We start from the raw sequence: 57671 nt of genomic DNA, 5'->3' as shown, positions 1-57671 counted from the left end.
CGGAATCGCCCGATCTCGACCATTGGGGGAACCACAGGTTCCTTATGGGACTCGGCGAACAGGGCTGGGATTCAGCCCGCATGGGCGGCGGGGCGGTTCCGATTCGCACACCTCAGGGCTGGCTGGCGCTGTATCATGGCGCGGACAGCAGCCACCGCTATTGTATGGGGGCGGTACTCCTGGATCTGGAAGACCCCTCCCGGGTTCTTGCGAGATCGCGTGTCCCTGTGCTGGAGCCGGAAGCTTCCTATGAGGTGAACGGATTCTTCGGCAAGGTCGTGTTCTCCTGCGGCGCGTTGCTGCTGGACCAGACAGTCCGTATGTATTATGGTGCGGCGGACGAAGTGATGGCTGTGGCGGACATCCCGCTTCAGGATATATTAGATACTCTTGTGTAAGGTGAGGAAGGCAGTGGGAGCTGCCTTCCTTAATCTAAAGTTTAGAAAGCGCTAACAAAAGTCTGGTGCAGATAAGCGAAGGAGCGTGTACATGACTGGTAACATGCAAAGCAGGATCAAAAGATGGATATGTCTCATGATGGTGGGTTTGATGATCTCGACTCTCGGGTTCAATTACCCTGTATCGGCGGCGGATAGCTCATCGCAGGAGCTGGCTGAAATGAAGCTGATGAAGCAGCGGGCGGTGGATTTCTATATCTCCAAGGACATCATCAATGACGGAACCAATGGCCGGGTGGAATGGACTTTTAAATCACAGGCCGGAACTTATTTATCGACTCAAAAAGCAGATGGAAGCTGGGTGGATGTAGATTATGCGAATACTACCTCCAGCGCGAACGGCAGAGCGTGGTCGCCTTACCTTGCGCTGGACCGGATGCAATCGATGGCCCAGGCTTTTGCAGATCCGAAGGGGCCTTACTATCACGATGAAGCCATGTTAGCCGGTATTCAGAAAGCGCTGGATCACTGGTTCAAGGTCAAGCCGACCTCCGTCAACTGGTGGGAGACCGGCATCGGCAAGCAACTGCGGCTGAGCAAGGTCGCACTATTATGCGAAGGCTATCTGACTGCGGAGCAGGCTGCCAATATTATCGAAACGTTAGACAAAAACCCCAACACTGTCGATGGTGCCAATTCGTCCTGGTACAATCAGAATTATATGATCCGCGGCTTACTGCTGGAGGATGCCCAGAACGTCCGCAGCGCGGTAGAAGCGTTCAACGTGCTCTCGGCTGTGACAGAGACGGTAACGGGAATTCAGTCCGACATGTCCTTTTTCATGCATGGGAAGACGAATTACACTACGGGCTATGGACGAAGCTTCGCCAGAGATATGTCCTTCTGGGCCTATGTGGTCTCGGGCGCAAGCTTCGCCTACAGCCAGGCGGCTATTGATTCGTTATCCTCCTATCTGCTGGATGGAACCAGATATCTGGTGCGAGGTGATGTTGCCGATCTGGGGATGGGGATGAATGGGCTGGAGTGGCCGGATTATGAGAGCTCTGCGCTGACCTTCTATGAAGATCCGCTAGAGTGGATGCAGGCGGCTAACCCGAAGCGGGCGGATGAGTTCACTGTTTTCCTGGATAATATCCGGGGTGTTGGCACGGTCTCGGGCAATGGACAGGATGCGAACAATATGACGCAATGGCAGACCCTGGTCTCCTCTCATATGCGGAAGGATTACGGAATTACAGTTAAGATGTCCTCCAGCACAGTCAAAGGGGGCGAATGGAGAACCATTAACCCAAGCGGATATAATCTGCTCTACTGGACTTCGCAAGGCGCTACTGCTATCCAGAGAACCGGGGATGAATACAGAAAAGTGTACCCGCTGATGGACTGGAATCATGTTCCGGGAACAACAGCTCCCTACGTTTTCACGAAGGAGAATAATTTCAATAACCCGAAGACCTTTGTAGGCGGCGTGACCAATGAGCGGTACGGAGCCACGGCGTTTGATTTCAACAAGCTGAGTACCAGCGGGAAAAAGGGCTACTTTTTCTTCGATGATGAAATGGTAGCACTAGGCGCAGGCATCACTTCAACGAATGCTGCTCCGGTCCATACGACGCTGAATCAGAGTCTGGCTGCAGGCGATGTGCTGGTAGACGGTAAAGCAGTGATTGATGAAACGTTGCAGGTAAACGGCGGACGCTGGGCTTATAACGATAGTACCGGGTACGTGTTCCCGGATAAGACGAATTTCCAGGTGAAGCAGGAGACGAAGACCGGGAAATGGAGCGATGTGGTTACTGGCAGTTCAACGGAGCCAATCACTAAGCCGGTGTTCTCGATGTGGCTGGATCATGGCGTGAAGCCGGTCAATGCCTCCTATCAATACATTGTATTGCCGGGTAAAACCGCCGGGGAGGTCGCCAGCTATGCGGAAGCAAGCCCGATCAGTATTCTGGCAAATACACCATCTGTGCAGGCGGTCCGGCACCGTTCGCTGGGTATTGCGGAAATGCTGTTCTATCAGCCGGGTACAGTCACGCTAAGAGAAGGATTGACCGTCACCGCAGATAAACCGTCAATGGTGATTGTCGATGAATCCGCGGACCCTGTCCACATCTCGGTGGCGAATCCCGAAACGCCGGGGATTACAGTGAACGTAACGCTGAACCGGAACGGAGATCAGACCACGACCACATACAGACTGGGCAAAGATACGTTTACCGGCCGGAGTATGACGCTGAGCGAGGGAGCTTCTATCGACGACAGAGGGTATGATCTCGCTTACAGTAAGGGCACGGTTGCTTCCTCCAGCGTGGGCAAGCAATTTGACTCCAATGCTACGGATCTGTACAGAAGCTCCAGTTGGAGCTCAAACGCTTCAAATGATGACTGGATTTATGTGGATCTGCAGGATCAATATATGATCAATAAGGTTAGATTGCATTGGGAGAAGGCTTACGGCAGAAGCTATAAAATTCAAGTATCCGATGATGCGGCCACCTGGAAGGACGTTTATGCGACCTCCATGGGGGATGGCGGAATCGACGACATTTCCTTCGGTAAGACCAGCGCCAGATTCGTCCGGATGCTGGGCGTCCAGCAGGGGACAGGAGACGGCTACTCGCTTGCTGAATTTAACGTGTATGAAGCGGTTGCTCCCAACCTTGCAGAAGGCCAGACTGCGATTGCAAGCTCGTCCAAAGCGGCTGATGTGTCGGCAGGGAATGCAGTAGACGGCTCATTGACTTCCCGCTGGGGGTCTAACTATGCCGATCCGCAGTGGATTTACGTCGATTTGGGCTCCGTTCAGGCGATTTCCAAGGTGATGCTGCATTGGGAGGACGCCTATGGAAAAGAATACCGGATCGATGTCTCCGATACGCTGGACGATTGGAAGACGGTATATAGTGCGTCCAATGGAGACGGGGGGATCGATGAGATCTCTATCGATCCGTTGAATGCCAGATATGTCCGGATGTATGGAACTCAGAGAGGGAGCAAGTACGGATACTCGCTCTGGGAATTCAAAGTATTTGGACCAGAGACGCAGCAAAGCGTTCCTGCTAGGGTACAGCTTGCGGCAACCCCATCTTCTGTGGTGCCTGGAAGCAAAGTATCCGTTACGGGTGCTGTCTATGCCGATGGCGATCTTCCGCTGTCCGGTGTAGAGGTTGAACTCACAGCCGCCGATGGAAGCCTTGAACCTGCCAAAGTCACTACAGATGTGTACGGCAAGTTCAGTACGGTGTTTACTGCACCGTCTGTTCCCGGCAAGGTATCCATCTCGGCCCTCCTACCGGCAAGTCCATCTGTGACAGGGGCAGTTACCGTATCCGTAGAAGAAGAGGCTGTGCCTGTATCAGCCCGGATTGAACTGGAGGCCAACCCGTCCTCCGTATCCGCTGGAGGCAAAGTGTCCGTTACGGGAACCGTCTATGACGGTGAAGAGCTACCGTTAGCCAGTGCTGCGGTCCAGGTCACGGCAGCTTCAGGCAGCTTTGAGCCTGCTGTTGCCGTCACGGATGAGCATGGTCAGTTTAGCACAGTCTTTACGGCACCGTCTGCGGCCGGGGATGTGGTTATTACGGCTGTACTGACCGGCAATCCTTCCGTGACGAATACGCTTACCGTATCTGTAAGCAAGGCGATACCAGTCCCTGCTCTTATTGAACTTCAGGCTGCACAGTCTGCCGTAAATACCGGAGATGACGTATCCATTAGAGGAAAAGTCTTGGGCAGCGACAATCTTCCGGTCTCCGGCCAGGAGGTTAGACTCGCAGCTTCTTCAGGCAGCCTTGAGCCTGCTACTGTCGTAACGGATGAGCACGGCCGGTTCAGCGCAGTCTTTACGGCACCTTCCACGCCTGGAGAAGTGTCGGTTACGGCGGTCTTGAGCGCCTATCCGTCCATTACAGGCAGAATCAGCGTTTCGGTCAATGAGCGTTCGGGCGGCGGAAATGGCGGCGATCCTGGAGTCGGAACGCCAACGTCTCCGTCAGTACCAGTACCGCCGGTTATTGTGGGAACGCCTGGTAAGCCGGATGAGAGCCCGCTAACCCCGGTTACTCCTCCTGTGGCTGGTCCATCTCTCACCGATATTGCCGGACATTGGGCCGAAGCCAGTATCCGGGAAGCGGTTAAGCAGGGCATTATTACAGGTTATCCGAATGGCTCATTCCAGCCTAACCGCAACGTGACCCGTGCTGAATTCACGGTCATGCTGGCGAAGGCGCTGAAGCTTCAGAACACAGAAGCAGCGTTGTCCTTCAAGGACAGTGACCGGATCGGATCATGGGCCAAGACAGCCGTTGCGCAGGCGGTAGCTCTGGGAATCATCCAAGGGGATAACAACAGCAATTTCCGCCCGGATGCGCCTGTAACCAGAGCGGAAATGGCCGTCATGCTGGCAAGAGCATTACAGCTGGCTCCCGTTGCCCGCTCCGCTGGATTCACGGATGACCGCGACATCCCCGCCTGGGCAGTTGGAGCAGCAGCCGAGATGAAGAAGTCAGGACTGATGCAAGGCAAAGGCAACAACAGCTTCTTCCCGAAAGCTGCCGCAACGCGGGCTGAGACGGTTACGGTTCTGCTGCGGATGCTGGAGGCTAAGTAAACATAGCCAACCTTTCATTGGTATACGTTAGAACACAGCAAAGCAGCGATTCTCCTGTTAATAGGGAATCGCTGCTTTGCTTATGCTATAATTTAATCAAGTGTTTTTGGGCTTAGAGAAAATTGGATAAAGGATGCATTGACCAACCATGTATGAGAATCAGACTTCTATGCACCACAAGCTCTTTATTATCGGCGCAGGTGCTGCCGGACTAATGGCCGCTGTTACTGCGAGTGATATGGGGATCGATACGGCCATTCTGGAGAGTAACGACCGGATTGGCAAGAAGATCTTAATGACAGGTGATGGCCGCTGCAACATTACGAATGAATCCACTGTGACAGCTGAGGATGAAGCAGCCGCTTTATCGCACAAATATCACAGTAACCAATCCGGATTTCCGCTTGCGGTAGTGCAGCAATATGGCGTCAGCCAGACGATTGATTTTTTCTCCTTTCTTGGGCTTCCGCTTACAAGACTCAAGGGCGGCTTAATGTATCCGATGTCGCTGCAGGCAGCGGCCGTACTGGATATTTTCCAGCTGGCGCTAGAGGATCGGAATGTTCCCGTATACCTTAAGAATAAAGTGGTGGATGTTACGGCTTCGGCAGATCATCCGCGCTTCACGATAAAATGCCTAACGGAGACAGAGGAAGAGGTTGTGTATACCAGCGACTACCTGCTTCTGTCTACGGGTGGAAACACCGGTCCCAATGCAGGAAAAGAACCTCCCGGTTATACCCTTGCCGAACGTCTGGGGCATACCCTGATTGAGCCTTTTCCGGGCATCGTGCAATTGAAGCTGCAATATCCGAATATGAGGGCACTGTCCAGTATCAAATCTCAGGGACAAGCCCATATCATTGTAAAGGGTAAAGTCATCGGCAGTGAACAGGGTGAAATAGCCTTTACAGACTATGGTATCACCGGTCCGCCCATTCTCCAGCTAAGCAGGAAGGCTGCGTATCATCTGGCCAGAGGAGAACAGGTGAAGTTATCGGTGGATTTGATGCCCGGCCGCACAGAGGAAGAGGTAGTCGATTTCCTAGAAAAGCTCTGGGAGACCTTTGGGCACCGAACCGTGGCGGATTCCCTCGTGGGTATCTTTAACAAGAAGCTTGTTACTGTCCTGCTTAAGGAGACGGGCTTAGATCAACAGCCACAGCTTCTTTGCCAGAATCTCAAGCTGAATACTAAGGAGAACTTTTATCGCCTCTTGAAGCGTTGGGAATTTAAAGTGACGGATACCAATGGCTTTACGAATGCGCAGGTAACAGCCGGCGGCATTGATACGTCGGAGCTCACCCGGGGAACGCTGGAATCCAAGCTGGTGCCCGGGCTGTATTTGGCCGGCGAAGTGATGGATGTGGACGGAGATTTCGGCGGCTATAACCTGCAATGGGCCTGGAGTTCCGGATATGTGGCTGCCATGGCGATCGCTAAGTCCATTCAATAAATTTATTAGGAAAAGGGATGCATCAATTAACATGTATAAGGATCAGACTTCTAGGCACCACGAGCTGTTCATTATCGGTGGGGGTGCTGCAGGTCTAATGGCTGCAGTTACAGCGAGGGATCAAGGTATTGATACAGCCATTATTGAGAGCAATGACCGGCTCGGGAAGAAAATCATAACAACGGGTAACGGGCGGTGCAACATTACGAACCAATCCACCGCTACAGGTACGGATGAAGCGGCTGCTCTATCCGTCAAGTATCACAGCAATCAGGCAGGCTTCCCCATACATGTGCTGCGGCAATTCGGTGTCCGCCAGACCATCGATTTTTTCTCCTCGCTCGGGCTTCCTTTTATGAGCTTGGAGAATGGCCGGATGTATCCGATGTCGCTGCAGGCGGCTTCGGTGCCGGGGGTGTTTAAGCTGGCGCTGGAGGACCGGAATGTTCCCGTCTATTATAAACATAAAGTGCTCGATGTGGCCGTATCGGCGGGACATCCGCGGTTCGCGATAACCTGCCAGACGGAGACAGAGGAACAGGTTGTGTATACCAGTGACTATCTTTTTCTATGTACCGGCGGTCTTACCGCTCCCAAAACAGGAACAGACGGCTCCGGTTATACGCTTGTCCAGCGTCTGGGGCACACTATGATCCACCCGGTGCCAGGCATTGTACAATTGAAGCTGGATTATCCGTATTTGAAGGAACTGTCGGGCATCAAATTTGAGGGAGAGGCCCATGTTATCGTAAACAATGAAGTCATCCGCACGGAGTCTGGCGAGATTCTATTTACGGACTACGGGATTTCGGGTCCGCCTATACTTCAGCTAAGCAGAAAGGCTGCGTATAATCTCGGCATAGGAGAATCCGTGACCCTGTCGGTTGATTTGATGCCGGAGCGCACAGAGGAAGAGCTAATTGATTTTCTGGAGATCCACTGGGGGATCTTCGGACACCGGACCGTTGCCGATTCCTTCGTGGGCATCGTCAGCAAGAAGCTGATTCCCGTGCTGCTGAAGGAGGCTGGAATTGATCAACAGCTGCATTTGCTGTGTCAGGATCTATCCTGGAAAACCAAGAAAATATTCTATAAACTATTGAAGCGTTGGGAATTTAAAATCACCGATACCAACAGCTTCACGAACGCCCAAACCACAGCCGGTGGCATCGATACGACGGAGCTAGTCGAAGGAACGCTGGAATCCAAGCTGGTGCCGGGGCTCTACTTGGCCGGTGAAGTAATGGATGTGGACGGAGATTGCGGCGGCTATAACCTGCAATGGGCCTGGAGCTCCGGATATGTCGCTGCGATGGCGCTTGCTGATCGGCGTGCCCGTACCACGTAAAGGGATAGAGAGTGATGCAGTACCAGTGAAGACACCCTTAGGGGTGTCTTTTCTATTTCTCTTTGAGTTATAAATTCGGGGGAAAGGATTAACAATTACTCCCTATTGATCCGATAAATATATAGATACATATTTTAACTTTGGAATGGAATTGTGGGATAAATCCCAGAATATCTTGTCAAGCGGTTCATTTCATTATGTTGATAGCTTTACTTATGGTGGTACATGTAGCATCCAATAAACTGTAGGGGGATTTTCAGAATGAAGTTAGTTAAAATGAGGAAGTCTGTGTTTGTTTCATCTATTGTAGTTTCAAGTCTGCTATTTGGCACAGTAGGGGTGTTTGCAGGAAATGGGGTTGAAGCAATCAAGGCAAAATTGAACCATGATATCAAGTTTGTCCTTAACGGTTCCAAATGGACTCCAAAAGATCAATCGGGTAATAATTTATCTGCTTTAGTCTATAACGGTTCTACATATGTGCCCTTAAGATCTGTGTCAGAAGCTCTTGGAGCGGATGTTAATTTTGATGGGGCTTCTTTAACTATTTCGATTGATGGTTCAGGTGATAGTGGTATTCCTTATAAGGATACCAGTACGGCATCGACTCCCCAAGAACCGGCTAAGCAAACTGTTAACCTGACTGTGACCAATACACCATCTCCAGCGGCAACGACGTCGACTGCTTCGGCTAATGGCGGTAAAACCCTTAGTTCTGCAATTCCAATAGGCAAGTCGGTTACATTTAATGATCCCTATAGTTATGATGGTCTGTCGTTCACAGGAAACTACACTGTCTCCGTAAGCTCAGTAAAGTCAATCTCAAGAAGTGAAATTGCAATTCTTGGTTTCAGAGAGCCAGAAGCCAATGCTTTGATTGAGTATAAATTGGCTAAGGTGAAGTTCGTTATGAATAATGGTAAGATTATCTCTGATGATAAAAACGAAGGCACTTATGTTGCTGTTGATTTTGTACCACAACTGTGGGGTTCTAAAACTTCAGACGGAGACAGTATCGTCGGTGTGAAGAATTCCGGTTTCACCGGCTCCCTGGATGATGCTATCCGTGACGCAACGGATTTAAAAAAGCTTAAGGCGGGTGAAAGTTACAGCTACACTGCAGAAGGTCTTGTAATCGTACCGGTACATAAGGGTGTGGCGAACTATCTGGCCGTCCAGCTCAGAGATAGTAGCGATTATGACAAGTCATTCTTTTACTTCAACCTTTAGTCATCAAGAGGGCTAAGTAATCAAATATGTTTTTCGTTAGCTAAAAGGGGTACCTCTAAAGCCAAATTATGGCATAGAGGTACCCTTTGTTTCTTGAATACGAGAGAAAGAGAGAATCAAAGGGTTTGATAAAGAAATGTTCGGTCGATTCTGGGAACAATGCAGACAAGAGGGTTTGACGGAGTTGTTCCGTAACAGTCATAATTGTTCTTGTCTTCACGAAAAGGAGGTGTCACAAGTTGCCGATAGAACCTAAGAACCTGTCCACTAAGCAAAGGTTTGTAGAAGCGCTTATGAATGAATCACTTGTGGATCTGCAGTCCATTCCGAAAAGCGATTTGCATAACCACGCCGGACGCGGAGGGAACATTCGATATATTAGCGAGTGGGCGCATGTTGACATAGAGCCGCCGGCGGAACCGTTCCGATCGTTGCAGGATATGCAGCAATGGTTTGTTGAATCTGTGAAACGGCATTGCCCTGGTATTCAAGGTTATTTGAAACGGATTGAAGCTTCCTTTGCGCAAGCGGCTGACGACCATATTGAGAGATTGGCATTAAGCTTTGGAGTGGATGAGGTGTATACCTTGGGAGGAATGGAGCCATTTATGCGGATCATGAATGAATATCATCGCCGGTGTGCTCCTGAAACACAGTTTCTCCCGGAGCTGGCTTTGGACCGTGCCTGCAATGTAGATGAAGTGTATAACCGGTTAGATGAAATATTGGCTTACCGCTGGTTTCGCTCCATCGATATTTGTTGCGATGAATTTGCTCAGCCGATTACATCCTTTAAGTCCATTTACCAAGCTGCGAATACGGCGGGGCTGGCGCTCAAGGCTCATGTGGGGGAGTTCGGAACCGCAGATGATGTTATGGAAGCTGTTGAGGAGCTCGGGCTTCATGAGGTTCACCATGGAATTGCAGCCGTCCGTTCGCCCCAAATTATGAGCTGGCTTTCTGCTCACCATATTCAACTGAATGTCTGTCCTACTAGTAATATCATGCTTGGTGTAGCGGAGAACTACGGCAGCCATCCTATTCGGAAGCTGTATGATTGTGGGGTACCTGTGACGATTAACACCGATGATTTACTGATCTTTAATCAAAGCGTTTCTCAGGAATACATGAATCTGTATCAAGCGGGATTAATGACAGCAGAAGAGCTGAACGAGATTCGTATGAGAGGACTTGGGGCGTTTTTCGATGTGTCTGAAGAGGATCTGGGCATTCTTGAAGATCTAAGGGATCGTTGATAGGACTAGTAGCTCATCAGATCTAAACGTGAGAAAATTACTTTAACTCATGGCTTGCTGAGGGTTTACCGCGCCACGTTTAGAGTGCAAGGGGAGGCTTAATTGCAATTTGTACAACTAAATCGCCTTATGTGCCGCTAAATCTCCGTTTAGTTGTATTTCCTGCAATTAAAATGCCTCTAGTTCTGGATTTTCGCCCATATGGGCAAATTTAGTTGTACAGACTACAATTAGAAGAGGAACTCCACCCGTTTAACTGTTTTTAGTTGCACAGAATACACTTACCCCTTTTTTTTCGCTACGAATTCAGCTTCATCCCTTACCACATTTATGGAATGAAGTCACTTGTTTAAATCTGATGTGGTACTAGATAAAGGCAAGGTGTCCAAATGGCTGATGAATATATCTGGGTTATTTTTGTTGCTGAGCAGAAGAGCGGAGAGCTGGTTGGAATGGATGCGATCCATCATGAGCATTTTCATTTCAAGGAGATGGACGAGTAAGTTTAACTAAGTCAAGGAGGCTTCTTATATGAGCGCAGCAGAGCTGCCTTTGAGCGATGGCCCTAAGATCCGCAAAGAAAAAATAATTGCATCAAAGATGATCCGTATCTATTGCAAGAAAAAACATCATGGGCAGGAGCTCTGTGAGGAATGCCGGAATTTAAATGAGTATGTTATGAAAAGACTCTCCTATTGCAAATTCGGAGAAGCGAAGACCGCTTGTGCGAAGTGTCCGATTCATTGCTATACACACGCTTACCGCCAGGAAATTAAGCGCGTGATGCGTTTCTCAGGACCATGGATGCTGCTGTATCATCCGGTAGAATCCATAAGGCATATCCCCATACCGGAGAAGTTAAAAAAAAGGTTGTCACGATAGCCGGCAGGCGACTCCAGCTAAAAACAACCAAGGAACAGGATGGCCCTGCGCCTTGGCTGTTCGTGGTTACATATATCCCTGCCCCAGCCATTCCCGCTTCAATATAGCGAACTGCTGGGTGTTCTCATACTTCGGCGTTCCGTCTTCATTCGTGGTGAAGGAGATGAATTCGAGGAAGCAGCCCTCCCGGCGCATCCCCAGCTTCTCGCAGAGCTTCTGCGATCTGGAGTTGTCGTCCTCGACGTAGGCGTAGATGCGTCTGGCTTCCTGCTCCAGAAAAAGATAGCGCAGCAGCGCGCGGGCGCTTTCGCTGGCATAGCCGACGCCCTCGTAGGCCGGGTTGAAGTGCCAGCCTACGCTATAGGTATCGGGCTCCTCTTTCATGCAGAACAGATCGCCAATGATTGCCCCGGTCTCCTTCAGAGTGACGGCCAGATGGGAATCGTCCTGACTCCGTTCGCTGGCAGAAGCGAGGGCTTCTTCTAACGTGGATAGGCGTTCGCTAAGGAAACAGTTCACCCGCGGATTTGCTAAGTACTCCAGCATCCCCGGTGCATCTGACTCCCGGAAGTTTCTGATGATTAATCGCTCGGTACTGATGTCTTGCATGATGGTTCCTCCTTAAGGTTGGGGTTGTGGGGTATTTACCGGCAAGCGGATGTGGACGGAATACTTGCTTCCAGTGCTTGTAAACGTGATTTCGCCCTTATGCTGGCTGATGATTTTGTGGCAGGTCTTGAGGCCGATCCCGGTGCTATGGATTTCATGGGCCGCCCTTTTAATAGCATTCGTGATATCCATCAACAGCCAGCGGCCTTCAATCCTATACGCAATAGTGACGGGGTCAGACGTATCGGCATACTTCGTAATGTTGGAGAAGAGATTGTCGAATACCCGCCTGAAGGAGATCAGGTGAAGCTCCACGCGGAAAGGGACAGGGGAAGGCTCCCATGCTAGCTGTAAGCCGTGATTCTCCAGCAGCATCGACTGCTCATCGATTAACTGATCCATGAGCTGAATCCCATCGTAGGACTCGAATTCCAGATCATTCTCCTCTGTGTTATAGACGGTGAAATATTCAAATAGCTTGTCGGACAGATGCTTGATCTGATAGGCTTTTTTCCTGCTGTTATGAATGTATTTCGCTAACGCTTCCTGATCCTGATACTTCTTGTATTCAATGATGTCCAGGTAGCCGACCAATGCGGTCAGCGGTGTCCGCAGATCGTGGGACATGGCGGTGACCAGCTCGCTGTTGGCCAATCTGGCCTGCTCCTCGCTCTCCAGGCGCTCAATGAACGACTTCCGCATCTCATTGATGCTCTGGGCCAGCGACGACAGCTCGTCCTTCCCCCTCAGTGTAATCGGATAGTCCAGATTCCCGCCCTCCAGAATTTTAATCTCCTTCTCCAGCACGCCAATGTAAGAGGTCTTCTTGTTGATGAAGAACAGGACCAGGACGATGAAGAATAGGAACGACAGAATCACACCCAGAATCGTGATGAGGTTGTAATACTTGTATTCAAAAAAATACTCCATATACACCTGAGCAGCCGTATCCGCAAAGGTAACCGTGGAATACTGGGATTTGCTGAAAATGTTAGGGTCCGGCAGGAACCTCGTGTTCTCGGTCTTGATCGTGTACCCGTCGGTAGAGTAAAGGAATTGGTTATCCTTATAGAGATAGAGGTTCACGTACTTGGCGTCTCGGACCCATGCGGCGATCTTCGCGTCATCCTTAAGCGCAAGATGCTGCCCGGAGATATATTCCTGGAGTGCCGGAAGGGCTTGCTCTTCTTGCTTGTTAATGAACGAGCTTCTGGTCCGGTAATGCTCCAGCAGATCTTCACCTGTGGACTGCAGCAGCAGGAATAATCCTGCAGAAGCCACGAACGAACCGATCAGGCACAGGATTAATTTCAGTTTCAGCCTGTTCCACCGCAGCTTGTTATTCAATCCGGTACCCCTTTCCCCAGACGGTTCGGATGAATTTGGGATTCTGCGGGTCCTTCTCCAGCTTCATCCGCAGATTGCGGATATGAACCATCACCGTATTGTTGCAGCTATAGAAATAAGGCTCGTCCCATACACTCTCATAGAGATTCTGCGCCGAGAAAATCTTGTTGCGGTTGCCGGCCATCAGCGCCAGCAGCTTGTACTCAATTTCGGTCAGGGTAAGCTCCTTCCCGTTCATCAATACCTCGTTGACTGCACGATTAATGCTTAGCCCGTTGAAGGTAATTACATTCGAGGGGGAGGAGGTATCCTCCTTGCCTTTGTATACATAATATCGCCTCAGTAAGGCTTTCACCCGAGACACCAGTTCGGTGTAGGAGAAGGGCTTGGAGAGGTAGTCGTCGCTTCCGGCCGAGAAGGCCAAGGTCTTATCGGAGTCTTGAGTCTTGGCTGTCAGGAAAAGAATAGGTGCACTGGTCATCTCACGAATCTCCACGCAAGCCTTGAAGCCCGATTTCCGGGGCATCATAATATCGAGAATAATCAGATCGATGCTATCGTCTACTTTATTCACGGCATCTTCACCGTCTACAGCCTCAATGACATGGTATTGCTCGCTCTCCAGGAGCACCCGGACAATCTCCCGGATCTCGTAGTTGTCGTCGGCTATGAGTATGGTCTTCGCAGGACTCATCATTTTTCCATCCCCCTCCTTTCACGAGCACTTGCCGTGCTTACATTATAGATTGTCCATAGCGCTTAAACCACCGGATGACAGGCGACTTAAGAATTCTTAAGGAATTCCATGCCCGGATCTTAAGAATATCCACCTAAGCTGGAGGTATGTTAAGCCAGTGAAGAGAGGGATTCGAATGGATTGGTTATTACACAAAAAGCGGGTCAGCAAGGTTCTCCTCGCTTGCGCAGGCCTTGTGACCACGATTGTATTCATCAGATACCTGCCGGAGCTTCTGCGACTGACGATGTCGCTGGATGCCTTCCGGGATTATATCCTTTCTACAGGAAAGCTAGGTCCGGTTATGCTGGTTCTCTTCCAGATTCTCCAGACGGTGATCGCACCCATACCGGGAGAGGTCGTTCAAATTGCCGGGGGATACATCTATGGGACAACGTTAGGGGCAGTCTACGTGACTGGGGGGATGATGCTGGGGGCGATGATTGCCTTCTATTTCACCAGATTTCTAGGCGGGTCTTTCATTGAGCGGCTGCTGCAGAAGGACAAGTTCAAGTGGATGCGGGGGATGATGGATAATAAGAAATTCTCAATCTTCCTGTTCATTGTTTTCATTATTCCCGGATTCCCCAAGGATATGTTCATCTATGCCGCGGGATTGACGACGATGAAGCCCCTAAGATTCTTTATGATCCTGCTCGTTGCCAGATTCCCGTGGCTGCTGGCCTCCGTGAGCGTCGGGGCTAATATTTACGATAAGAATTATGGCCCCACCATCGTCATTTCCGTTATCTCAGTCCTAGCCTTTATCCTGGGACTAATCTATAAGGACAAGCTAATCGACAAATTATCTTCCTTCAAAGGCGGCAAAAGCGAGTCGTAATCAGCGCCCTTCGATTTTGACCACAGGTGTGCACAAGAAGGTCAGCGTCAGCTCAGGAGGCATGCATTGGTTCTGGTACCATTCATAATTCGGTCTTGAAGGGTCGGCTCTCCAGCCGCTGGCGGGCAGCCATTCCTCCATCCAGCGGTCCCAGGTGGGGCCGATCTCTTCCGATGAGCCGAAGTGAACCGTCACCGCATACAGCCCTTCGGGAATGATGTACTCCTGCAGGCCGTATGTGCCCGTGAAGTCATCCGCTACATGTACGGCGGCGTAGGATCTTTTATCCTTCACCGGAATCTGCGGGTCATGGTCGGGAAAGACCGACATCCACTCCTTGGCATGAGGGTATAGCTGATGTTCTCCCAGGATGCTGTGGAAGCTCTCCCAGGCATGTGGCAGGCCCCAGTAATCCCCTTTATTAAGAACGCCAACGATTCGTTTTGCAGCAAAAGCAATAATCTTCGTCTCCATTGAATGCACTCCTTCAGGATTAAGGTAGAACCAATTCGGCTGAAGCCGCTCGCTGTAATGCAGGCCTACGGATGAGAAGAGGCAGCCCTCCCAGCTGGGGAGCTTCCGGGCCAGGGTCGGTGTCAGGCCATAAGTGTGCTTAAATGCTTTGGTGAAAGCCTCTGCTGTCTCGTAACCGGCATCGAAGGCGACCTCTGTTACGGCTGTCTTCGAGTTCCGCAGGGCATGCATGGCCTTCTCCATACGCAGTCTTCTCAAGCATTCATGCACATTCTCGCCGGTCAGCTCCCGGAACTTACGGTGGAAATGATACGGCGAAGAATAGACCTCCCTAGACATTTGCCTGAAATGCAAGGGCTCATCCAGTGTGTTCATCATCCTAAGAATCGCAGTCTCTACTTTACGGTGCCAGTCGGTTACTGTATTGGCTCTCATAACACCTCTCATTTTAATCCCGGCGGGAGAATCGTACCTGTCTCGCATTGCTTTTTTGGTCGGTCTGCTCTGTAGCTCCATTATAAGCAACGAGTAGGAATGATGTCTGTAATTTGGACATAGAGTGGAACTACAGGAGGCGTTGCATATGTTAATTCAGCTTAGTGTTGCTTTTGCGGCGGTCGCGTTTATCTGTCTGGCCGTGTTCTTGATTCTTACGCTGCGCAAGGGAATGACCACGCTCGGGGAGACCAATAAGACGCTGGGCGAGGTGAGGAATGCCATCCATGGATTGACAGGAGAGGCGACTCAGCTCATTCACACGGCGAATCAGGTCACCCGGGATGTGAAGGGGAAGATCAAGACCATCGATCCGATCTTTGAATCGGCGCACAATGTAGGGGAAGTCATTCAGACTGTGACCGAGACCTTCAAGAAGAACGCTACAGACATCGGTCAGAACCTCAGCCAAGAGCCTGAGAAGGCTGCGGTCAAAAGTAAAAGCGGCCAGATCCGCGTCAACACGAAGTTTCAGTAGCCGTTGTATCACCAATAGTAGCGACAATTCAAGGCACCCTGGGCGGGTGTCTTTTTGCATGCAGGTATCATTTCGCTGCAAAATAATCATTTTCTCATAATAGCGCATAATCGCAGGCGATATGAGCAAATGATTGTTTCAGCACTAATTCGGCTTCTGCTATGCTCGGGGTATCCGTGAGGCTCAGATTCTTATGTCCTTCAAGGATACAGATCAGCGGGTAAAGAGGGGGTGAAAAGAGAAGCAACATCAAAAATTGCAAGCGGTTACATGTAATTCTGCAACAAATAAATCCGGGGAGGCAAATGAATGAATAGGTTAGTTGCGAAGGTAACCAGTATGGCTTTGTTGTTTTCTCTTATACTCACTCTGATATATGGCGGATGGGGAACCGGGGCAGTGTACGCTGCGGGGGTTACGCTGACAGGCAGCGGTGGCGGGAATGAAGCGGCGTATGCGGAGTGGTCGCCTGTCAGCAATGCGTCTGGTTATAATGTGTATGTCAAGGCTTCAGGTGCAGCAGACTCGCAGTATCAGCAGCTTCACAATGAATTAATCCGCAAATATGCTTCCTACTGGAGAGCGGACGCCGTAGGCCTTGCAGCGGGAAGCTATGTCATGAAGATTGAAGCGGTATTGTCAGGCGGAGGAACGGTTAATACAGTTACGGGTACACTGAATGTAACGCCGTATGACCGGTCCGGATTTGCTTTCTCCTCCAACTCTCCGTTTGGTACAGGCTCAGGTGCTTATAACAACAACGGAACGCTCAAGAGCGGCGCACAGGTGCTGTATATCACCTCGCAGAATGCCAAAACCGTAACGCTTCCCGTAGTGGTCAGCAGCTCGGGTACCGTGCAGACGGGAGTAGGTCTTGGCGGCATTCTTACTCTTCGGCAAAAAGGCTATGACACAACGCCGCTGGCCATCCGCTTTATCGGGAAAGTGAACGCAGCGGATCTCAGCGGACAGCTTAACAGCAGTGGTTACTTGGAGGTAAAGGGGAAAAGTAACTATACCCAAATGAACCTGACAATCGAAGGGATCGGCAAGGACGCCTATGCCTATGGCTGGGGGCTGCTGCTTAGATATACAGGGAATGTGGAGGTTCGGAATCTGGGCGTAATGCTGTTCCCGGATGACGGCATTTCCATGGATACAGGCAACGCGAATGTGTGGGTGCATAATAATGATATTTTCTACGGATCAGCGGGCAGTGATGCGGACCAGGTCAAAGGCGACGGTTCCACAGACCTCAAGAAAGGCTCCACGTATATCACCATTTCGTACAACCACTACTTCGATTCCGGCAAAGCAGCTCTGGTCGGACTTAGCGAATCGGCAGAGTTCTTCGTCACCTTCCACCACAACTGGTTCGATCATTCCGACTCGCGTCACCCGCGGATCAGAGTGGCCTCGGTCCATGTGTATAATAACTTCTATGACGGTGTATCAAAATACGGTGTAGGCGTAACCACCGGCGCTTCTGCCTTCGTGGAAAGTAATGTGTTCCGCAATGCCAAATACCCGATGCTTAGCTCCCTCCAGGGGACGGATGCACTGGGCGAAGGCACATTCTCCGGGGAGACTGGCGGGATGATTAAGGCCTTCAATAACAGTATTACGGGGGCGTCCAGTCTCATTTATGCCAACTCCAATACCGGAACAGCTCCGGCAAATGCAGCCTCTAACGATGCTTACCTGGCCTCATCGAGAAGTGAAGCCGTTCCCGGCTCATACAAAGCACTTGTTGGCGGAACAGCTTATAACAACTTCGATACGCTGGTCGATACAGGTGTCAGCGCAGCAGCTGTTGATAACGTAAGCGTAGTAGGGCAGAAAGTTACAGCGGGAGCAGGACGCCAAGGGGGCGGCGACTTCAGCTGGACCTTCAATAATGCCGTGGACGACACCTCCTATGCCCTCAACGCGCCGTTAATGTCTGCCATCCGCAGCTACACCTCAGGGCTGGTGTTTGTGGGAGGCAATGCTAACCCGGGAGGCCCAACGCCGACTCCAGCGGCGACGCCTGTGCCAACGGTAACACCGGTGCCAACGGCAACACCAGTGCCAACAGCGACGCCGGTACCGACAGCAACACCGGTGCCGACTGTAACTCCAGTGCCAACAACTACTCCTGCCTTGGGAGCTGCGGTTCACAATTTTACAGCGTCAGGAACTTCGAGCAGCTTCTTCACCATTCAAGGCAACCTCTCCACCAGCAAAGGAACGGTAGTCTATAACGGCCTGACCTTAACACAATGCCTGAAGATCGAGAGCGCCACCAGCATCCAATTCACCTCAGCCAAGGCGTCCACACTGACGCTGGTGTTTGGCTCCGAGGGAACCAAGATTAAGGTGGATGGGACAAGCTATCCCATAACGAATGGTGTGGCCACCGTCTCCCTTGCGGCGGGTGCGCATACGATTACAAAGGATAGTGCGGCTAATTTGTATTATTTGGTGGTGGAGTAGGGGAGAAATCCTTCTCCGCTGGCAGTAACCTGGGCGGCCTGAATGGGCCGTCTCTTTCTTTCGGTTGAAGAGGCACTATTGTGCCTCTCACGAGTGAGTATTACTATGATCATAATTTGCTATAATGAAGGGTATAAGGGTAATACTCCATGTGAGGGGAGCGCTTGAGATGCTGAAGAATTTTTCGTTCCAGAGCTTTAAAAGCTTTGATTCATCTATTCTAGAAATTGAGAAATTAACATCGGTTATTGGCACTAATGCAGGCGGTAAAACCAATGCGATTGAAGGGATGAAGATACTCTCTGAGATCGCTTCAGGAAGAGACCTATCTATTATTCTGGATGGCTCTAAGAATGTGGATAGTGAGATCAGAGGTGGTAGTGTAGGCTGTCCCAGAATTGGTACAGATATATTTACCCTGGGATGTCTGGTGGATATTGATGCGGAGTATGACTTGGAGTATTCCATAACCATCAAAGTGAGCAATCGTGTTTTTGTGCTTACTGAGCATTTGTTGAAGCTATCCTCTAGCGGCGCAAAGCCGATGACCATTTTTCAGACCAAAGACACACCTGACGATTATAGCGATATGAACGTTGAATATAATAATGGGCGCAAGGGGAGAAATCCCGAAGTGACCTGTATTCGTTCTGTCTCTGTTCTATCACAACTATCTTCGAAGATGCCTACGACTACAGAGAATAATAAGAAGAACGTGTCTTATATAAATCTGGTTCTGGAACGCCTGGGGAAGATACTCTTCTTAGATCCTTTGCCGGTTCGAATGAGAGATTATTCAAGGATGAGCGACCATGAGCTAAGACCTACGGCCGATAATATTTCTTCTGTTATATATGAATTGTGCAAGAATGAAGAGGTTAAGCAAGAGCTGCTGAACGCCCTAAAGGATCTGCCGGAGAATGAAATTTTGGATATTGGGTTCATAGAGACTTCCATTGGTGATGTGATGTTCTGCCTGAAGGAGAAGTATGGTGAACGCTCGGAATTCGTGGAGGCCAAGCGTCTCTCGGACGGTACTCTCAGATATGTGGCCATTCTATCCTCGCTGATTACTGAAGACCCTGATACTATGATTGTGATAGAAGAGGTGGATAATGGAATCCATCCCAGCCGAATTAAGAGCCTGATCCAAACGATATCCAGACTAACCAAAGAGAGACAGATAGATGTTATTATTACAACACATAATCCAACCTTGCTGAACGCTCTATCCAAAGAAGAATTGTTTGGGGTTGTTTTGTGTTACAGGGATCCTGAGGACGGCTCAAGTAAATTCTATTCCTTGCCGGACATGGAATCCTTACCGGTTCTATTGTCGAAAGGCAATCTGGGCGATCTGACAGTCAGGGACGAATTAGTGAAGGCGGTAAAGAATCCGGCTTTAGATTAAGACTTTGTCAATATCGCAAGTATTTCTGTTATACTTTTAACAAGGAATTAAGTTAACCAAACACCTTCTAAGTGCTATGCGTTAAAAGAAATTTTATATAGTTTATACATAATATGAGTGTACGGATATCTAGATTCTAGTTATAAAATTCCTATGTTCCAGTGTTATATTTAAAATGTTGGACCATACTAATAAAGAAAGGGGTGTACCTATGGCGAAGCATGTTGAGAGCATTAATATTCAATCTTTTCGTGGTATACGTAACTTATCTATTCAAAAATTCGGAGATATCAATGTGCTTATTGGTGATAACAATAGTGGGAAAACTAGCCTTCTCGAAGCTATTATGCTTTTAGTCGGGCCATCTGATTTTTCAAACTTCGCTTCAGTATCTCGTTTGCGAGAGCGATATAACTTTATGAGTAAAGGAAGCCTAGGTTTATATGATTCATTTCTCTATATGTTCGATAGAAGAAACGAAAACTTAAATATTAAGTTGGATGGGGAAGTAAATGAGCATCAAATTGCTATAGAAGTGATTGGTAATAAAGTTAAACAACTAGTAGATCCAAAAGAACTGAGACAATTCTTATCTCCATTAGCCCAAAAAAGACTAACGTTCGAACCTATAGATATTGAAGAAGTTGAAGGTTTTGAGGGGGAACTTAAATATTCGCATGGAGGAGAAACGAAAACTGAACCAATTTTAATGCATAAATACATTAAAAATATCCGTGTTAATAGAACAGAGTATTCCCTTCCTTCAAGATTTATTTCTACAATTGAACACATTGTTAATAACACATCTCGCTCTCTTTTCAAAAGCTCCTCAATTAAGCGTGATGTTGTTCGGGCTTTAAATATTTTTGACAATAATATAATAGATATCGGTATCATTCAGGAAGAGGATCAACGATTTATTCAAGCGCTAGAACACCGTAGCTTAGGGATGTTGCCTCTTTCTACTTTTGGTGATGGAATGAAAAGAATGGTCTCTCTAGCACAAGGAGTTGTCTCTGCAAAGAACGGTGTTCTATTAATTGATGAGATTGAGACATCTATTCACAAAAAAGCAATGAGAGAAGTGTTTAATTGGTTAGTAGAAGCTTGTATTAAATTTGATGTGCAATTGTTTATTACAACACACAGCCTTGAAGCAGTTGATGAAATTCTCAATAGCGATGAGAACTTTCAAGAACAAATACAAACCCATATAATAACATTGGTTAAAAAGGACGAACAGTCTGTTGCACGTGTCCTTGATTCAAATAAAGCTCGGCAAGTTCGTGATGATTACGATATGGAGTTGAGATTATGAAGAGCGTAATCATTTGTGAAGGCAATACAGACTTGGTACTTCTTCAATACTTCCTTGAGAAAACTTATAATTGGGAGTATGTCAACATCAAACATTATACAGATAAAATGAACAGGATAACTGAACCCAATAACCAGAAATGGTTTAGTCATTCATCGGGAAACTCTCTTTGCCTAATTTCTGCTGGGGGCTGTAGTAAAATTCCAGCAATATTAAACAAATGCCTAGACTATAACTCTTTAGGCCCTCTCTTTCCTTACGACAGCATTGCAGTTGTTTGTGATCGTGATGAAGTAGAAACTGAAGCCGTATTTCTTACAAGCCTATTATCTGAATTCAATCGTTATCATGTTCAGTTTGATGGTGAATTTGTTCACAATAATTGGAATATATCTTCATACACTAATGCTCTTCAAAGCCAGCAAAGCTTGAACTGTCTCCCGCTTATAATACCTTTTGAGGATACTGGAGCAATTGAATCTTTCCTTCTAAATGCGCTTAGTCAGGCTTCAGAGCAATCGGATCCTGAAATGGTGGACAAACGTGTCATCGAGCAATGTATTGATTTTATTGATAATATTGACTGTTGTGGAAAATATCTAACACGTCGTCGAGATAAAACTAAGGCTAAATTTGACTCAGTTTTTGTTGTGATGACCCCGGCGGAGGCATTTTCGAATAGACGGAATTTATTAAGATCAGTTCCGTGGGAAGAATTCGAAACAATTCAAATCGGATTTAAACATTTCAGCCATTTTTCACACTAAAACTCCAGATATATCATTATGATGATTAAAGAGGCGGCTAAGCAATTAACCTTTTCTAACTGTCTTCATTTTTTTATGATAGCAGACTCGTTTGTGATATTTTTCACCATAACAATCAAACGAGAAATCAGTCAAATCGATAATCTCCTCAATGTTTAAAGGTGTCAACGATTCTAACGATATGACTGAAGCTAATGCGTCACTCTTAGATCGCTTAATGCTGCATTACGGACCCAAGAGATTCTGCATAACTTACTTCAAGAAATTTTATGCTTTACGTTTATACGTACCATATACACTCTGTAAATATGCTACGCTGACTTAAATCCTAAAGTTAAATGTAGCTTATGAAGGAGGCCCCAATGCCCAACATTCTAGAATCGCTATATCATGGCAGTTTATTCCCGAATGAGGATATTGTCTCCAAAGACCCTGATTACCGCCCGCTCAACAGGCAGATTACCGAATCTCTTGAAGCTTGGAGACTGAGGCTGTCACCGGATGAGTTCACGGAGCTGGAGGCATTATTGGATCTGTATTCACAGGTGCAGGGGATGGATATGGCGGCTGCATTTGTATCTGGATTCAAGACCGGGACGACGATGATGATCGAGGTTTTAGTCGAGGGGTAGTTTTTCTTTGGACACCGTGGAAGGTGTCTTTTTTTGTTTTGTCCAATTTTTTTAATTCCAGTGAAGGAATATCGTTACAATCTAAAGAATTTCATACATATCAAACTCAAATACTCCATTATGAGGAAGTGCCATGGACGAAAATAAGTTTTTAATACTAGTCAGAAAAAAGGACCGCACTGCAGATATCGCTTCATTTACACAATGCGGTACCAATATTCAAGTTACGTTCCGCAATTATCCAACTTCCTATAACTTTCTTGCAAGTGATGTAATAATCCTCAGCAATCCTGCTGCTATCGCAATTACTAAAGAGCAGGTGATATTTAATCAGGAGCATCCTCTGAATAATGTGATGAAAGTGCTGGATTTTGGGCCTAGAATCTGTGTCTTTTTTAATAATGGAACCAAACGGGTGTATGAATCTCAGAACGTCACGATTGAGAACAGCGGCATTAGGACCTCTGATGCACTACAAGTCATGGAGTATTGGACTTCCATCTCACTTCATCTCAGAAGCTCAGAAGAGCAGTCGGAAACGAAGGACTTTCTGAAAAAGCAGTTTGCCAAACTCAGCTTTGTGCGCCCAGAGAGTGTTTTGAGTCATTATGTTAATGGCTCTCCGGTGAGTATAGATGCTTCTTCTGAAATACAGCCGATCTTTCCTTTTCGTTACAACCTAAGTCAAAAAACAGCATTAGACCAAGCCCTGCGCAGTAAAATTAGTATCATTGAAGGGCCTCCGGGTACAGGTAAAACTCAGACGATTCTCAATATATTAGCTAATTTGGCGGTCATGCAGCAGAAGAAAGTGGCTGTGGTCTCGGGGAATAATGCAGCAGTTCAGAATGTACGCGATAAGCTGGAGGCGGAGGGATATTCATTTTTGACAGCATCGCTGGGGAATACAAAGAACAAAAAACGTTTCTTTGCTAACCTGCCTATTGCGGAGGTTGCGGGCTGGGACAGTGAGATGCCGGAAATAGAGCTTCTCTCTAAAGTACAAGAGCTGGATGGCCGTATCACTAATTTAATGAAGCTGGATGTAGAGAAGGCAAGGTTGAAGCAACAGTTATCTGCGTATGTACTGGAGCAAAAGCATTTTGAGAATTATTATGCTGATCAGGAGATTGAATCTCTCAAGAGGCTGTCATTCTACCGAGAGACCCCGGAGCGGATGCTTGAATTCATGAAGGATAGCCATCTTGCGGTGAGAAAAGATAAAGATACTGGCTTACTGTACAAGTTCAAGCTGTTTTTTAAGCATGGGTTCACTGACTTTAAATACTTGAGAGAACAGGGTGCAGATGTAATTCTGAATGTTCAACGGAAGTTCTATGCCCTGCGTATTGAAGAACTGTCTAGCCGTATTGAACAGATTGAACAAGAGCTTGAGTCCGCGTTCTATTTACCCTTGTTGGATGAACATCAGCAGTGCTCTGAAGAGCTTTTTCGTCATAAACTGCATAAGAGATATTTTAATCTTCCAAGTGTTAAATGTAGTGTGAAAGATTATCGGCAGAGTAAGAATTTTAAAACATTTATCAACTATTATCCAATTGTATTGAGCACAACCCATTCTTTACGTAACTGTATTCCAGAGAATGATTTATTTGACTATGTCATCATTGACGAAGCATCCCAAGTGGACTTGATCACAGGTGCACTTGCTCTATCCTGTTGTAAGCGAGCAATCATAGTTGGTGATACGAAACAATTGCCACAAATTGTGACTATGGAGATCCAGCAACTGGTTGGAAATGCAGATTCCGCTGGCATTGACGAAGCTTTTAATTATTTTGAACATAATCTATTGTCATCTATGCTTGCTTTATACGGTGACAATATTCCTAAAGTGATGCTTAAAGAGCACTACCGCTGTCATCCCCAGATCATTCAGTTCTGCAATCAGAAGTATTATAACGGTGATCTCATCACTTATACGGCTCAAGAAGAGGCGGATCTGCCACTGCTAATTTACAAGACTTCCCCAGGCAATCACTTGCGGGAAGTTACTAGGGGGGAAGGTAAGGGGAAGTTCAACCAGCGGGAACTGGACGTCATTGAAAAAGAGATTCTTGTGGGTTTGGAGGAAGTGGCAGTCGGGCACACAGATATTGGTTTCGTCACACCATACCGGAAACAGGTAGAGAAGGCAGCCGGGCAGTTCACTGATGATATAGAGAGCGACACCATACATAAATATCAAGGCCGTGAAAAACCTATTATGATTATGTCAACCGTGCTGGATCAGACGCGTTCCGGCAAAACTGGTATGAAATTTGTGAATAATCCTTGCATGATTAATGTAGCTGTCTCCCGTGCGCAAAATAAGTTCATTCTGGTAACCGATCATGCCCTGTTTCGGAAATATGGTAACGAAATTGGCGACCTCACACGTTATATGGAATATAGCACATTAGATGAGAATGTGGTGGAGAGCGAACTTGTTTCTATATTTGATCTAATGTATAAGGAATACTCCATTAAGCTTCATGCATTCAGAGAACGAGCGAAGTATTTCAATAAATCCCGGTTCCAATCAGAAAATTTAATGGAGGCATTGCTTACGGAATTGTTGCAAGAACCGGCTTATAGCGGATTTACACTTGGAAATCAGATTCTTCTTAAGAATTTGCTTAGAAGTGTAGATAAATTGACAGATCAGGAGCGGCAATATATCAAAAACTGCGCTTCTGTTGATTTTGTCATTTATCATAAACTGGACATGACAGCGGCACTAGCCATTGAAGTAGACGGATTTGAATTTCATGAAAATAAGCCTGAACAATTAGAAAAGGACAAAATGAAAAATAATATTTTCAAAACCTATGGATTGAAGCTGAAAAGATTTGCAACCAATGAAAGCTTGGAGGAGCAGAAGATCCGGAAGCTGTTGGATGATATTATTCAAGCAAGCTGAAAGTATGGCTCACCGGGTTCTTCAATTTCCCACTGCCTTTATCCCTCCCCATACCGTCCCACCGCCATCTCCGCCGACTTCAGCATGCGCTGCTTCAGTTGCTCGCCCTGGGTGATCTTCACGCGCAGGCCCAGGAAGCGGATGCGGGAGAGCAGGAACTCGCTATCGTCCCTCATGTAGTGGACGGTGATGTGGTAGATCCCCGTAGCTTCATCAAAGGCTACTGACTTATCGAAGCAAGAGAAGGTGGACAAGATCCGCGACAGCTCGGCATTGTAGACAGGAATGACCTGAATGCAGGCCGATTCTCTCAGACCGTCCAGGAGACGGGCGATCCGGGCCTTGAGGCCATCTATCCGGTGGGCGGGGATGGGAGCAGGTTCGGCAGACAAGATGTTCCGCAGCTTGGTGGACATGAGTGAGCGCTGCCGGGTGCTGTACCACTGCAGATACCATTCCCGCTTATACATATTGTACTCCAGCTTGTGGGGGAAGCCGGACGGATCGGTCCGTTCGCCGCCATGCTTGATCGCATACGTGATCTGAATTCCCTGATTCTCCATGATGATGCGGCGCAGGGGGCGGAGCAGCGGATGATAGACCTGGCGCTCCTTGCTGCGGGCCTTCTCGATGATAATCTCTCCTACTTCAATAGATGCTTCAGGCTCCAGCAGGGAATTCAGTTTACGTAAGGTTTCCATTGAAAAAGCTTCAGCCGCCGCCGGATGCCCCAGCATCGTCTTCAGCCAGGATCGCTCCTGCGAGGTCAGTGCCAGGGAGCCTGCTTCCTCCAGGCGGGAGATGATCTGGAAGTTGAATATTTTCTCAAAGGGATTCATAGTAGCTCTTAATCTCCTTCCATTCCTCCATGAACTGCTTGCGCAGCCAGCGGGGCTCCAGAATCTCGCAGCTGGAGCCGAAGCTCCGCAGCCAAGGCTTAATCTCAAAAATCTCATTCACCGTAATCTCGTACAGGAAGGTCGTATCGGATTCCTCTGTAATCACGCCCCACTGCCCCTGCGCCTCGACCCGCTCGCGGATGAAGTTGGCGCCGGACCGGCTAGGGTTATAGAACCGGACGGCCACCTTAACTGTACGGTTGGTATCCGTCACCCAGCTATACTCCAGCTGAGCCTCCAATTGCTGAAGTCTCTGCGTGAATTCCTCTTCTTCTACAGGCTCGCCCTCTTCAACCTGGGTCAGGCCGTCCATCCGCAGCTTCTTGATCCCCGTCCGGCTGTGATAGCCGATCAGATACCAGCGCCCATACTGATGATCGTAGACGACACGCAGCGGAAGCAGGCTGTCGATGACTCCCGCCGATTCCCGCGCGAAGAGGGGGTTGGTGTTCTGGGAGGTGTAGTTCATCCCTTTTTTGGGCGACAGATAGAGGAATTTGATCCTGCGGCGCTGCTGAACTGCCCCGAAGATCGTATAGAGATGCGCCTCATCCAGAATCCGTGAATGGTAATGGTATTTGTACCGGTGGGTCTCAGTCGTCTCGGGATTCATACCCCGTATCCGTAGAGCCTTCTTCAGGTTGTCACGCAGCAGGTAACCCTGAACAGACGGAATCTGCGTATTGGCTATGACATCTACATAATCGAACAGATCGAGCAGTTCGTCATCCGTCAGCTGGTCCAGCAGATCATTGGCGGCCTTATACCGGTAGGGACGCTTGTCATTTACCCTTACAATCACGCCGACCTCCTCCAGGTATTTCAGGTCCCCCCGGATCGTCTTCTCGTCCGGCAGCGGCGAGTCGGCAAGCATCTGGTCACAGCAGCCGTCATGCAGCTCCTTGGCCGTCAGCTCCTGCGTTTGAAGTGCTGTTAACAGCAGGGTTAGCCGGATGCTCTCTGTCTCCTTCAGCGATTTCGCCCGGAACAGGAACAGAAGCAGCGGATCGGCAGATTCATAGTAATTATAGCGGAGCCATTCAGATAGCTCTGTACCTTGTTCTGCGATCAGATCCTGCTGCAGGACGGTCACCATCTCTTTGAGATTGCGCAGCGTTTTGTCATAGGTATGTACGGAAATGCCAAGCCGCTCGGCGAATTGCTGCCTGCTGTAAGCTCCCCCGGCTAGTGACAGCATACGGAGAAACTGTATTTCTTTATCGAAGCTTTCCTTGGCCATATGTATACCTCCAGCCTGTAACGCATTCATGAGTTGTAATAGTTAATACCTCTATTAAGCACCAGAGTTGCTTGAAATGGAAGATTTTTGTCCGCTGCCATACTTTCACCCTGTTCACCCTGCGGAAAATGATGGAAAATAGAGCCAGCAAAGCCGACTTGGAACGGAGGGATGGCATGAACCCTATAAATACGCTCATCCATGAGCAATTGAAGCAGATTGAACAAGAGGAGCAAGTGACGATCCTCTATGCCTGTGAGTCCGGCAGCCGTGCGTGGGGCTTCCCCTCGCAGGACAGCGATTACGATGTGCGGTTCATCTACCTGCATAAGCCGGAGTGGTACTTATCAGTCTGGGATGCACGGGATGTCATAGAGCGTCCGATTAACAATATGTTAGATTTAAGCGGCTGGGATCTGCGCAAAGCGCTGAAGCTGTTCCATAAATCCAACCCGCCACTGCTGGAGTGGCTGCAATCCCCCATTCAGTATGCTGAGAAGTTCAGTGTGGCGGAGCAGCTTAGGGGGATCTCACCGTACACTTTTTCGCCGAAATCCTGTATGTACCATTACTTGAACATGGCCAAAGGCAACTACCGGGATTATCTGCAAGGGGAGCAGGTCAAGATCAAAAAGTATTTCTACGTGCTGCGCCCGGTGCTGGCCTGCGAGTGGATTCACCGCTACGGGGAGATGCCGCCGATGGCATTCGAGGTGCTGGTGGACCGGCTGATTCCAAGGGACAGCGAGCTGTGGCAGGTTGTGCAGCAGTTGCTGGCCCGGAAGAAGTCGGGAGAAGAGCTGGACCTGGAGCCGCAGCTGAGTGCGATTAACGAGTATCTTGAGGAGCAGCTGCAAGGGCTGGAGCAGACAGCGGCGGCATACCTGAGTGCTAGGACCGACAATCATTGAACTTGGAAATCTAAGTTAAGGGAAAAGTGGCGGAGGGGAATTTTGGAACTGGGGGAGCGTTAGCGACCGGAAGTCCGAAACTTCTCTGGAGTCACGGTTAATCCCAGAACATAAAAAGTTAGGAGGAATGCAATCATGGCTATTGTACAACTGAGATCAACGAACCCGCAGCTGAGCTTCATCATCCGCAAGAATCCGCAGAGCGGCATGCAGCTGCGCCCGGTCCGCCAGGGTATCGCCTACGGCTGGTACTCGGATGAGACTACTTATAATGTGTATTTCAAGGACGCTGACAATGAGGTCTCCTATAAAAAGAATGACGGCGAGAGCTTCGAGTACCTGAATGTCTCCCGCTATAACACCCCGCTGTTCCCGCTGAATGCGGTGAATGAGTTCTTCTCAACCCCTTTCAAGGCACAGGCTGAGCGGGATGCGGAAGGGTTTGAGCACTCTTTTACCATCCAGATGATTCATGTCGAGCGCCTGCATTACATCCGGTTCTTCGAGCAGCACCTGAAGGACTACACGTTCAAGCTGGAGCATCAGGCGCATAAGAGCTATTCTCTAACCATTACTACGCATAAAAGCCTATACCACCTCCTGCATGTGGTCAGTGTGCTGTCGTTGTTCTTATCGATCTTCGGGGATGAGTATATCGATATCTCGGACCGGATTCTGGAGAAATATATCCCCAGCCTGAACGTAATGGATGCCCCATTCTATATCCGCAGCCTGTTCGCCCGGAATCTTCTGAAGACCCGGGAGCAGTTCAAGCGGTACAAGGCAGCGGTCGAGCAGACGGATCTGTATCCGATCGGTCTGGAATATGGCAGTACGGCGATGCAGCGGCGGACGTTCATCTCGGGTGTGCTTCCGTTTGATAAGCCTATTCTGGATATCGGCTGCGGCGAAGGCTTCTACGCCATTCCGTATGCCGGGAAGATCGAGGGCGCTTATTATGCGGTGGATATCAACGAGGAGCTGCTGGAGGTCGTGAACCGCAAGGCAAAGGCCAAGGAGCTGGATAACATCGTCACCTTCCGCTCGCTGGAGCATTTCCTGGAGCTCTACAACGGAGAGCAGGTGGATGTCATTCTGACCGAGGTGGTGGAGCATATGAGCGAGACAGAAGCGGCTGCGCTGATCCGGCAGATCATCCGCCATGTGGATTTCGGACAGCTGATTGTGACTACGCCGAATGCGGATTTCAATCCTTATTATGAGCTGGAAGGCTTCCGGCATGAGGATCACAAGTGGGAAAAAGGCCAGGCGGCATTCCAGGAGTGGCTGACGGCCACCCTGCAAGGGCTGGGCGTGGAAGCCGAGTTCTCGCTCGTGGGTGACCGGGTAGGCGACATTCGTACTTCGCAGAGCGCGATTGTGCGCAGACAGGAGGGTTAGACCATGGACATTCAGACGAAGGTACACACGATATTCATGCTGGTGGGAGCGACGGAGTGCGGGAAGTCTACTTTTGCCAAGGAAGTGCTGATCCCCCAGCTTAAGCTTGCGGACAGCGCTACAGGTCTGCGTACCAATGTGCAGTACCTCTCCTCAGACCTCATCCGTCAGGAGATCTTAGGCTATGATTACGATAAATACGACCAGGTCATGCTGGAGGCCAGCTCGCATACGTTCGCGCTGTTGTTCGAGCGGCTGAAGCGGGTGACCTCCTGGCCGATTAATGCGGAGTTTGTCATTCTGGATACGATAGGTCTCGCTGAGGATTACCGCAGCAAGGTGCGGGCGATTGCCCAGGAGAACCAGTATAATCTGGAGGTCATTCTGTTCGATTACCGTAAGCGGGAGGATTATTATGCCTCAGAGCGCTCGAAGAAGCTGATCTCAAATCACCTGAACCGGCTGCGCCGGGAGGTGCTGCCTGTGTTGTCCCGCGAGGGCTATCATAGTATTCATAAGGTGCGCGCGAAGGATTTTCTCTTGGAAGGTGTTGAAGGTACTGAAGATTTAGGGGAAAAGCGGCCGAACCCGGATTACCGGGTGCACATTCAGGACTGGGAAGCTTATGCCGCTGCGGTGCTTCCGCAGGATCAGGAATACATCGTGGTCGGTGACGTACACGAATGTGTTCAGGAGCTGCAAGGCCTGCTGCGCAGCTATGGCTACCGGATTGAAGAAGGGAAGCTAAGCGCTACGGATAAGCTGAAGCATACGCGGATCATCCTGGCGGGCGACTGGATCGATAAAGGCAAGCAGACCCGGGAGATCATAGAGTTCCTGTATAACAATCAGGAGCATTTCCTGTTCGTCATGGGCAACCATGAGAATTTCGTCTACAAGTACCTGCGCGGGGAGATCAAGGGGACTGAGCCGGAGCTGCTTAGGACCTATTTTGACTCTACTCAGGTGTTACGGGAAGATGAAGAGTTGTTCCGTCAGTTCTCCGTGCTGGTGGAGCGAGCGAAGCCCTTTTACCGCTATATTGGGAGTCGGGGACCTTCCTTCTATGTGACGCATGCCCCTTGCCGCAATAAGTATATCGGGAAGCTGGATACGAATTCGCTGCGCCATCAGCGCAACTTCCGGCTGGACCGTGAGTCGGCGTACGAGCAGCAGCTTGACTTCCTGAAGGAGGAGGCGGAGGGAAATCATCCGTTCCATCTGTTCGGACATATTGCCGCCAAGCAGACGTTCCGCATCAAGAACAAATTACATCTAGATACGGGGGCGGTGCATGGGAACGGGCTGACTTCTGTCTTTATAACCTTCAAGCCGTTCTACAAAAGCCATAAATCCCGCCAGCAGCAGCAATTGCCGGAAGAATTGCCGGTTCTCTTCCGCGAAGTGAGCTCGGTCTCAGTGGAGGAGCTGGATGCGGAGTCCATGCGCAGACTGCATTATTCCTCGAAGAATAAGGTTAACTTCATCTCCGGGACGATGTCGCCTGCGGATAAGGATGAACTAGCAGGCGAGCTGGAGTCACTGCGCAAGGGTCTGGATTATTTTGCCGGGCGCGGGGTATCTGAGGTGGTCCTTCAGCCTAAGTATATGGGATCCCGCTGTACGGTGTATCTGTACCAGGACGTGGAGCATTGTTATGCGGTTAGCCGTAATGGCTATAAGGTCAAGGCCGTAGATCTGACGCCGGTCTATGAAGTATTGCTGGAGCGGTTCGGAGCGTATATGCGTGAGCAAGGCATCCGTGTGCTGCTGCTGGACGGGGAGCTTCTACCCTGGAAGGCGCTGGGAGAAGGGCTGATTGAACGCCAGTTCCAGCCCATTGGGCGGGCACTGGAGAACGAGCTCGCATTCCTGAGAGAGCACGGGTTCGAGGAATCGCTCGGTGAGCTGATTCAGGCGTATGAAGCGAGCGGGTTCGAGCAGGACCAGCATCATCTGGCCAAAGAAGCGCTCAACAAGAGCTACGGCGCGCACGTATACCAGACCTATAAGCATGTGCGCAGCATACGGGATGCCTATGTGGAGCTTGACCAGCGGGACGAGGCGTACCAGGTGTATAAGCAGCAGCTGGAGCTGTATGCGGGGGATGCGGAGCTGGATTATAAGCCTTTTGCCATTCTGAAGGAAGTGCTGGAGAGCGGGGAGGAACGGGTGCCTGAGGGGGTAACCTCGGAGCAGTACCGCTTCCTGAATGACGACGAAATTCTGGTGCTGGACCTGCAGGAGTCGGAGGCTTACAGCCGGGCCGAGGAATATTTCGCGACCATAACAGTTGAACGGCAGATGGAGGGGATCGTGATCAAGCCGGAGCAGGAGCAGCCGGGAGTAGTCCCTTATCTGAAGGTCCGCAATCCCGGGTACCTGTCGATCATCTACGGCTACGATTACCGGTTCCCGCACAAATATGCCAAGCTGATGAAGCAGAAGAATATCGCACCTAAGCTGCGCACTTCCCTGGCTGAGCACCGGCTGGGTAAGCAGATGCTGGAGATTAAGCTGGAGGATATTTCGGCGGACAACAGCACCTACAAGCAGATTGCCGCGAACCTGTTGTTCGAGGTGACGAAGGAGAAGGAAATCGATCCGAGGTTATAAAATGGTGAGGCAGGCCGCCGGGAAGCTCCCGGCAGTCTGCCTTATTTTGTTATAGAGGGGATGATGGTTTACACCTGCGGAGGACATGTGGCTGATTGCACCGGCGTACAGGCCAGATGTAATCGAAAAACCGATTACAATGGGCCGGGCGGAGGCGAGGGGACCGAATGTAATCGAAAAACCGATTACAATGGGCCAGGCGGAGGTGCGCGGACCGAATGTAATCGAAAAACCGATTACAATGGGCCAGGCGGAGGTGCGCGGACCGAATGTAATCGAAAAACCGATTACAATGGGCCGGGCGGAGGCGAGCGGATCGAATGTAATCGAAAAACCGATTACAATGGGCCAGGCGGAGGTGCGCGGACCGAATGTAATCATGGCGGCATGGTTCTCTCCCGCTCTAAGTTAAATGTTAACTATATCAAGAATGCTGGTATGATGAACAAGCCCAAAAGAGCTAAAATGTAACAAACCGCCACATTCCTGCAAGAAAACGCAGAATGATGGTCAAGATGCTTCCGGGATAATAATATGGGTGTTGAGAGGAGGCAGTGCCAGTTGGAAATCAGATTTGAAGCAGACAGCGGGATGGACCGGGGATGGGCTAAGATCGTTACGCATCCGGCAGAACAGGAGCAATGGAAGCGCCTTGAAGCTGCCCTTCAGGCAGAAGAGAAACGGATCACCGTCATCAATGCCAGCAATAATCGCCAGGTCACTCTGGAAGCAGGCAAGGTTGCTGTCATAGAGGCGGAGAGCCGGATGTGCAGTGTGCGGCTGATTACCGGAGAGAGGTACCTGCTGAACACAAGGCTGAAGTTCGCGCTGGATGCGCTGGATACACCAGGGGTCATCAAGATTAACAACCAGACCATTATCAATACCCGATACACTAAAGAGTGTTGCCGACTTGAAGTATACCTTAAAAAAAGAAGGAGAGCGTCCCGCGGGGCTGCTCTCCTTCTTCGTATATATGCTATGCCGTTCCTTGGACCGGCTTGAAGTTAACCCATCACAACCAGCACTTCGTTCTCTGCCGCCATCCGGGACACCGGAATCAGGTTGCCCCCGATCTCTTCGCCGTTGATGACGATGCGGGAGACGCCTTTCTGGACGCCGTTCTTGTTCTCGACCTGGATGTTCAGCTTCTTCCCGCGGAATTCGCGCACCATGGAGAAGTCGGTCCAGTCCGAAGGGACGCACGGGTCCAGACGGAGGCCGTCCTTCTGCGGCTGAACGCCCATAATGCCCTCAGCCAGCGAGACCATGACAGTGGAGGCCGTGCCTGTCAGCCAGTGGACATGGGCCCGGCCCTGATAAGGGCTATCCTTGGACTCCACGAATTGGCCATGGACATAAGGCTCCAGCTTACGGACCTCCGCATGGTCGTTCATCGTGGCCGGACTGCAGTTCAGGAAGTACTCGAACGCGCGCTCACCGTTGCCGATCACCGTCTCCGCCAGGATGAGCCAGCCCTGCGGCTGGCTGAAGATGCCGCCGTTCTCCTTCGTAGAGGCATTGAACAGTGCCATCAGTGCAACCGGCAAGCCATATTTGCGGAATGGCGGGTAGAACAGCATCGTGCCGTAATCGGTCCGCAGATTGTCATAGACCTTGTCCATGGCAAGCTTGGCCTGTTCCGGGCGGGCTGCGCCGCTGAGCACCGACCAGCTCTGCGGATTGAGCCAGATTCGGCCCTCATCGTTCTCCCAGGAGCCGATGGTATAGTTGTCCTCGGTGAAGCCGCGGACGAATTGATCGTTCTCCCAGGCATACTTCTGGATATTGCCGTCCAGCTCCTCCAGCAGGCCTTGCGCCCACGCAGCATCCTCCGGCTTGTTCTTGTTCTCCGCAATGCCCATGAATACCTTGAAGCCCATGTATAACTGGAAGGCCACAAACAGCGATTCACCCTTGGCGCCAAGCCGCAGACAGTCATTCCAGTCGGCATGGAGGCCGACCGGCATCCCATGCGCACCCATCCGGTCCAGGCTGAATTGCAGCGCTTGCCGCAGATGCTCGTACACCGTTGCTTCGCCCTTATCGGAGTAAGGAATGACCTCATCGGTGAAGTCCCAGTTCCCGCTTTCATTTAAGTATTTGATCACTGTCGGGAACAGCCACAAGGCATCGTCGGCCCGGTAGTGGGGATGTCCGGTCTCCCGCACATACTCAGGGTCGTCCGGTGTTCCCTCATGGCCCGGATTATGGTCGAATTTCACCAGCGGCAGCCCGCCGCCGTTAGATACCTGGGCAGAGATCATCAGCCGCAGGCGTTCGAGAGCCATCTCATGATCGAGATGGATAATGCCCTGAATATCCTGCACCGTATCCCGGTAGCCGAGCCCGTTGCGCAGGCCGGAGTACTGGAAGGAGGCGGCGCGCGACCAGATGAAGGTGATGAAGCATTGATATGCGTTCCAGGTGTTGATCATATGGTTCAGGTTGCTGCTTGGAGTCTGCACCTGGAAGCGGTTAAGCTTGCTATGCCAGAAGGTCTTCAGTTCTTCAAGCTCCCGGTCTACAACCGATAAGTCCTGGTAATGGCTAAGAATGCCGGAGGCCCCCTCTTCATCATATTGTCCCAGCAGGAAGGCAATTTCCTTCTCTTCTCCCGGCTGCAGCTCCACATTCATCTGCAGGGCGCCGCAGGCATTGGCATTGTAGTTCAGTGAGTTCGAGCATTGCCCGTTCTCCACGGAGAGCGGATTCCCGTAGCTGCGGTAATCTCCAAGGAATGTATCGCGGTCTCCGTCATAACCGGCCACCTCTGCTCCGGCCGCGCCGAAGAATCTCCAGGTCTGCTCTCCCGCGATATTTTCATTGATGACTTGAAGAATTTTATCGTGCTTGAAGTAGGTCCGGGAAATAAACAGCGTGTATTGCAGGTTTACGGTATCTTGCTCATAGTTGTTGTCATTGGTGAACTCGGCGAAGCCGAAGAGAGCCAGCTTACGCGGAGTGATGCCGTCATTGCGGATTTTCATGCGCCATACTTCATAGGTTTTGTTCATCGGTACGTAGTATAAGGACTCGGTATGGATGTTGTCATAATCTGAGACGATGTTCGTGTATCCGGTTCCATGATGGCAGACGGACTTGTATTGCTCCAGATCCTTGCCTACCGGCTGCCAGGAGCCGGACCAATAATCGCCGTTCTCCAGATCTTTGACATAAATGTAGCGCCCAGGCTCGTCCTTGGAGTTGAAATGATAGCGGATATGCCGTCCGTTGGCCCCGGATTTCACGAAGCTGTAGCCTCCGGCATTGCCTGAGATAATCGCACCGTATTCCGGCGAGCCGAGATAGTTGGCCCAGGGAGCAGGCGTATTCGGCTTTGTAATCAGGTACTCTTTGTTCTTGTCGTCAAAATGACCGTATTGCATAACCATTCCTCCTCATGATAGATGACAGGCAGGGTTATGAACGCGCGTTCATAAATGACCGAAGAATCCCGCCCAATTCCATTATAAGACAATTGGGGGCTGACAATATACCCTATATTTGAGAAAAAAACAAACAGTAGAGTCTTTTTATAGCAGTTTCCTATATTTGAATGGGAGTATGGTGTTGATAAGATTAAGAGGAAGGAGGAGTGCACGATGAGTATGAAGCAATGGTCTGAAGATACGATATTCTACGATTTAAACGGTGATTGGTCTATTCGAAGAGCAGAGCCCAAGGAGTGGGGCGTATATTGCTCCGTCTACTATAACATGGAGTATAACGGTTTTTTTAGAGAGGAAAGCTATGCGAATCCGCGCAGAAATGCCTTTTGGATATACAAGGGGGAGAGCAAAATCGGCGGAGTCCGGATGTCACCGAATGTGATCTACCATCTCTTTGTAATCCCGCCATTTAACGATACATTCAGAGTGCTCAAGCAGCTTAAAAAGCTGTTGATCGAGTGGTCTGACCGGAAGGAGCCCATACGAGCCTATGAAATTCTGCCGGATCAGGTTCAGCTGTATGCCCGGGCAGGCTTTTGGCCGGATGAGTTCAGATGCCGCTGGATGCAGCGGCCTACAGAATATTTCCAAGTGAATTGGGAGGATAATCTGAGGATTGAGAGTCCTGAAGTGGAGGTAACCGAGGCAGGGGGCAAACGGTTCATCCTTGCAGAAGAGATTGCCCGCTGTGATTTTGAGAGCTTTCGAGGCGGACTGGATGCAACCCGGAGGAAGCAATTTGCTTTAGAAGATTTTGTACCCGGTGAAGATCCTAATTACTCCAATGAAATATTGACGCAGGCTTCCACGTTGGTATTCGATAACGCGACTGATCAGCTCATTGCCAATTGCAGGTTGTGTCTACAGGACGGCGTGGCCGCAGTCTATAGCATTGGCGTTAATCCTGCTTATCGTGGGAGAAGACTGGCTACACGCATGCTGCAAAGAGCCCTCACCACTCTGAAGGGTTCTTATCCGCTGCTGAGATTGTATGTAATGGAAGGAAATGAAGCGGAATCTATGTACTACAATCTCGGGTTCATGCCCGGGGTGCAGGAGATTCAGAAGATGTATATTTCGTCGGATTAACCGAAATAAGCGATCCGCAGGATCAGCCAAGGCACCCTTAGGGGTGTCTTTTTTAATTATAAATAGGAATGATAGCAAAAAGTGAAAGGGAATTCGCAATTATGCAATGATATTTGTCACAAAAAAGGAGGATTGTAGAGTTAATGTAGAGGACTGTCGGATACTATTAGAAACTAAGAGATTATTATACACAACCTGCCGGTATCCGTATCTTACGATTTGGTGAACGCCTGCATAGGAAGGGAGGAATTTACAGGTAACAGGCAAGCGGTCTATGAACAATAGGAAGTGTCGGCTGATTCCATACAAGTCCCATTAGATGAGGAGTACACAAAAAGATGACAACATCGAAGAAATGGAATAAAGGATGGTCACGCACTCTGGCCGCCTCTTTATCAATTGCGCTGGTCACCGCCAACTTTGCGGTGCTTGGGCCAGTGGCCCATGCGGCTGTAGCGGAGAATGATGGTTCGGAACAAATTTTCACTTCGGATAAGTACCGGAGCTTCACCAAGGATGGCGGAGCAGTAAAATTAACCTTCCCGGAGCTCTTTATCACCGCAGATGCGGGTGAAATGATGACAGGGGCTACGGTTGTCATTAACGGATATAAAGCGGGCGATCAGATGATATTCGCCACATCCGGTACAGGAATTACAGTTGCGACTAGCGGGGGCAACGGAGCCTATATCTTAACAGGCAACGCGCCGGTTGAAGTCTATCAGCAGGTATTGGAGAATGCCCAATTTACGATGACCACTTCCGGCGAACGTAGTCTGACCTTTGGTCTTGGCCCTGTTCTTGCCTTTAATAAGAATGGTCACTTCTATGAGTATGTTACAGATCCAAGCGTGAAGTGGACGGATGCCCGGGTGAAGGCCGAACAGCGGACCTATTATGGCCGCCAAGGGTATCTGGCGACGATTACCGGCCCGGATGAGAACGCTTTTATTGCGGAGAAGGCTAGAGGGATTGGTTGGGTTGGCGGGAAAGATGTAGCTCGTTCCGAGGATACGAACGGAAGGGCCAATACACGTGTGTTCGCCTTGCAGAACAACAAATATAATGGTTATGGCGATTGGCGCTGGGTAACCGGACCTGAAGGAAAGCTGCAGTACGAAGGCAAATCCGGGCTTCCTTTCTATAAGGGGTACAACGCTAATGGTGGAAGAAATGATTCTGCCACAGTGACGGATCTTACTTATGGGATTGGTACTAACCATATCATGCATAACAACTGGGATGCAGGAGAGCCGAATGACTCTACCTACGAACATGTGGTGCACATCTTTGCAAGCGGAAAGTGGAATGACTATCCAATAGATAACAGGGTTGATGCTTATCTTGTGGAATATGGTGGTATGCCAGGCGATGCGAACTCCAGTATTAGTACTACTATAACATTAGTAGACAAAACCCCGCTGAAGCAGGACAACGATACAGCAGAGGGTTATCTCGGTCTGGAGCCGCAGGTCTATACGAAGGCTTCTCTGGCAGTGCTCAAGGATGCATCGGATGCAGCCAAGGCGGTCCTTGATGATGACCATGCTTCCCCTGAAGAGGTTGAGGCCGCCCGCAAGGGTCTGGCGGATGCCATTGCCGGATTGGTGAAGCAGCCGCCAGTGGCTGATAGCGCAAGCTATACAGAGGGCAGCAACAACCAGGTATCCATTAAGTTCGACAAGCCGGTTAAGTTCAATGATGGCGATGCTGACCCTACGGATGACTTCAGAGTGACACTGGACGGAAAAGTGGTGGATGTTACGAACGCTGTAGTATCCGACCAAGATCCTAGTGTCATCATTCTGACCCTGGCCAGCCCGTTGTCCAATGACCCTGTGGTTCGAATCGAATATGATGCCGCAGAGTCGGCAATTCAGGCTCAGACTTCCGGGAAGGAGCCAGTGTCCGACTTTACGCTTATTGCGAACGGACCGTTCGGGGATTCCTTGGAGATTGAAACGCCTGCTAAGGGAACCGAGGTATATGGAGCAGATCTGCCGCTTCCTGTAACTGGACAAGCTGCACTTGATTCGGTGGTTACGGCTGCTGTATATAAAGTGGACGTCCACCCGAATGCACATCTGTTCGATCTTGAGGTAGGCATTACCGTAACCGATGATGTCTATAAGTGGGACACCAAGCTGCCGGGACCGCTGGCACCGGGCTCCTACCATGTGGCGGTGACTTCGACCAAAACATTCGGCGATGAAGTAAGAACAGAAACGAAGCTGGTCCCGTTCACTGTACCACAGCTGGAATTGACCCATGTGGCGGTAAACGAAGGCCAGCCGGATCACGCTGTATTGACATTCAATCAGCCTGTTGGCTCTGCGTTGACCGATGGGGATTTCACCGGGCTGACCATCGATGGCCGGAAGGTTATTGCTGTGAAGTCGGTGCAGGGCGATAAAGTGGAAGTCGTTTTGGAGGAAGCGCTTGGTCCGGATGATGCATTGATCGTAGGGTACGATCCTGCTGCCGGTAATGTTACGGCTGAAGGCAACGTCCTGAATGAATTGAAGCCGATTCAGGCCGGTGAGCAGTCCGGCATTTCGAAGGATAACAATGTGATTCCGCTTCAGCTCGTTGCTGCTTATCCCGAAGCGGGGCAGCTCAAGCTGGTGTTCAACAAGCCGATCAACGATCTGACCGATCTGGCCGGGTTCACTTACGGCGGCGTGCCGCTTAAGGAGCCTTTTGAAATTAACGGCAATGAACTGATCGTGTCCATTCCTTCTGATTCTAAGGGTGGCCTGCTCAGTTACGACCCAGAACACGGAAGTGTGACCGAGAATGGAAATAAGCATAACCCGCTTACGGGATTGCAGCCGGGGATTGATCTCGGCGGAGACGGCAAATATATCGCAGACGCCGGCAAGCTGCCGGAGAACGGGCTGGGATTGAGTGCCGGGGATAAGCCGGTATCCTTAAGTCCGGGCTTCCAGCCCGACGTACCAAGCGGCTATCTGGCAACCGTACCTAATGAGACGGATTCCATCGCCTTGAATCTTGCTCCGGCAGGAGATAAGGATACACTACGCAAGGTAACCCTGAATGGGGTAGAGGTTCCTGACGGGGACTGGAGCAAGCTGCCGCTTCAGGAAGGGCTGAATACCATCCAGGTGGATATTGTGGATGCGAAGAACCCGGGCATTAAGCTTGGACAATATCAAATTCAGGTCATCCGCGCCAGCGGGAAGCTGGTTTCGCTTGAGCCTTCCAGCGGCACCCTACAGCCGGAGTTCAAGCCTGAAACTGACAAGTATGAAGCAACTGTTAGCAACAGTGTGTATGAGATTTCCCTTAAGCCGTTTACCCTGGACCCAGGGGCTGTAGTAACGCTCAGCATTGCGGGCGAAGCTCCTGTACAGGTGAAGAGCGGCGACTGGAGCGCAGCTCTCCTGCTGAAGGTAGGGAAGAATGAGGTTGTTGTCACCGTCAAGGATTCCGCAGGCGGAACGAACACCTACACCGTAACTATCACCAGACAAGAGCCTGCTCCATCAGGCGGAGGTTCCGCTCCGGCGCCAGCAGCGCCTGAAACATCCAAGACCGAAGTGATTCAGGTGGATGTGGCCATCGGCGGAGCCAATGCGGCGGGTATCACGAAAGTGCCGGTTCAGCGCACCACTCAGAGCAATGGCACAATCACCGATCTGGTCCGCTTCACCAAGGATAAGGCTGAAGAAGCGGTGAAGAAGGCGAAAGAGACGGGACAAAGCATTGCCCGTGTAGTCATCCCGGATGCGGCGGACAATGTCAGCGAAGTGAATGTCCAGATTCCGGCGGAGACCGCCAAATTGCTGAAAGAGAACGGAATTATACTGGAAATCTATACGGAGAACGCGATTGTGCGTGTTCCGAACGAATCGCTGGAAGGCATCGGACAAGACTTCTATTTCCGGCTGGTGCCGGTGAGAAATGCAACAGAGCGGAATGAAATCGAGAAGAGAGCCACACTCGAAGCTGTGGTCCGTGAAGTGGCCAAGGATAACAAAATTGAAGTGGTCGCCAGACCGATGACCATCGAGACGAACCTGTCCAGCCGGGCGGTAACCCTGATCCTGCCGCTAAGAGATGTGAAGCTGCCTGCGAATGAAGCGGCGCGTAATGCATTCCTGGCACAGCTCGGTATCTTCATTGAACATACCGACGGCACGAAAGAGGTTGTCAAAGGCAAAGCGGTTACCTATAAAGAGGGACTGCTTGGACTGGAATTCTCGGTAAGCAAATTTAGTACCTTTACGATTATCAACTTCAATAATCAGTCGCCTGCTACGCATGTATCCTATATCGTTGGCTTCCCGGATGGCGAATTCAAGCCGGACGACCGGGTGACGCGCTCGCAGATGGCACTCATGCTTGCCCGGAATCTGGGCTATGATGCCAATGCGGCTGTAGGCACGCCTCCCTTCCCGGATGTGGCTGTCCGTCATTATGCGGCAGCAGCCATTGCCTTCGTGAATGCACAGGGCGTGATGAAGGGTGATCCGGCCGGGAAATTCCGGGGGAATGCACCGATTACGAGAGCAGAGATGGCCGCTGCTGCTGCCAACTACCTGAAGCTTGCAGTACCGGCTGAGGGTCAATCGAGCTTCAACGATACAACTGGACATTGGGCTCAGGCGGTAATTGAAGCCAACGTGTCGGCAGGCCTGCTTAAGGGCTACCCGGACGGCAGCTTCAAGCCGAATGCTTATCTGACCCGTGCGGAAGCTGTAGTCATTGTTAATCAGATGTTCGACCGCGGCCCGCTCCATGGAGCAGATGCGGTGAAATTCCCGGATGTCTCCAAGAATCATTGGGCCTACCTGGATATCCAGGAGGCTGTCATCGACCATCAGTACCGGATCGACAGTGAACAGAAGGAACAACGGGTTACAGAATAAATGGATAGGGGTTGGAGGAGAGATCATTCTCCTCCAACCCCTAAATCATTAAATTTGAAGTATAATGGTTATAACACTGTACCGATTTCCAGTTGCGAAGGAGATCCGAATGAGAGCAATCCTGATTGACGATGAAGAATTGGCACTTAAGGCTTTGGAACGCCAATTGCATGCGCTTGGGTGTTTTGAGATTATCGGCAAATATACCGATCCGCTGCAAGGACAGCAAAAGGTGGAGGAGACCGGGACCGATATTGTGTTTCTCGATATCCATTTACCGGAGCTGAGCGGGATTGAGCTGGCGGAACGGCTGTTGGAACGCAGGCCCGATCTGCAGGTTGTATTCGTAACGGCATATGATAAGTATGCGATCAAGGCTTTTGAGCTGAATGCCCTGGACTATTTGCTTAAGCCGATTCATATGGACCGCCTGAAGCTTACAGTTCGAAGATTGAATGCTCAGCAGCAGCCTGGCCTGGCAGCCCGGGCGGCTTCAGCGCAGACAAGCTGGAGGATGCTAATGCTCGATGCCTTCCGGATCTATGAAGGCGCGCAGGAGCTTGCACCGCTGCAATGGAGAACGGCGAAGGCGCAGGAAATCTTCTTTTATCTGCTGCATCATCGCGGCAAAGTAGTCAGTAAAGCTACCCTGATTGAGCTGCTGTGGGCTGATTTTGATCCGAACAGGGCCTATCCGCAGTTATATACCGCTGTGTACCATATCCGCAAAATGCTGGAGCCCTTCAGCAGAGAACGGATTCTCCTGCAAAATACGGCGGACGGCTATCTGCTCAAGCTGGATGGCATCTGCCTGGACGTTGATGAGTTTGACCGCTTTATCCAAGCGGGGGTAGAGCTAGCGAATGATACACTGCCTGAATATGAACGAATCCTGAAGCTGTTCAAAAGCGAATATCTGGAGGGGTACGATTATGTGTGGGCGGAGCTTGAACGGCAGAGATTTCAGCTGCAGTGGATTCGGCTCAAGCTGAATCTGGTCCGCTGGTATATGGGCGAAGCAGAATATGAACAGGCCTTCAAGCATATTGAACAGGTATGCACCCGCTATCCGTTAGAGGAGCAGGCGCAATTATTGTACATGCAAATATCGGACAGAATGGGCTTTCATTTTCTCGTGCAAAGACAATATGTCATGCTGGAAACGGCCATGGAAGCAGAGGTTGCTGAGAAGCCGAGCCGGGAGATTGTCAAATGGTATAGGGATTGGGACAACAAGCGTCAAAAAGGGTGAGTCCGTGGATTCATCCTTTTTGCCCTATCTAAATTATGATATATTTAATCTTGAATGAACTTGTTCTGCAAAGACCCGACGAAGGAGCACCCCATGACCCAATTTGTCTACAAGCAGATTATTGCTGATCTCAAAACGAAGATCTTTGCCGGGCAGTACGCCGATATGAAGCTGCCGGATGAGCGCAGTCTCAGCGAGGCGTATCAGGTTAGCCGCAGTACCATCAAGCGTGCGCTGATGAAGATGGAGAGCTCGGGCATTATTTTCAAGAAACGCGGCTCCGGCACCTTCATCAATCCGTTATACATAAAGAACGATTCGATCTTCAATTACGAGGGCTCTAATCTGGGGGTGTCGGATAATTTCCAGATGCACGGCAAGAAGCCGGAGATCAAGGTGCTGAGCTTCGAGGTCATCCGCCCCACGGAGGAGCTTCAGCGGGATTTGTTCCTGATGCCCCATGATTTCGTATATAAGATCGTGCGTCTGCGCCTGTTCGAAGGTGCGCCCTTCATGATTGAGACGGGATATATTCCGATCAAAATTGTGCAAAATCTCGACCAGACGATTATCGAGGGCTCGATTTTTCATTATCTGGAGGAGTCGCGCAATCTGGCGGTGACCAAATCCTTTTTGTCTATTTTTGCCGAGCCTTCTCTGCCGAATGACCAGGAGCTGCTCCATCTGAAGGAGAATGAACCCGTTGGGATCATGGAGGGGATCTTCTTCCTGGATAACGGCACGCCGTTTGAATTCTCGCACATGCGCTTCCATTATGAGTATCTGAAGTTCAATACGTTCGTGTCTGTGCATTGACGCATGGACGGCGTAAACAGCATAACTGAGGTATAGCAGGCCGGGAGGAGTCCCGGTCTTTTTGTGTTTTTTATAGATAACAAATTAATCCATATTTATAAAAATGATCATCTTTTTGTGCTTGATTTGCAGCGAATTTCATACTATGTTCAAAATTTCACAATATTGGACCGTATTAATTTCTAAAAAGATTGAATTTCTGAAATGCCGATGTATGATGTAACTGTAGAAGTGATACATTCAATTTACAAAGAAAAAGATTAGGGAGTGGAAGACATGGGATTAACAATCGAACAGGTGGATTATTCCTCCAAAACGTATCTGGCAAAGCTTGACGCTTACTGGCGCGCAACGAACTACATCTCCGTAGGCCAGCTTTATTTGAAGGATAACCCGTTGTTAAGAGAACCGCTGAAGGATGCAGACGTTAAAGTGAAGCCGATCGGACACTGGGGAACTATCCCTGGGCAGAACTTTATCTATGCGCATCTGAACCGTGTAATCACTAAATATGATCTCAACATGTTCTATATTGAAGGCCCGGGCCATGGCGGTCAGGTGATGGTGTCGAACTCTTATCTGGACGGAAGCTACACCGAAATCTACCCGCAGATCACTCAGGATATCCCTGGTCTGAAAAAGCTGTTCAAGCAGTTCTCTTTCCCTGGCGGTGTTGCCTCCCATGCTGCTCCTGAAACACCTGGATCGATTCACGAAGGCGGCGAGCTGGGTTATTCCCTGTCGCACAGCGTGGGTTCGATTCTGGATAATCCTGACCTGATCTCCGCAGTAGTTGTAGGTGACGGAGAAGCAGAGACCGGCCCGCTGGCCGCTTCCTGGCTGTCCAACCGGTTCATCAACCCGATTACAGACGGTGCTGTATTGCCGATTCTGCATTTGAACGGCTTCAAGATCAGCAACCCGACCATCCTGTCCCGGATGAGCAGAGAAGAATTGACCGCCTATTTCGCCGGAAACGGATGGGAAGCCTTCTTCGTAGAAGGCGAGAACCCGGATCTGATGCACCCGGAAATGGCTAAAGTGCTGGATACGATCGTAGAGCGCATTGCCGCCATTCAGAAGAATGCCCGCGAGAATAACGATACTGCACGCCCTGTATGGCCAATGCTGGTCTTCCGTACGCCTAAGGGCTGGACGGGTCCAAAAGCATGGGACGGTGTGCCGAATGAAGGCTCCTTCCGTGCCCACCAGGTGCCGATTCCGGTTGACCAAAAGAACATGAAGCATGCTCCGGCCTTGCTTGAATGGCTGAACAGCTACAGACCTGAAGAACTGTTCGACGAGAACGGCCGCCTGAACGCAGATCTGGCTGAAATTCTGCCAACCGGCGACAGACGTATGGGCATGAACCCGGTAACCAATGCCGGCAAGCTGATCAAAGATCTGCACAAGCCGAACTTCCGCAACTACACTCTCGATAATTCTGCTCCAGGCCAAGTGATTGCGCAGGATATGGCCGTGCTGGGGAAATACCTGAAAGAGGTTGTTACCCTCAACGAAGAGAACCGCAACTTCCGTATTTTCGGACCGGATGAGACTATGTCTAACCGACTGGGACCTGTATTCGAAGTGACCAAGCGCCAATGGATGGATGCCATTCAGGAACCGCAGGATGAATTCCTTGCTCCATACGGCCGTGTCATTGACTCCCAGCTGTCTGAGCATCAAGCTGAAGGGATTCTGGAAGGTTATGTCCTGACTGGACGCCACGGTTTCTTCGCCAGCTATGAAGCTTTCCTGCGCGTGGTTGATTCAATGATCACCCAGCACTTCAAGTGGCTGCGCAAGGCAACAGATCAGACCTGGAGAGAAGATATTCCTTCACTGAATGTGATTGCCACATCGACAGTGTTCCAACAGGACCATAATGGCTATACCCACCAAGATCCGGGTCTGCTTGGCCATCTGGCTGACAAGAAGCCTGAGTTCATCCGTGAGTATCTGCCGTCTGATGCGAACAGCCTGCTGGCTGTGTTCGACAAGATCCTGAATGACCGCCAGAAGATCAACCTGATCGTATCCTCCAAGCATCCGCGTCCGCAGTGGTTCTCGGCAGACGAAGCGCAGGAGCTGGTGGACAAAGGCCTCAAGATCATTGACTGGGCCAGCACCGACAAGGGCGGAGAGCCGGATCTCGTCATCGCTTCTTCCGGTACTGAGCCTACAATGGAAGCCTTGGCTGCCATCTCGATCCTGCATGAGAAGCTGCCTGAGCTGAAGATCCGTTATATTAACGTAGTCGATCTGCTGAAGCTGAGAAGCCAGAAGCTTGATCCGCGCGGGTTGTCTGACGAGGAGTTTGATCAATTTTTCACAAAAGATAAACCGGTCATCTTCGCCTTCCACGGCTATGAAGGCCTGATCAAGGACCTGTTCTTCGACCGCCACAACCATAACCTGCATGTGCACGGCTACCGCGAGAATGGCGATATCACTACACCGTTCGATATGCGTGTACTCAACCAGATGGACCGCTTCGACCTCACGAAGGAAGCTGTCCTGAGCCTGCCGGAAGCAAGCAAATATCAGGCTATCGCAGACGAGATGGATGCTATGGTGCAGAAGCATCACGCGTACATCCGCGAAGAAGGCATCGACCTTCCAGAGGTGGAGAGCTGGGTATGGAAGGCTTTGAACTAAGGGCAGGATGATAGTGTTATTTCATTAATAATATAGTAAGCTTCAATCAGGGAGCGCTCCGGGGTCAGATAATGGCTGCGGGGCGCTTTTTGTGTCCAGTGAATGGAGTTGGATTATGGTCTCCAGGACCTCCGGGATCGATGAGTTCTCCCGCGGCAATGCCTTCTTCCGCTGCCCCGCGGTAAGTACAGGCACACCGCCCCGCCCATTCATCTCCACCATATGTTTCCAGTAGCGCTTCGGCATTAGTGAGGAACGCAGCCGGTCGCTCTTGCGCTCCTTGATGCCGATGGCATGGTAGAAGCCGGTCCATAAGCGGCGGTACGCCTCCTCCGTCTCATCGGGCTCGGGCGGGGTCCATCCGCTTAAGGGCACGATGGCCTCCCGTCCGGGCTCATGAATCAGCGCCGCCCCGTGGGTCTGGTCGTAGATCATGAAGCTCTCCCCCTGGAACCGGTCGCAAAAATGCTCCTGAATTACAGGCAGCACATAACCTTGCGGCTCAATGACTGCGGCCATGACCGGGCCGTATACAGAGAAGCGGACGAATCCCGTGTACAGATGTGCTTCATGGCGGAGCTGCTGAACGGCCTTCATCAGACTATTAACAGTATCATCGGCCAGCATATTCATTACCTTGCGGCCATGCTTGAAGCCGAGATACAGGAAATTCAGCAGCAGCATTTCCTTGTCGGGGGCGCAGCTCCAGAAGCTCAGGCGCACCAGCTCCTCGGCTTCGCGGCTGATCCGCAGCGGCAGGGACTTCAGTACCCGCGCGGCCTTGTCCTTGTCGGTCTCAATCCACTTGGCTTCCAGCAGCAGGCCAATTTCCCCGCCCTCAGCATGAATCGCCAGCGGGATCTCCTTCCAGGCATAGCTCTCAAATACACAGCACAGCAGACCCTCGAAGCTTCCGTCATAGGTGTACGCCAGTGCGGACGGCTTGAACATCAGGCCTTCGCCCCCTTATTGATGCTGTTCCAGTCACCGGCTGCGGGCAAGGTGGAGAGGTTGAAGTCATCGAACAGCGTGAGCTGTTCCACCTGCGGTTGCTGGAGCGCGAACTGCTCCCCGGACATGAGTGAGCGAAGCAGCGTATGTTCGCTTACCTTCAGTCCCTCCAGCGGCTTATCCTTGCAGGTGATGACGAACTGGGCGCGCTTCAGAACCACTCCCAGCTTCTTCAGCGCATGGAAATCAAGCGATCCGGCCCGTCTGGCCTTTACGATCCGCTGTGCACTTCTTACGCCAATGCCGGGTACACGCAGCAGCATTTCGTACGGAGCGCGGTTGATCTCAACGGGGAACTGCTCCCTGTGGTTAACGGCCCAGCTGCATTTGGGGTCCAGCAGCGGGTTGAAGTTCGGTACGGCCTCATCCAATAATTCATTCGCCTTGAAGCCGTAGAAGCGCAGGAGCCAATCGGCTTGATAGAGCCGATGTTCCCGCAGCAGCGGCGGCTTGGTGTCCAGAGCGGGCAGGAGGGAATCCTCCACAACCGGGGTATAGGCAGAGAAGAAGACGCGCTTGAGCGAGTATTTGCGGTATAGGCCTTCCGTCAGATTAAGGATCTGGTAATCCGTATCGGGTGTTGCCCCCACGATCATCTGGGTGCTCTGTCCGGCCGGAGCGAAGCGGGGTGCGTGATTATACCGGACGATATCGGAGCGGTTCTCCTTGATCCGGCTGCTAATCAGCCCCATCGGCTTCAGGATGGATACCTTGCTCTTATCGGGAGCAAGCCGTCCTAGGCTTTCCTGCGAGGGCAGCTCAATATTGACGCTCATGCGGTCGGCGAGCAGCCCCAGTCTGGACAGCAGGACTTCGTCTGCTCCAGGGATGGCTTTTACATGAATATAACCGTTGAAATGATAGACATTGCGCAGCAGCTCAAGTGCAGCAATTAACTGCTCGGTGGTGTAGTCCGGACTGCGCATAATGCCTGAGCTAAGGAATAGTCCTTCTATATAATTACGGCGGTAGAATTGCATGGTGATATCTGCGATCTCTTCGGGGGTGAAGGCCGCCCGGCGGATGGGGTTGGACTTGCGATTGATGCAGTACGCACAATCATACACACAGCCGTTGGTCATAAGTACCTTGAGGAGCGAAATACAGCGGCCGTCCGCCGCGAAGCTGTGACAGATGCCCATCGCGGAGGTGTTGCCCAGTGCCCAGGCCTGACCCTTGCGGTCCGAACCGCTTGAAGTGCACGCCACATCGTATTTGGCTGAAGCGGTCAGAATCTCTAGTTTCTCCATTACATCCACGGTCTCAATCCCCCTCATATGTGAGCATTATATACCGAACGTACGTTCTTGTCAAAAGCACAAACTACCTCACTGGCCGCCTGCAAAATGTATGCGCATTCCTTCTTGTGCTATAATAGAAATTGATGGTTCATGGAATGAGGAATCATACGGTTATTGAAAATCGGGTTAGGAGTGTTGCTGAAGTGAGAGGATATAACATATGGCGGCCCATCATGCTGATTGCGGTTGCGCTGCTGACAAGACAGTTAGTGACAAGTGTGTGCCTGATGTTCGGTATGTCGCAGGAATCGGCAGGCAGTGTAGCCATGCTGGGCATGATCGTTGCCGCTCTTATTATGTACAACCGCATGATGAAGGGCCGCCGCCGCAGATAAAATAAATAGAAGATCCGGACGTATCTATTCAGGCGGAACGGATTGCATAGGAACAGGCTTGAGAGACGCCCGCACAGGTGTCTTTTTATTTTAGAGCGGTGCTTGAATAATATGGCTGGAGCTTATATTCTTAGAAGGATATGCTATATGAAGGACCATACAGATTCAAGGTAACGTACATCCTTGCGGGGAAGGCGTTGTCTATAGAATCAACCCACAGCATGGGAAACGAACATACAGGAGGAAACCAATTGAGTACACAGAACATTGGAGTGCCGTTAGAGGGTTTTGCAGAATTTAGCCGGACGGTAGCCGCAGAAGGTGCGGTACTGCTGAAGAATGAGGGACAGGTGCTTCCGCTGGGTAACGGTGAGAGCGTGGCTGTTTTTGGCAGAATACAGGTGAATTACTACCGCAGCGGTACAGGATCGGGCGGTAGCGTTCACGTTGCATATACGACGAACCTGCTGGATGGACTGCGCAGCAAGAAGAACATTAGCGTGAATGAAGAGCTGGCTGCAGCCTACGAGGCCTGGATCGGGCTGAACCCGTTCGATGACGGCGGCAAGGTATGGGCTGCGGAGCCGTGGAACCAGAAGGAAATGCCGCTTACGGACGAGCTGGTGAAGCAGGCAAGAAGCCAGTCAGCCAAAGCGGTTGTGGTTATTGGACGTACGGCGGGCGAGGATCAGGATAATGCCGATACCGCAGGCAGCTACCGGCTGACGGAAGATGAGAAGGCGATGCTTGTCGCGGTTACGGCTCATTTTGAACAGACGATTGTGGTGCTCAATGTGTCCAATATCATGGATATGAGCTGGGTAAATGACGCTGCTTATGTGAATCCTATCTCTGCTGTGATCTATTCCTGGCATGGGGGCATGGAGGGTGGTCACGCGATTGCCGATGTTCTGGCGGGAGAGGTTACGCCAAGCGGCAAGCTGACGGATACCATTGCCTATTCCATTGATGATTACCCGTCGACCCGCAACTACGGTAACGAGTTCAAGAACCTGTACGAGGAAGATATCTATGTAGGCTACCGTTATTTCGAGACCTTCTGCCCGGATAAGGTTCAGTATGAATTCGGCTACGGGATCTCGTATACGACCTTCAAGCTGGAGCCGGAGGAAGCGAAGCTGGTGGACCAGGCGGGCGAGCCGCAGATTGAAATCGGCGTCACTGTAACGAATACGGGAGCCGTATACGCCGGTAAAGAAGTCGTGCAGGTATATTATGAAGCGCCGCAGGGACAGCTGGGTCAGCCGGCCAAAGCGCTGGCAGCCTTCGCTAAGACCAAGCTGCTGGAGCCTGGTGAGTCTCAGCGCCTTACCGTGAGCTTCCCGCTCCATTCCATGGCTTCCTATGATGACGCCGGAGTGACCGGGCATGCTTCTGCTTATGTGCTGGAAGCCGGTACCTACCGTTTCTATGCAGGCACCAGTGTCAAAGCAGTGTCAGCAGTGCTTCTGGATGGACAAGAAGGCTATGTGCTGGAAGAGCTCAAGGTCGTGGAGCAGCTGGAAGAAGCGATGGCACCTACCGAGAGCTTCATGCGGATGAAGCCGGGTGCCCGCAAGGCAGACGGTTCGTATGAGCTTGTCTCCTCCGAGGTACCTACACGTAAGGTGGATCTGGCGGAGCGGATTGAACGCAATCTGCCGCAGACTCTCGAGCAGACCGGCAATCAGGGATACACCCTGAGAGATGTCCATGACGCAAAAGTCAGCATGAGCACGTTCATTGCCCAGCTAAGCGACCAAGATTTGGCGGCGATTGTCCGGGGCGAAGGGATGAGCAGCCCGCTGGTCACTCCGGGTACGGCTTCGGCGTTCGGGGGCGTCAGCGACAGTCTGTTCAGCTATGGCATTCCGGTTGCTGCTACAGCGGACGGCCCATCCGGTATCCGCATGGACAGTGGAGCGAAGGCTACACAGGTATCGATTGGCACCCTGCTGGCTGCTACATGGAATGCAGAGCTGGTGGAAGCCCTGTATGTCATGGAAGGCCAGGAATTATTGCGCAACCAGGTGGATGCGCTGCTGGGACCGGGGCTGAATATCCGGCGCAGCCCGCTGAACGGGCGCAACTTCGAATATTTCTCCGAAGACCCGCTGATTTCGGGGATCTTCGCTGCTGCATGCACACGCGGAATTATGAAGGGCGGCTCTAATGCGACGCTGAAGCATTTTGCCTGCAACAATCAGGAGAAGCACCGCAGTAAGGTCGATGCTGTCGTATCGGAACGCGCGCTTCGTGAGATCTATCTGAAGGGCTTCGAAATCGCAGTCAAGCAGGGCGGAGCCAACTCGATCATGACCTCCTATAACCCGGTGAACGGGCATTGGGCGGCTTCCAACTATGACCTCAACACCACGCTGCTCCGCGGCGAATGGGGCTTCCGGGGGATTGTCATGACCGACTGGTGGGCCATCATGAATGATGTGGTGAACGGAGGACCGGCAGACCGTAAGAATACGAACTGGATGGTCCGCGCCCAGAACGATCTGTACATGGTTGTTAGTAACTATGGGGCAGAGGTTAACGCTTACGATGACAATACAATCGCATCTCTGGAGAATGGCACGCTTACCCGCGGGGAGCTTCAACGGTGCGCGATTAACATCTGTGAATTCATTATGAAGGCTCCGGTATTCTCCAGAGAGCACGAGATTATTGAAGCGGTTGATACGTTCAAGGCTAATCCGGCAATCGGAGCCGAGCAGGTGCACGTGCTGAGCCAGAACGCACAGGTAACCCCTGCGGTGTCCGGGCCGACCTACATTCAGGCAGACGAGGCGGGCCAGTACCGCATTATTGTCAGCATCATGTCTCCTGAGCCTGAGCTTGCTCAGAGCGCCTGCAACCTGACGCTGAATGGACAAGCGGTAACCACCATTCAGACGAACGGAACGGAAGGCCGGTGGATCAGACAGAAGCTGGTCAAGGTTGAGCTGGAAGCCGGACGGTATGAGCTGAAGCTGGACTTCGTCAAGCCCGGCCTGCAGATTGAATGGATTGAATTCAAGCAGGTATAGCATCAGCAGTATTAATAGCAATAGTATCAAGGCACCCTTCGGGGTGTCTTTTTTGCAATATAAGAATTTACATGTTCCGCCTGATTCCGCATACCCGCAGGGCCGTCGAATAAAATAGAGATAAAACGGCTACTATGAAGGGATGGCAGGAACGTATGCAAATACATGTAGTGCAGCCGGGCCAGACGCTGTATGGCATTGCGCAGGCCTACGGAATCAGCACAGATACGATAACTGAGGCGAATGAGCTCTCTGCGCCGGGAAGGCTGGTGGCAGGGCAGGCGCTGGTAATCCCGATTGCCGGGCAATACTATTGGGTGCAGCCGGGCGACAGCTACTATAGCATTGCCAAGCGGTTCGGCCTGAAGGCAAGCGGGCTGGCGGAGGTGAACGGGCTGACGCTGAATCAGCCGCTGCAGGCCGGTCTCCGGCTGTACCTTCCTCCCGGACCGAAGCGGCAGGCGGAAGTGAACGCTTATGTGGAGCCCCGGGGGGAGAGTGTCTCCCAGCCGCTGCAGAATGCTGCCCGTGAGGCTGCTCCTGAGCTGACGTATCTCGCACCGTTCAGCTTCCGGATCAAGCGGGACGGAACACTGGTGCCACCGCCGCTGGACGGCCTCGCTTCCATTGCCGCAGAGCATCAGGTGACGCTGATGATGGTCGTGACGAATCTGGAGGATGCCCAGTTCAGCTCGGAGCTCGGGCGCATCATTCTGAATGATCAGGAGGTCCAGGACCGTCTGCTTGAGAACATCATCGCGGAAGCGAAGCGGCTGAACTTCCGGGATATTCACTTTGATCTGGAGTTTCTCCGGCCGGAGGACCGTGAAGCATACAATACTTTTCTGCGGAAAGCGGCAGATGTCATTCATAAGGAGGGCTTCCTGCTATCCACCGCCCTTGCCCCCAAGACGAGCGCGTCACAGGTTGGGGCCTGGTATACGGCGCATGACTATAAGGTTCACGGTGAGGTGGCCGACTTCGTCATTATTATGACGTATGAATGGGGCTACAGCGGGGGACCGGCGATGCCTGTCTCGCCCATCGGGCCTGTCCGTCAGGTGCTGAACTATGCAGCAAGTGAGATGCCCGCCGGTAAAATCATGATGGGCCAGAACCTGTACGGTTATGATTGGACGCTGCCTTTTGTAGCAGGGGGGCAATATGCGAAAGCGCTCAGTCCGCAGGCAGCCATTGATTTGGCCAGGAACAGGAATGCAGCCATTCAATATGACTATAAAGCCCAGGCGCCGCATTTCAATTACACCGATGATGAGGGGCGGCAGCATAAGGTATGGTTTGAGGATGCCCGCTCGATTCAGGCCAAGTTCGATCTGATCAAGGAACTCGGGCTGCGGGGCATCAGCTACTGGAAGCTGGGCCTGCCTTTTCCGCAGAATTGGCTGCTGCTTACGGATAACTTCAAGGTGGTCAAAAAATAAACCGGAGACCTTGCGGCCAGCGGCGGCGTAAGAAGCTCCACACCAAAACGGATGTGCCCATCGAAGTGGCGGCACATCCGTTTTTTTAAGAATATACGTATTAGCCCATTAAGCCCTTGAGCCCGCCCAGAAAAGGCCGGATCGACTTGATCATATTGTAGCCCATCTTCATCACCGGCATCGCCTTCTGCACCATTCCGAACATGCCCATGAACCGTCCCAGTCCTCCGATACCGGCAGCCCCGCCGCCTCCGCCCATCAGCGAGCCGAGTAGAGGCATGAAGCCGGATACCTCTGCTCTGCGCGCAGCTGAAGAGGATTTGCGTTTCGAAGGTGGCCCCTTACGCGTGCCGGGTCTGGACAGAATCACCGCCTCCTGGTTCAGGTCTGTAATCCACCCTACGTAGGATCGCCCATTATGCAAAGTGATGCAGACCGGCTGGCCTTTCAGCTGCTGTGCCCGCTTGCGGAGCTTTGTTGAATTTGCCATTCGTCATTCACCTCACTGTTCTATTTACTCTATTTTACTCAGAACCTGAGGGGCGGCTTGTGCGGGTATGGAGTTCTGCGGATTATTTTTGAACAACCCGGGGCTGTCTTTGGGAGCAGGATAGCGTACTATTAGTAGGTAGGTGGGATTATATTACAATAGTCATTCTATGATTAGGGGGAGAACCGTTTGACCGATATCGGGAAGTTAGCGGCGTTCATCTGCGCCCGTAATACAGGAGACCAGCAGTGCGGGTATGTAGGCAGTACGCTGGAGGATGTTATGCATGACCTTAGTGACGGTACGGAGGAAGCCAGTCTGGTGCTGTATGAAGGAGAACGTATTACTGGCGCGATTATCCTGGACATCTATGACGTTGGAGGCGGGCGCAAGGATATTGAGGTATGGGGACCTTATTATTCAGCTCATCCAGAAGAAGAGCTCCGGCGCTTATTCAACTACCTGAGTAAGACTGCTCAAGCTGGAGCTATAAGGTATGTCCATCTTTTTATTAGCGGTGATAATACTGCGCTCATTGAATATGTTGCCCGCTATCGGGCTGAGAAGGTGAGCACACATTACCATTACTCGGTCGCTATGGCATCTGCGCCTGACAGCAGCCGTCACATGCACCCAGGCCTGTCCGTGCTGCCCGTCACAGAGCCTGCCTCCAGGTGGACCGGGCAGATTCTCGATCTGCATAATCAGCAATTTCAAGGCGCAATTCTCACCCCGGAGGAGATTACTGCAGAGATAGAAGACAGCAGCAACAGTGAATATGACGTTCACGCTGTCCTTAACGGGGGCCGGTTCACCGGATACATAATTGTTAGAAAAAATGCACGGACCGGCACCCTTCATCTGGAGTACCTGTGTATCCGGCCCGAAGAGAGAAGCCGGGGCATAGGCAGGCATCTGATTGCCTGTCTGGCAGAGAAGTATAAATTGCTGGGCTATTCGGGTATCAGCTTGGTTGTCAGCGAGGAGAATACAGCCGCCATCCGCTTCTACGACAAGAACGGGTTCACCAGGGACCGGATCATGAAGCATATCCTTATTGGGGGCGGGATGTTCTGAAAATATACAAATTGTGAATTTAAATGAATGGTAGTGAAATATTTTACAGTGAAAAAAAGGGAAACGGATATGCATGTAGAATTACCCTGAAGTACTGGGTTTAAAGTGAAAAAAAACATGACTTTAGTCCCGGTTCTAATTCTATTGGGGAGTGACCTAATCTCTTGGCTATCCATCGTTTATTAAGAAATACTTGCTTCATCGTCTTATTATTTATTCTTCTACCCTTTACACGGAGTTACGCCGAGGCCGGACAAATGGCAGACATCAAAGGACACTGGGCGGAATCGGATATTCAAGAATGGCTGGATCAAGGGCTCATTACCGGCTATCCCGATCATACCTTCCGGCCGGGGGCTGAAGTATCCAGAGGTGAGTTCGTAGCGCTAGTGAACAGAGCGTATAAGTATTCGGATACGAAAGCTATCAGCTTCAAGGATCTGAAGCCGGCGAATTTTGCGTACATAGAAGTACAGAAGGCTACCGCTCAAGGATATATCAGCGGATTCAGCGACAATACCTTCCGTCCTGACAAGCCAATCACAAGGCAGGAAACTGCAGTGATCCTATCCAGAATATTAGGCTTTGACAGTACAGGGGCAACGGCTTCGGTCTCTGCACAGGACGCGAATCTTATCCCTGCCTGGAGCAAACCCGCTGTCCAGTATCTTCTGGATCAGGGGATCATGAGCAAGAATGCGGATGGAGCCTTCCAGCCTCAGCGCAATATGACCCGTGCAGAGACTGTAGTGGTCATTAAGAAGGCGCTGGCTCTGAGTACAGTGGTCTATGATCAGGCGGGTGCTTTTGGAAAGGATGCAGTTAGTACTGTACACCATAATGTAAGAATTACAGCTTCCAATGTCACGCTCCGCAATATGCATATCCGGGGTGACCTCGTCATTGCTAAAGAGGTGGCCGATGGGAACGCCTACCTTGAACAAGTTCAAGTAGACGGTGTAACCCGTATCGAAGGCGGAGGCAGCAACAGCATTCATATCCGCAACAGCAAACTAAACACAGTATCTGTGAATAGACTGAATAATGCGGTGAGAGTTGTAGCTGAGGGTTCAAGCTCGGTGCAGGAAGTACAGATTCTATCCAGCGCGGTTATTGAGGAGAAGGATCTTGCCGGCGACGGTTTTGTGAATGTAACCGTGCTTCCTGCCGCCCAGACAGCTTCTTCAGAGCGCACAGTGGTGCTTGCCGGAGACTTTAAGAAGGTTGCTGTAGGCGGCAGCCTCAAAGAATTCAATGTTCGCTCAGGCAGCGTAGCTAATCTGCTTATCCAAGAAAACCTGGTCATCCCTACTCTGAATTTCAGCAAGAATGTTGTTATTGAGCAGCTGGAAATGAAGAGTAAGCTGACAATCTCCGGCGAGGGACAAGTCAAAGGCGTTGTGTTGTCGGAGGGCGTACCGGACCCTAAGCTGCCAAAAGAACAAACGCCTGCTGTACCTGCAACTGGCGGCGGTGGAGGCTCCTCTAATCCTGGTCCGGGCGGCGGCAACGGTTCTACTCCTGTACCGGCGCTGGCTGTAACGGGAATTACCGCAGCAAACGGCATGATAGAAGCCCAATTTAACCGGAACCTGGACAGCCTGCCGGATGCTGCTGATTTCTCCGTTCTCGAACAGGTTAATCATGGCGAAGTCCATAAGGTTGAGGTAACTTTGGTTACGCTCCTTGACAATAAAGCAGCAACAGTAAGGCTCACAATTCCTTCAATAGCGAATAGTGAGACTGAGCAACTGGCGGTATACTCCGTATCTTATAAGGGTGGAAGCCCTGTATTATCTGGAGCGATTACTGTGCCTAAAGCTAATGTAAACGTAACTGGGCGTTTGTTTGTTCAGCCTTATACGAAGGATAAGCCGGTTCCTGCCTACAACCTTCGTATCTATTTAAGAGGAGTGCAGGATACTCGGGGGACTTATACGGCTATCGTTGAAAAAGGCGGAGAGTTTAATTTTGAAAATGTGGTGCCGGGTACTTATGCAGTATTTATGCCGCTTTCTACGTACAACTATTATTCAGAT

At 50.6% G+C, this 57671-nt stretch carries 40 protein-coding genes (2 of these 40 only partly in view); 30 read left to right on the top strand and 10 right to left on the bottom strand.

Annotation, left to right across the window (positions count from 1 at the left end):
* The 7 genes from MKX63_RS03330 to MKX63_RS03300 form a co-directional block, all read left to right on the top strand.
* Nucleotides 1-398 carry the end of a glycoside hydrolase family 130 protein gene (locus MKX63_RS03330; protein ID WP_341015278.1) on the top strand. 649 nt of this gene lie to the left of the window's left edge, so only the last 398 of its 1047 coding nucleotides appear in the window; its start codon lies off the left edge, out of view; its stop codon occupies nt 396-398.
* A 136-nt stretch (nt 399-534) separates the two neighbouring features.
* Nucleotides 535-5031: a polysaccharide lyase family 8 super-sandwich domain-containing protein gene (locus tag MKX63_RS03325; protein ID WP_341015276.1), complete on the top strand. Its 4497-nt coding sequence runs from the start codon at nt 535-537 to the stop codon at nt 5029-5031.
* Nucleotides 5032-5179: 148 nt separating this feature from the next.
* A complete protein-coding gene (locus MKX63_RS03320; RefSeq protein WP_341015274.1) occupies nt 5180-6487 on the top strand; it encodes an aminoacetone oxidase family FAD-binding enzyme in 1308 nt (435 codons plus the stop codon).
* A gap of 31 nt (nt 6488-6518) precedes the next feature.
* Nucleotides 6519-7835 carry a BaiN/RdsA family NAD(P)/FAD-dependent oxidoreductase gene (locus MKX63_RS03315; RefSeq protein ID WP_341015273.1) on the top strand — a complete coding sequence of 439 codons (1317 nt, stop codon included), beginning with the start codon at nt 6519-6521 and terminating at the stop codon, nt 7833-7835.
* A 261-nt stretch (nt 7836-8096) separates the two neighbouring features.
* Nucleotides 8097-9065, top strand: a complete 969-nt coding sequence (locus MKX63_RS03310) for a stalk domain-containing protein (protein WP_341015272.1) — start codon at nt 8097-8099, stop codon at nt 9063-9065.
* A 239-nt stretch (nt 9066-9304) separates the two neighbouring features.
* Nucleotides 9305-10321, top strand: coding sequence for a hypothetical protein (locus MKX63_RS03305; protein ID WP_341015271.1), 1017 nt, complete (start codon nt 9305-9307; stop codon nt 10319-10321).
* Between the two features lie 531 nt (nt 10322-10852).
* On the top strand, nt 10853-11203 hold the full coding sequence (locus MKX63_RS03300) for a nitrous oxide-stimulated promoter family protein (protein WP_341015269.1): 351 nt from the start codon (nt 10853-10855) through the stop codon (nt 11201-11203).
* A gap of 66 nt (nt 11204-11269) precedes the next feature.
* Here the strand turns inward: MKX63_RS03300 and MKX63_RS03295 are convergent, their stop codons facing one another.
* The 3 genes from MKX63_RS03295 to MKX63_RS03285 are packed head-to-tail and all read right to left on the bottom strand — an operon-like array spanning nt 11270 to nt 13856.
* Nucleotides 11270-11812, bottom strand: a complete 543-nt coding sequence (locus tag MKX63_RS03295; protein WP_341015268.1) for a GNAT family N-acetyltransferase — start codon at nt 11810-11812, stop codon at nt 11270-11272.
* Nucleotides 11813-11824: 12 nt separating this feature from the next.
* The gene (locus MKX63_RS03290; RefSeq protein WP_341015267.1) at nt 11825-13159 is read right to left on the bottom strand and encodes a HAMP domain-containing sensor histidine kinase; all 1335 of its coding nucleotides are present in this window, start codon (nt 13157-13159) and stop codon (nt 11825-11827) included.
* Complete coding sequence (locus tag MKX63_RS03285) at nt 13152-13856, bottom strand: response regulator transcription factor (RefSeq protein ID WP_341015265.1); 705 nt, start codon at nt 13854-13856, stop codon at nt 13152-13154. Before MKX63_RS03285 ends, MKX63_RS03290 begins: the two co-directional genes overlap by 8 nt.
* Nucleotides 13857-14031: 175 nt before the next feature.
* On the opposite strand from MKX63_RS03285, the gene MKX63_RS03280 reads away from it, so the two are divergent.
* The gene (locus tag MKX63_RS03280) at nt 14032-14736 is read left to right on the top strand and encodes a TVP38/TMEM64 family protein (RefSeq protein ID WP_341015264.1); all 705 of its coding nucleotides are present in this window, start codon (nt 14032-14034) and stop codon (nt 14734-14736) included.
* Here the strand turns inward: MKX63_RS03280 and MKX63_RS03275 are convergent, their stop codons facing one another.
* Nucleotides 14737-15645: an AraC family transcriptional regulator gene (locus MKX63_RS03275; RefSeq protein WP_341015263.1), complete on the bottom strand. Its 909-nt coding sequence runs from the start codon at nt 15643-15645 to the stop codon at nt 14737-14739.
* 148 nt (nt 15646-15793) lie between these two features.
* On the opposite strand from MKX63_RS03275, the gene MKX63_RS03270 reads away from it, so the two are divergent.
* The 7 genes from MKX63_RS03270 (at nt 15794) to MKX63_RS03240 (ending at nt 25709) form a co-directional block, all read left to right on the top strand.
* Nucleotides 15794-16183, top strand: coding sequence for a DUF948 domain-containing protein (locus MKX63_RS03270; protein ID WP_341015261.1), 390 nt, complete (start codon nt 15794-15796; stop codon nt 16181-16183).
* A gap of 309 nt (nt 16184-16492) precedes the next feature.
* Nucleotides 16493-18658: a pectate lyase family protein gene (locus MKX63_RS03265; RefSeq protein ID WP_341015260.1), complete on the top strand. Its 2166-nt coding sequence runs from the start codon at nt 16493-16495 to the stop codon at nt 18656-18658.
* A gap of 169 nt (nt 18659-18827) precedes the next feature.
* A complete protein-coding gene (locus tag MKX63_RS03260) occupies nt 18828-20069 on the top strand; it encodes an AAA family ATPase (RefSeq protein ID WP_341015259.1) in 1242 nt (413 codons plus the stop codon).
* 211 nt (nt 20070-20280) lie between these two features.
* Nucleotides 20281-21387, top strand: coding sequence for an AAA family ATPase (locus tag MKX63_RS03255; RefSeq protein WP_341015258.1), 1107 nt, complete (start codon nt 20281-20283; stop codon nt 21385-21387).
* The gene (locus tag MKX63_RS03250; protein ID WP_341015257.1) at nt 21384-22154 is read left to right on the top strand and encodes a hypothetical protein; all 771 of its coding nucleotides are present in this window, start codon (nt 21384-21386) and stop codon (nt 22152-22154) included. Before MKX63_RS03255 ends, MKX63_RS03250 begins: the two co-directional genes overlap by 4 nt.
* Before the next feature lie 362 nt (nt 22155-22516).
* On the top strand, nt 22517-22786 hold the full coding sequence (locus tag MKX63_RS03245; RefSeq protein ID WP_341015256.1) for a DUF6809 family protein: 270 nt from the start codon (nt 22517-22519) through the stop codon (nt 22784-22786).
* 133 nt (nt 22787-22919) lie between these two features.
* Complete coding sequence (locus MKX63_RS03240) at nt 22920-25709, top strand: AAA domain-containing protein (protein WP_341015254.1); 2790 nt, start codon at nt 22920-22922, stop codon at nt 25707-25709.
* Between the two features lie 38 nt (nt 25710-25747).
* Here MKX63_RS03240 and MKX63_RS03235 read toward each other — a convergent pair whose 3' ends face one another.
* Together MKX63_RS03235 and MKX63_RS03230 are read right to left on the bottom strand one after the other, a co-directional pair.
* Nucleotides 25748-26548, bottom strand: coding sequence for a WYL domain-containing protein (locus MKX63_RS03235; RefSeq protein ID WP_341015252.1), 801 nt, complete (start codon nt 26546-26548; stop codon nt 25748-25750).
* Nucleotides 26535-27848, bottom strand: coding sequence for a helix-turn-helix transcriptional regulator (locus tag MKX63_RS03230; protein WP_341015251.1), 1314 nt, complete (start codon nt 27846-27848; stop codon nt 26535-26537). Before MKX63_RS03230 ends, MKX63_RS03235 begins: the two co-directional genes overlap by 14 nt.
* 176 nt (nt 27849-28024) lie before the next feature.
* Here MKX63_RS03230 and MKX63_RS03225 point away from each other — a divergent pair, with 176 nt between their 5' ends.
* The 5 genes from MKX63_RS03225 (at nt 28025) to MKX63_RS03205 (ending at nt 33781) form a co-directional block, all read left to right on the top strand.
* Entirely contained in the window at nt 28025-28759 is a 735-nt protein-coding gene (locus tag MKX63_RS03225) for a nucleotidyltransferase domain-containing protein (RefSeq protein ID WP_341015249.1), read from the top strand.
* 135 nt (nt 28760-28894) lie between these two features.
* On the top strand, nt 28895-30160 hold the full coding sequence (locus tag MKX63_RS03220; protein ID WP_341015248.1) for a class I SAM-dependent methyltransferase: 1266 nt from the start codon (nt 28895-28897) through the stop codon (nt 30158-30160).
* Nucleotides 30161-30163: 3 nt separating this feature from the next.
* Entirely contained in the window at nt 30164-32776 is a 2613-nt protein-coding gene (locus tag MKX63_RS03215; protein WP_341015247.1) for a metallophosphoesterase, read from the top strand.
* A gap of 85 nt (nt 32777-32861) precedes the next feature.
* Complete coding sequence (locus MKX63_RS03210; protein ID WP_341015245.1) at nt 32862-33188, top strand: hypothetical protein; 327 nt, start codon at nt 32862-32864, stop codon at nt 33186-33188.
* A 149-nt stretch (nt 33189-33337) separates the two neighbouring features.
* Nucleotides 33338-33781 (top strand): hypothetical protein, encoded by a 444-nt coding sequence (locus MKX63_RS03205; RefSeq protein ID WP_341015243.1) that lies wholly within the window; start codon nt 33338-33340, stop codon nt 33779-33781.
* A gap of 2 nt (nt 33782-33783) precedes the next feature.
* Here MKX63_RS03205 and MKX63_RS03200 read toward each other — a convergent pair whose 3' ends face one another.
* Nucleotides 33784-36165, bottom strand: coding sequence for a GH36-type glycosyl hydrolase domain-containing protein (locus tag MKX63_RS03200; protein WP_341015242.1), 2382 nt, complete (start codon nt 36163-36165; stop codon nt 33784-33786).
* Between the two features lie 216 nt (nt 36166-36381).
* On the opposite strand from MKX63_RS03200, the gene MKX63_RS03195 reads away from it, so the two are divergent.
* The 5 genes from MKX63_RS03195 to MKX63_RS03175 all read left to right on the top strand — a co-directional run bounded on the left by MKX63_RS03195 (nt 36382) and on the right by MKX63_RS03175 (nt 46938).
* Nucleotides 36382-37317, top strand: coding sequence for a GNAT family N-acetyltransferase (locus tag MKX63_RS03195; protein WP_341015241.1), 936 nt, complete (start codon nt 36382-36384; stop codon nt 37315-37317).
* Nucleotides 37318-37655: 338 nt separating this feature from the next.
* Complete coding sequence (locus tag MKX63_RS03190) at nt 37656-42209, top strand: S-layer homology domain-containing protein (RefSeq protein ID WP_341015240.1); 4554 nt, start codon at nt 37656-37658, stop codon at nt 42207-42209.
* Between the two features lie 109 nt (nt 42210-42318).
* Nucleotides 42319-43461 carry a response regulator gene (locus MKX63_RS03185; protein WP_341015238.1) on the top strand — a complete coding sequence of 381 codons (1143 nt, stop codon included), beginning with the start codon at nt 42319-42321 and terminating at the stop codon, nt 43459-43461.
* Between the two features lie 93 nt (nt 43462-43554).
* On the top strand, nt 43555-44277 hold the full coding sequence (locus MKX63_RS03180; protein WP_036691306.1) for a GntR family transcriptional regulator: 723 nt from the start codon (nt 43555-43557) through the stop codon (nt 44275-44277).
* Nucleotides 44278-44553: 276 nt separating this feature from the next.
* A complete protein-coding gene (locus MKX63_RS03175; protein WP_341015236.1) occupies nt 44554-46938 on the top strand; it encodes a phosphoketolase family protein in 2385 nt (794 codons plus the stop codon).
* A 42-nt stretch (nt 46939-46980) separates the two neighbouring features.
* On the opposite strand, the gene MKX63_RS03170 is transcribed toward MKX63_RS03175, so the two are convergent.
* Both MKX63_RS03170 and MKX63_RS03165 read right to left on the bottom strand, forming a co-directional pair.
* Nucleotides 46981-47889, bottom strand: coding sequence for a TIGR03915 family putative DNA repair protein (locus MKX63_RS03170; protein WP_341015235.1), 909 nt, complete (start codon nt 47887-47889; stop codon nt 46981-46983).
* The gene (locus MKX63_RS03165; RefSeq protein ID WP_341015234.1) at nt 47889-49199 is read right to left on the bottom strand and encodes a putative DNA modification/repair radical SAM protein; all 1311 of its coding nucleotides are present in this window, start codon (nt 49197-49199) and stop codon (nt 47889-47891) included. The genes MKX63_RS03170 and MKX63_RS03165 overlap by 1 nt, the downstream gene beginning before the upstream one ends.
* 194 nt (nt 49200-49393) lie before the next feature.
* Here MKX63_RS03165 and MKX63_RS03160 point away from each other — a divergent pair, with 194 nt between their 5' ends.
* From MKX63_RS03160 to MKX63_RS03150, 3 genes are all read left to right on the top strand, one after another.
* On the top strand, nt 49394-49585 hold the full coding sequence (locus tag MKX63_RS03160; RefSeq protein WP_036691301.1) for a hypothetical protein: 192 nt from the start codon (nt 49394-49396) through the stop codon (nt 49583-49585).
* Between the two features lie 251 nt (nt 49586-49836).
* On the top strand, nt 49837-52623 hold the full coding sequence (locus MKX63_RS03155) for a glycoside hydrolase family 3 C-terminal domain-containing protein (RefSeq protein WP_341015233.1): 2787 nt from the start codon (nt 49837-49839) through the stop codon (nt 52621-52623).
* A gap of 155 nt (nt 52624-52778) precedes the next feature.
* Nucleotides 52779-54065: a glycoside hydrolase family 18 protein gene (locus MKX63_RS03150; protein ID WP_341015232.1), complete on the top strand. Its 1287-nt coding sequence runs from the start codon at nt 52779-52781 to the stop codon at nt 54063-54065.
* 100 nt (nt 54066-54165) lie between these two features.
* Here MKX63_RS03150 and MKX63_RS03145 read toward each other — a convergent pair whose 3' ends face one another.
* On the bottom strand, nt 54166-54555 hold the full coding sequence (locus MKX63_RS03145) for a hypothetical protein (protein WP_341015230.1): 390 nt from the start codon (nt 54553-54555) through the stop codon (nt 54166-54168).
* A 189-nt stretch (nt 54556-54744) separates the two neighbouring features.
* Here MKX63_RS03145 and MKX63_RS03140 point away from each other — a divergent pair, with 189 nt between their 5' ends.
* Nucleotides 54745-55632: a GNAT family N-acetyltransferase gene (locus tag MKX63_RS03140; protein WP_341015228.1), complete on the top strand. Its 888-nt coding sequence runs from the start codon at nt 54745-54747 to the stop codon at nt 55630-55632.
* 257 nt (nt 55633-55889) lie between these two features.
* Nucleotides 55890-57671 carry the 5' portion of an S-layer homology domain-containing protein gene (locus MKX63_RS03135; protein WP_341015225.1) on the top strand. 1158 nt of this gene lie beyond the right edge of the window, so 1782 of the gene's 2940 nt are visible here — the first part of the coding sequence; its start codon is at nt 55890-55892; its stop codon lies beyond the right edge, outside the window.

The organism is Paenibacillus sp. FSL R7-0179 (assembly GCF_038002265.1).
Lineage (GTDB): Bacteria > Bacillota > Bacilli > Paenibacillales > Paenibacillaceae > Paenibacillus_AQ.
Note: the sequence above shows the minus strand (reverse complement) of the source record. Positions and strands in the feature narration are given on the sequence as shown.

Bases quoted from the DNA above. Each gene is read 5' to 3' on its own strand.
- MKX63_RS03240 (WP_341015254.1), top strand. From the start codon at position 22,920: ATGGACGAAAATAAGTTTTTAATACTAGTCAGAAAAAAGGACCGCACT.
- MKX63_RS03175 (WP_341015236.1), top strand. From the start codon at position 44,554: ATGGGATTAACAATCGAACAGGTGGATTATTCCTCCAAAACGTATCTG.
- MKX63_RS03215 (WP_341015247.1), top strand. From the start codon at position 30,164: ATGGACATTCAGACGAAGGTACACACGATATTCATGCTGGTGGGAGCG.
- MKX63_RS03180 (WP_036691306.1), top strand. From the start codon at position 43,555: ATGACCCAATTTGTCTACAAGCAGATTATTGCTGATCTCAAAACGAAG.
- MKX63_RS03260 (WP_341015259.1), top strand. From the start codon at position 18,828: ATGCTGAAGAATTTTTCGTTCCAGAGCTTTAAAAGCTTTGATTCATCT.
- MKX63_RS03295 (WP_341015268.1), bottom strand. From the start codon at position 11,812: ATGCAAGACATCAGTACCGAGCGATTAATCATCAGAAACTTCCGGGAG.
- MKX63_RS03225 (WP_341015249.1), top strand. From the start codon at position 28,025: ATGAACCCTATAAATACGCTCATCCATGAGCAATTGAAGCAGATTGAA.
- MKX63_RS03150 (WP_341015232.1), top strand. From the start codon at position 52,779: ATGCAAATACATGTAGTGCAGCCGGGCCAGACGCTGTATGGCATTGCG.
- MKX63_RS03310 (WP_341015272.1), top strand. From the start codon at position 8,097: ATGAAGTTAGTTAAAATGAGGAAGTCTGTGTTTGTTTCATCTATTGTA.
- MKX63_RS03145 (WP_341015230.1), bottom strand. From the start codon at position 54,555: ATGGCAAATTCAACAAAGCTCCGCAAGCGGGCACAGCAGCTGAAAGGC.
- MKX63_RS03270 (WP_341015261.1), top strand. From the start codon at position 15,794: ATGTTAATTCAGCTTAGTGTTGCTTTTGCGGCGGTCGCGTTTATCTGT.
- MKX63_RS03265 (WP_341015260.1), top strand. From the start codon at position 16,493: ATGAATAGGTTAGTTGCGAAGGTAACCAGTATGGCTTTGTTGTTTTCT.
- MKX63_RS03300 (WP_341015269.1), top strand. From the start codon at position 10,853: ATGAGCGCAGCAGAGCTGCCTTTGAGCGATGGCCCTAAGATCCGCAAA.
- MKX63_RS03255 (WP_341015258.1), top strand. From the start codon at position 20,281: ATGGCGAAGCATGTTGAGAGCATTAATATTCAATCTTTTCGTGGTATA.
- MKX63_RS03285 (WP_341015265.1), bottom strand. From the start codon at position 13,856: ATGATGAGTCCTGCGAAGACCATACTCATAGCCGACGACAACTACGAG.
- MKX63_RS03195 (WP_341015241.1), top strand. From the start codon at position 36,382: ATGAGTATGAAGCAATGGTCTGAAGATACGATATTCTACGATTTAAAC.
- MKX63_RS03170 (WP_341015235.1), bottom strand. From the start codon at position 47,889: ATGTTCAAGCCGTCCGCACTGGCGTACACCTATGACGGAAGCTTCGAG.
- MKX63_RS03275 (WP_341015263.1), bottom strand. From the start codon at position 15,645: ATGAGAGCCAATACAGTAACCGACTGGCACCGTAAAGTAGAGACTGCG.
- MKX63_RS03325 (WP_341015276.1), top strand. From the start codon at position 535: ATGATGGTGGGTTTGATGATCTCGACTCTCGGGTTCAATTACCCTGTA.
- MKX63_RS03280 (WP_341015264.1), top strand. From the start codon at position 14,032: ATGGATTGGTTATTACACAAAAAGCGGGTCAGCAAGGTTCTCCTCGCT.
- MKX63_RS03210 (WP_341015245.1), top strand. From the start codon at position 32,862: ATGTGGCTGATTGCACCGGCGTACAGGCCAGATGTAATCGAAAAACCG.
- MKX63_RS03200 (WP_341015242.1), bottom strand. From the start codon at position 36,165: ATGCAATACGGTCATTTTGACGACAAGAACAAAGAGTACCTGATTACA.
- MKX63_RS03190 (WP_341015240.1), top strand. From the start codon at position 37,656: ATGACAACATCGAAGAAATGGAATAAAGGATGGTCACGCACTCTGGCC.
- MKX63_RS03250 (WP_341015257.1), top strand. From the start codon at position 21,384: ATGAAGAGCGTAATCATTTGTGAAGGCAATACAGACTTGGTACTTCTT.
- MKX63_RS03165 (WP_341015234.1), bottom strand. From the start codon at position 49,199: ATGGAGAAACTAGAGATTCTGACCGCTTCAGCCAAATACGATGTGGCG.
- MKX63_RS03185 (WP_341015238.1), top strand. From the start codon at position 42,319: ATGAGAGCAATCCTGATTGACGATGAAGAATTGGCACTTAAGGCTTTG.
- MKX63_RS03245 (WP_341015256.1), top strand. From the start codon at position 22,517: ATGCCCAACATTCTAGAATCGCTATATCATGGCAGTTTATTCCCGAAT.
- MKX63_RS03220 (WP_341015248.1), top strand. From the start codon at position 28,895: ATGGCTATTGTACAACTGAGATCAACGAACCCGCAGCTGAGCTTCATC.
- MKX63_RS03235 (WP_341015252.1), bottom strand. From the start codon at position 26,548: ATGAATCCCTTTGAGAAAATATTCAACTTCCAGATCATCTCCCGCCTG.
- MKX63_RS03230 (WP_341015251.1), bottom strand. From the start codon at position 27,848: ATGGCCAAGGAAAGCTTCGATAAAGAAATACAGTTTCTCCGTATGCTG.
- MKX63_RS03320 (WP_341015274.1), top strand. From the start codon at position 5,180: ATGTATGAGAATCAGACTTCTATGCACCACAAGCTCTTTATTATCGGC.
- MKX63_RS03315 (WP_341015273.1), top strand. From the start codon at position 6,519: ATGTATAAGGATCAGACTTCTAGGCACCACGAGCTGTTCATTATCGGT.